Annotated in this window: 44 protein-coding genes (1 of these 44 running past the window's edge); 27 read left to right on the top strand and 17 right to left on the bottom strand. The window is 51.7% G+C overall.

The annotated features are described in order from the left end of the window. Positions 1-284: 284 nt before the first annotated feature. From recA to JNJ77_03550, 5 genes are all read right to left on the bottom strand, one after another. Entirely contained in the window at positions 285-1,391 is a 1,107-nt protein-coding gene (recA, locus tag JNJ77_03570; GenBank protein ID MBL8821642.1) for a recombinase RecA, read from the bottom strand. A gap of 256 nt (positions 1,392-1,647) precedes the next feature. Continuing rightward, entirely contained in the window at positions 1,648-2,799 is a 1,152-nt protein-coding gene (locus JNJ77_03565; protein MBL8821641.1) for an acyltransferase family protein, read from the bottom strand. Continuing rightward, positions 2,796-3,536, bottom strand: coding sequence for a sulfite exporter TauE/SafE family protein (locus JNJ77_03560; protein MBL8821640.1), 741 nt, complete (start codon positions 3,534-3,536; stop codon positions 2,796-2,798). Before JNJ77_03560 ends, JNJ77_03565 begins: the two co-directional genes overlap by 4 nt. A gap of 56 nt (positions 3,537-3,592) precedes the next feature. Continuing rightward, positions 3,593-4,036 (bottom strand): DUF4442 domain-containing protein, encoded by a 444-nt coding sequence (locus tag JNJ77_03555; GenBank protein MBL8821639.1) that lies wholly within the window; start codon positions 4,034-4,036, stop codon positions 3,593-3,595. A 76-nt stretch (positions 4,037-4,112) separates the two neighbouring features. Next, a complete protein-coding gene (locus tag JNJ77_03550) occupies positions 4,113-4,991 on the bottom strand; it encodes a hypothetical protein (protein MBL8821638.1) in 879 nt (292 codons plus the stop codon). A gap of 328 nt (positions 4,992-5,319) precedes the next feature. Here JNJ77_03550 and JNJ77_03545 point away from each other — a divergent pair, with 328 nt between their 5' ends. Continuing rightward, positions 5,320-5,568 carry a hypothetical protein gene (locus tag JNJ77_03545; GenBank protein MBL8821637.1) on the top strand — a complete coding sequence of 83 codons (249 nt, stop codon included), beginning with the start codon at positions 5,320-5,322 and terminating at the stop codon, positions 5,566-5,568. Positions 5,569-5,646: 78 nt separating this feature from the next. On the opposite strand, the gene JNJ77_03540 is transcribed toward JNJ77_03545, so the two are convergent. Beyond that, the gene (locus JNJ77_03540; protein MBL8821636.1) at positions 5,647-5,796 is read right to left on the bottom strand and encodes an addiction module protein; all 150 of its coding nucleotides are present in this window, start codon (positions 5,794-5,796) and stop codon (positions 5,647-5,649) included. 27 nt (positions 5,797-5,823) lie between these two features. Then, positions 5,824-7,662 (bottom strand): WD40 repeat domain-containing protein, encoded by a 1,839-nt coding sequence (locus JNJ77_03535; protein MBL8821635.1) that lies wholly within the window; start codon positions 7,660-7,662, stop codon positions 5,824-5,826. A 116-nt stretch (positions 7,663-7,778) separates the two neighbouring features. Between JNJ77_03535 and ybeY the strand changes: the two genes are divergently transcribed. Continuing rightward, the gene (ybeY, locus tag JNJ77_03530) at positions 7,779-8,204 is read left to right on the top strand and encodes an rRNA maturation RNase YbeY (protein MBL8821634.1); all 426 of its coding nucleotides are present in this window, start codon (positions 7,779-7,781) and stop codon (positions 8,202-8,204) included. A 198-nt stretch (positions 8,205-8,402) separates the two neighbouring features. Here ybeY and JNJ77_03525 read toward each other — a convergent pair whose 3' ends face one another. After that, on the bottom strand, positions 8,403-9,902 hold the full coding sequence (locus tag JNJ77_03525) for a Gfo/Idh/MocA family oxidoreductase (GenBank protein MBL8821633.1): 1,500 nt from the start codon (positions 9,900-9,902) through the stop codon (positions 8,403-8,405). Between the two features lie 131 nt (positions 9,903-10,033). Between JNJ77_03525 and JNJ77_03520 the strand changes: the two genes are divergently transcribed. The 9 genes from JNJ77_03520 (at position 10,034) to JNJ77_03480 (ending at position 19,302) form a co-directional block, all read left to right on the top strand. Continuing rightward, positions 10,034-10,399, top strand: coding sequence for a DUF971 domain-containing protein (locus JNJ77_03520; protein ID MBL8821632.1), 366 nt, complete (start codon positions 10,034-10,036; stop codon positions 10,397-10,399). A 119-nt stretch (positions 10,400-10,518) separates the two neighbouring features. Continuing rightward, positions 10,519-11,316, top strand: coding sequence for an Mrp/NBP35 family ATP-binding protein (locus JNJ77_03515; protein MBL8821631.1), 798 nt, complete (start codon positions 10,519-10,521; stop codon positions 11,314-11,316). A gap of 642 nt (positions 11,317-11,958) precedes the next feature. Next, positions 11,959-12,945 carry a carbohydrate porin gene (locus JNJ77_03510; GenBank protein MBL8821630.1) on the top strand — a complete coding sequence of 329 codons (987 nt, stop codon included), beginning with the start codon at positions 11,959-11,961 and terminating at the stop codon, positions 12,943-12,945. A gap of 153 nt (positions 12,946-13,098) precedes the next feature. After that, positions 13,099-13,827, top strand: a complete 729-nt coding sequence (locus tag JNJ77_03505) for a sigma-70 family RNA polymerase sigma factor (protein MBL8821629.1) — start codon at positions 13,099-13,101, stop codon at positions 13,825-13,827. 66 nt (positions 13,828-13,893) lie between these two features. Further along, positions 13,894-16,131 carry a serine/threonine protein kinase gene (locus tag JNJ77_03500; protein MBL8821628.1) on the top strand — a complete coding sequence of 746 codons (2,238 nt, stop codon included), beginning with the start codon at positions 13,894-13,896 and terminating at the stop codon, positions 16,129-16,131. A 15-nt stretch (positions 16,132-16,146) separates the two neighbouring features. Further along, the gene (locus JNJ77_03495; protein MBL8821627.1) at positions 16,147-16,626 is read left to right on the top strand and encodes an acetyltransferase; all 480 of its coding nucleotides are present in this window, start codon (positions 16,147-16,149) and stop codon (positions 16,624-16,626) included. A gap of 14 nt (positions 16,627-16,640) precedes the next feature. Then, complete coding sequence (locus JNJ77_03490; protein MBL8821626.1) at positions 16,641-17,477, top strand: triphosphoribosyl-dephospho-CoA synthase; 837 nt, start codon at positions 16,641-16,643, stop codon at positions 17,475-17,477. A gap of 35 nt (positions 17,478-17,512) precedes the next feature. Continuing rightward, a complete protein-coding gene (locus tag JNJ77_03485) occupies positions 17,513-17,998 on the top strand; it encodes a 6-carboxytetrahydropterin synthase (GenBank protein ID MBL8821625.1) in 486 nt (161 codons plus the stop codon). A 14-nt stretch (positions 17,999-18,012) separates the two neighbouring features. Continuing rightward, entirely contained in the window at positions 18,013-19,302 is a 1,290-nt protein-coding gene (locus JNJ77_03480) for a cation:proton antiporter (protein MBL8821624.1), read from the top strand. Positions 19,303-19,317: 15 nt separating this feature from the next. Here the strand turns inward: JNJ77_03480 and JNJ77_03475 are convergent, their stop codons facing one another. Then, entirely contained in the window at positions 19,318-20,610 is a 1,293-nt protein-coding gene (locus JNJ77_03475; GenBank protein MBL8821623.1) for an AI-2E family transporter, read from the bottom strand. 155 nt (positions 20,611-20,765) lie between these two features. Here JNJ77_03475 and JNJ77_03470 point away from each other — a divergent pair, with 155 nt between their 5' ends. The 12 genes from JNJ77_03470 (at position 20,766) to glnE (ending at position 34,205) form a co-directional block, all read left to right on the top strand. After that, complete coding sequence (locus tag JNJ77_03470) at positions 20,766-22,160, top strand: 1-acyl-sn-glycerol-3-phosphate acyltransferase (GenBank protein ID MBL8821622.1); 1,395 nt, start codon at positions 20,766-20,768, stop codon at positions 22,158-22,160. A 23-nt stretch (positions 22,161-22,183) separates the two neighbouring features. Continuing rightward, on the top strand, positions 22,184-22,594 hold the full coding sequence (locus JNJ77_03465; protein ID MBL8821621.1) for a MotA/TolQ/ExbB proton channel family protein: 411 nt from the start codon (positions 22,184-22,186) through the stop codon (positions 22,592-22,594). Continuing rightward, positions 22,591-23,067 carry a hypothetical protein gene (locus JNJ77_03460; GenBank protein ID MBL8821620.1) on the top strand — a complete coding sequence of 159 codons (477 nt, stop codon included), beginning with the start codon at positions 22,591-22,593 and terminating at the stop codon, positions 23,065-23,067. Before JNJ77_03465 ends, JNJ77_03460 begins: the two co-directional genes overlap by 4 nt. Further along, on the top strand, positions 23,064-23,735 hold the full coding sequence (locus tag JNJ77_03455) for a hypothetical protein (protein MBL8821619.1): 672 nt from the start codon (positions 23,064-23,066) through the stop codon (positions 23,733-23,735). Before JNJ77_03460 ends, JNJ77_03455 begins: the two co-directional genes overlap by 4 nt. 95 nt (positions 23,736-23,830) lie before the next feature. Next, positions 23,831-24,430: a hypothetical protein gene (locus JNJ77_03450; protein ID MBL8821618.1), complete on the top strand. Its 600-nt coding sequence runs from the start codon at positions 23,831-23,833 to the stop codon at positions 24,428-24,430. Continuing rightward, positions 24,427-25,722 carry a hypothetical protein gene (locus JNJ77_03445; protein MBL8821617.1) on the top strand — a complete coding sequence of 432 codons (1,296 nt, stop codon included), beginning with the start codon at positions 24,427-24,429 and terminating at the stop codon, positions 25,720-25,722. Before JNJ77_03450 ends, JNJ77_03445 begins: the two co-directional genes overlap by 4 nt. Positions 25,723-25,783: 61 nt before the next feature. Next, positions 25,784-26,281, top strand: coding sequence for a DinB family protein (locus JNJ77_03440; GenBank protein ID MBL8821616.1), 498 nt, complete (start codon positions 25,784-25,786; stop codon positions 26,279-26,281). Positions 26,282-26,298: 17 nt separating this feature from the next. Next, positions 26,299-27,006 (top strand): nucleotidyltransferase family protein, encoded by a 708-nt coding sequence (locus JNJ77_03435; protein MBL8821615.1) that lies wholly within the window; start codon positions 26,299-26,301, stop codon positions 27,004-27,006. 450 nt (positions 27,007-27,456) lie between these two features. Next, on the top strand, positions 27,457-28,992 hold the full coding sequence (locus tag JNJ77_03430) for a hypothetical protein (GenBank protein ID MBL8821614.1): 1,536 nt from the start codon (positions 27,457-27,459) through the stop codon (positions 28,990-28,992). A gap of 97 nt (positions 28,993-29,089) precedes the next feature. After that, the gene (locus JNJ77_03425) at positions 29,090-30,313 is read left to right on the top strand and encodes a response regulator (GenBank protein MBL8821613.1); all 1,224 of its coding nucleotides are present in this window, start codon (positions 29,090-29,092) and stop codon (positions 30,311-30,313) included. A gap of 8 nt (positions 30,314-30,321) precedes the next feature. Continuing rightward, a complete protein-coding gene (locus JNJ77_03420; GenBank protein ID MBL8821612.1) occupies positions 30,322-31,086 on the top strand; it encodes a S8 family serine peptidase in 765 nt (254 codons plus the stop codon). Next, positions 31,083-34,205, top strand: a complete 3,123-nt coding sequence (gene glnE / locus JNJ77_03415) for a bifunctional [glutamate--ammonia ligase]-adenylyl-L-tyrosine phosphorylase/[glutamate--ammonia-ligase] adenylyltransferase (protein MBL8821611.1) — start codon at positions 31,083-31,085, stop codon at positions 34,203-34,205. Before JNJ77_03420 ends, glnE begins: the two co-directional genes overlap by 4 nt. Here the strand turns inward: glnE and mtnA are convergent. Further along, entirely contained in the window at positions 34,171-35,205 is a 1,035-nt protein-coding gene (mtnA, locus tag JNJ77_03410) for an S-methyl-5-thioribose-1-phosphate isomerase (GenBank protein ID MBL8821610.1), read from the bottom strand. The two genes, glnE and mtnA, sit on opposite strands and share 35 nt — an antisense overlap. 10 nt (positions 35,206-35,215) lie before the next feature. Then, positions 35,216-36,667, bottom strand: coding sequence for a signal recognition particle protein (gene ffh, locus JNJ77_03405; protein ID MBL8821609.1), 1,452 nt, complete (start codon positions 36,665-36,667; stop codon positions 35,216-35,218). Between the two features lie 359 nt (positions 36,668-37,026). Between ffh and JNJ77_03400 the strand changes: the two genes are divergently transcribed. Continuing rightward, the gene (locus JNJ77_03400) at positions 37,027-38,586 is read left to right on the top strand and encodes a hypothetical protein (protein ID MBL8821608.1); all 1,560 of its coding nucleotides are present in this window, start codon (positions 37,027-37,029) and stop codon (positions 38,584-38,586) included. Here the strand turns inward: JNJ77_03400 and JNJ77_03395 are convergent. Beyond that, the gene (locus tag JNJ77_03395; GenBank protein ID MBL8821607.1) at positions 38,560-39,723 is read right to left on the bottom strand and encodes an ATP-grasp domain-containing protein; all 1,164 of its coding nucleotides are present in this window, start codon (positions 39,721-39,723) and stop codon (positions 38,560-38,562) included. The genes JNJ77_03400 and JNJ77_03395 overlap by 27 nt on opposite strands. 93 nt (positions 39,724-39,816) lie before the next feature. On the opposite strand from JNJ77_03395, the gene JNJ77_03390 reads away from it, so the two are divergent. Continuing rightward, positions 39,817-40,977 (top strand): cystathionine gamma-synthase, encoded by a 1,161-nt coding sequence (locus JNJ77_03390; GenBank protein MBL8821606.1) that lies wholly within the window; start codon positions 39,817-39,819, stop codon positions 40,975-40,977. 18 nt (positions 40,978-40,995) lie between these two features. On the opposite strand, the gene JNJ77_03385 is transcribed toward JNJ77_03390, so the two are convergent. Then, a complete protein-coding gene (locus JNJ77_03385) occupies positions 40,996-43,173 on the bottom strand; it encodes a threonine--tRNA ligase (GenBank protein ID MBL8821605.1) in 2,178 nt (725 codons plus the stop codon). Positions 43,174-43,305: 132 nt separating this feature from the next. Next, on the bottom strand, positions 43,306-44,430 hold the full coding sequence (gene carA / locus JNJ77_03380; GenBank protein ID MBL8821604.1) for a glutamine-hydrolyzing carbamoyl-phosphate synthase small subunit: 1,125 nt from the start codon (positions 44,428-44,430) through the stop codon (positions 43,306-43,308). A gap of 143 nt (positions 44,431-44,573) precedes the next feature. Between carA and plsY the strand changes: the two genes are divergently transcribed. Further along, positions 44,574-45,224 (top strand): glycerol-3-phosphate 1-O-acyltransferase PlsY, encoded by a 651-nt coding sequence (plsY, locus tag JNJ77_03375; GenBank protein ID MBL8821603.1) that lies wholly within the window; start codon positions 44,574-44,576, stop codon positions 45,222-45,224. A 178-nt stretch (positions 45,225-45,402) separates the two neighbouring features. Further along, positions 45,403-45,945, top strand: coding sequence for a translation initiation factor IF-3 (locus JNJ77_03370; protein MBL8821602.1), 543 nt, complete (start codon positions 45,403-45,405; stop codon positions 45,943-45,945). A 74-nt stretch (positions 45,946-46,019) separates the two neighbouring features. Here the strand turns inward: JNJ77_03370 and JNJ77_03365 are convergent, their stop codons facing one another. From JNJ77_03365 to rffA, 3 genes are all read right to left on the bottom strand, one after another. After that, on the bottom strand, positions 46,020-47,738 hold the full coding sequence (locus tag JNJ77_03365; GenBank protein MBL8821601.1) for an HlyD family efflux transporter periplasmic adaptor subunit: 1,719 nt from the start codon (positions 47,736-47,738) through the stop codon (positions 46,020-46,022). Then, entirely contained in the window at positions 47,698-49,923 is a 2,226-nt protein-coding gene (locus tag JNJ77_03360; protein MBL8821600.1) for a TolC family protein, read from the bottom strand. Before JNJ77_03360 ends, JNJ77_03365 begins: the two co-directional genes overlap by 41 nt. A gap of 158 nt (positions 49,924-50,081) precedes the next feature. Next, positions 50,082-51,144, bottom strand: partial view of a dTDP-4-amino-4,6-dideoxygalactose transaminase gene (gene rffA / locus JNJ77_03355; protein ID MBL8821599.1) — the 3' portion only. It continues 77 nt past the right edge of the window; the window shows 1,063 of its 1,140 coding nt (coding positions 78-1,140); its start codon lies beyond the right edge, outside the window — the gene reads right to left on this strand; its stop codon occupies positions 50,082-50,084.

The following is a 51,144-nucleotide window of genomic DNA, read 5'->3' as shown; positions in this document are numbered from 1 at the left end:
CTGGGCAACAACCAAACACAACTACTCGCTGCCATCGCCAACTATCAACTTCTGCTGCGACATAACCACCGCTGCGGAAACAACAACGGGCAAATACAATGGATCCTCGATGCACTCTGAATTACCGGACGGCCTCTGCGTATACTCACGCTAACCGTGCCAATGCACCGCATAGGTACTTTTGCAGTAATTTGTATTTTACCGCATCGTTTATCTGCACTCAAGTGCACATCAAGCCTTCGCACGCACCCACCCCCGGCTTGAAGAACCGTGGGCTAAATATTTCAGTCGGCGGCTTTAACTTTTTTCCCAGCCGGGGCTTCTGGCTTGCCGTTCTTCTCGGCTTTCTCTTCAGGTGCTGTAGCAGTGACTGCTCGCATATCGGGGATTCGTTTTTCCAGCACCTTCTTCGTGATTTCATCCAGTATCTTCGGATGCTCGTTCAAATAGCTCTTGGCATTTTCCCGGCCATTGCCCAGGCGGGTTTCGCCATAATTCAACCAGGCCCCGCTCTTTTCCAGCAATCCTTCTTCCAAAGCCAGGTCGATCAGATCGCCTGCCCGGCTGATGCCCTGATCATACATCAGATCAAACTCGGCACTGCGGAAGGGCGGAGCAATCTTGTTCTTGACCACCTTGGCTTTGATCCTGCTGCCTACCGTATCTTCGCCTTCCTTGACAGTGCTGATCTTGCGGACATCGAGACGCACCGAAGCATAAAACTTCAGTGCCAACCCGCCTGCGGTGGTTTCAGGCGAGCCGAACATCACGCCAATCTTCTGGCGAATCTGATTGATGAAGATGATGCAGGTCTTGGTCTTGGAAATGATCGGGTTCAGAATGCGGAGAGCCTGGCTCATCAAGCGGGCCTGCAAGCCCACATGCGAATCGCCAATTTCTCCTTCCACTTCATTCTTGGGCACCAAAGCCGCTACCGAATCGATGACGATGATATCTACCGCATTGCTCTTCACGAGCATTTCAGCAATCTTCAGCGCTTCTTCGCCGTTGCTGGGTTGGCTGACCAGCAATGCTTCCAGATCAACTCCAAGCCGCTTGGCCCACGATGGATCGAGTGCATGTTCGGCATCAATGAATGCAGCAACGCCACCCTGCTTCTGGGCTGAAGCTACCGCATGCAGAGCGATGGTCGTTTTACCACTCGATTCCGGCCCATAGATTTCAATGATTCTGCCACGCGGGAATCCTTTGCCACCAAGTGCCAGATCCAGCGACAAAGCACCGGTAGAAATGCCCGGCACATCGGTGACCGAGTTCTCCCCCAGTTGCATGATCGCGCCTTTGCCGAAGGTCTTCTCGATCTGCCCCAGGGTGTTCATCAGCTCTTTATCGTCGGCCAATGATTTGTGACTGGTAGGTGCTGGAGGCATGGCTGGTTCCTTGTCTGAATGGGTTAGAAATAGTGTACAAATGCAACTTATCCCGACACTACGAGTCGGCAAGTGAACAAGGGGAAAAGTAGTGGATAGGTAGGGTGGGTCGAGCGATAAGTACTCGGCGATAAGACGTATACGAAACCAAGCTCGCCCCACCAACTGTTGCAATCGCATGGTGGGGCGAGCTTGAATCAGCGAGACCACCAGTGCTTTGGGGTTCTAATCGCTCGACCCACCCTACTCCTACCCCCTACACCTTCACATACCACCCCTTCTTCTCCAGCGAGCGGCAGACCAGCCACGTGATGCCCATGACGATGGCTAACCCCAGCAGCACCACCCAGAGTGGACCATCTCGGGGGATCAGTTTCACAACCGCATCAATAGCCATCCCATGCACGATGTAGGCAATCAGTGCATTGCTGCCCAGCGTACGGAACAAACCGATTTCCCAGTTCTGGAATATCAGCCAGCATAATGCCAACACCAACAGCGAAACGCCAGTGCCAAATACCAGGTAGGAAACCGCTCCCGTCTGCTGGCTCATCGTCCAGAGTTTCACCGTCTGCTTGCGATCCAGATTATGTCTTTGCTCATACGTGGCATCGGGATTGTTCTTATCCCAGGGCGGCAGGAAGGGCGGTGCCTTCCAGGAAAAGTAAGGCTCGTCTTGGGGCAATGCCGAAGGATCACGAAGACACGATAAGCCATACCCCAAGGCCATCACTACCAGCGAAGCAGCCAGCAGTTTGCCAAATACACCCTGCACGCCAGGCCGTGTAAGAAAATCTGATGCAAAGGTTCCAGCCAGCACCGGTATGGTCCAGGTGAGAAAGCCGAGCGGACCGCCATCAATCACCGGTCGGGTCAATGCATACTGCAGATAAAACTCCTGCGACAACACCACATGCAGCCAGGCTGATGCCACCAGCCAGAGTAATCGCACCAGCCAGCTTTGACTGATGACCGGGATCACCCACAATGTGGTCACAGCAATATGGGTCAATGTCTGAAAGAAGTTTCTCGAACAGGTGTTTTCGAGCCAGACGAAAAAGCCCTTTTCCTGGAGCGCTGCCCAATTCAGGTTGGCATTGTCGAACCCATGCACCAGAGCTGCGATGAGTAGCAGCCCGAATACTCGTTTGATCAGTCTGCCATGGGCAGGCCACCAGCCCTCGGTCTGCAGCCGCTTCACCATGGTAAACCGCAGTGCAAACCCCACCGCAAAGAAGAACTGCGGCATGATGGTATCGGCATAGCTGCAATAGGTATTGTGATGATGAAAGATCGGATGAATCTGTTTGTTAAACAGACCCAGATAATTCACGACGATCATGCCGAAAACGGTGTAGCCTCGAAACTGGTCGAGGTATCGCAGCCGTTGAGGAGGGTTTGTGCTCATGTAGCAAACCAGGTCTTGTAAGCGGTGGAAGCGGCTCCCACCAGGCCAATGAGGATGACTATCCAGCGCACCACGCCGATGGGCAGTTTCTTCGCCAGCCCTGTGCAGCCATACCCGCCAATGCAGGCGCCAATCAGCATGGCAACCGCTACCGGCCAGTGAATCTGAACCCTGCTTTCATCCAGCAGGCTGTAGCTCACGAAGATGATGATGGTAACACCATTAATCACCGTTGCGGCAATGTTCTTGATGCCGTTCATGCGATGGATATTCGTCATGCCCAGGAAAGCCAGGATGGCCAGCATCAGAATACCCATGCCTGCACCGAAATAGCCACCATAAATTCCTACCAGGAACTGAATACCTGCGACAAGTGGCCAGCGGTTCGGATGAAAATGCGTCTCCCCCTTTTTGCCGATCAGGTTTTTCAGAACCGATTGCGATGCGAACATCAGCGTAGCAATCAGAATCAGCCAGGGTACAAAATCGTTGAAGGTGCTTCGATCCGTGTAAAGAAACAGCAAGCTGCCAACAACGCCACCCAGCAGGCTGGAGAGAAAGAAAGGCCAGAACAACGCACTCTGGTGCATCACTTCCTGGCGATAGCCCCACGCACCGCCGAGCGAACCAGCCCACAGTCCGATGGTGCTGGTAGCATTGGCCATTTTGCCATCGAGCCCCAGCCAAATCAGAAGTGGAAATGTTAAAAGCGTGCCACCACCAGCGATCGAGTTCATCGCCCCTGCTGCAACCGCAGTGACAAACACCAGCACGAGAGAAGTGAAATCAGTGGTCATCTGGAAGGAGTATTGGCTTGGCGTTGAATGAACCAGTCGAAGCTGGCACTGAGCAGCAGAGTTGATTTTGTATCAACCACCTGCATGGGCACCACCACCTTGGCCCGGTTTCGCGATTTCAACTCTTCCAGCACATCGCGCAGAGCATCAGGTTCCATTGCGCATCGACAGTAAATTAACCCCTGACCAGCCTGATGAAACTTGGCATCGATCCGACGGATGATCGGTAATATTATGCCTCCCAATCGAGCAACGTCTTCCTGCAGATGCTGTTGCAGAAATAATCCGCTGCCTGCCTCGGCGACAGCAATCATCACCGAGGCATGAATAGTGCCCAGATGATTCTGATGTACATCACGAGGCGACAACTGCAGCAGGTGAGGCGGTGAGGCCAGCTCAAGGGCGAGATGTGCATGAAAAGGAATGGCGGTGACATCCATGATTAGGTGATCCAGCCTTTCACCAGCAACCGGTGTGCATCATCATCAGCATGCCTGCCCTGCAGTGATGGGTTTATCAAAATCCGTTTGGTCTGTTCATCGGTGGCCCGCCACACAGGTAACCCGTGTTACCCGAAGTTGTGTCGTAGTACAACTCACCTTCACGGGTTTTCTTGAAAACGATTTCTCTGGTTTGTGATTTATGAACGCCTTCATCATTCCCGGCAGACTCAACATAATTCATCGTCAGCTTGACTTCGGACCCCGAATTCGATTCGGACAATACTTCATTCAGAACAGCGATGTGCATCGACCGTACTTTCTTATGCTCACTGCTCTGCTTGCCTTTGTAATAGACCAGTGCATCCCCAATCCTGATGGTGGAGAGATCCTTCCTGCGGTTTTTGTCGAAATCCTTGTGATCGATGTTCTCTGTTTTGCTCAATCCCCAGTAGTTGCTGACGAAACCGGTGCAATCGAGGCCTAAAAATTTATCGCAATATCCCTCGGTCGAAATAATCCGATATCGAGAAGCCAGGCGAAGTGCCATGGCAACATCGACTGGTGAGCCCTTGCCCATGTAGGCCAGATGAACTTGTCTTCTGTTGTATTTCCTTCCACCAAAATAAAAATCCAAAGGTACTTGATTAGCAGTGATTTTCTTGGCGTTGCCGCCCGGCGAATCCCGAAAGGGGTCGGTTGCCACCTGGCTTAGGATCAACCAGTATTCCTTGTTGGCTGCAGTGGCACGCTCTTCCAGGATGCCCTCAGGTTTTCTGGGAGGAGGCGTTTTCTTGGTGACGGGATCGGGAGTAGGCAGAGGAACCACTTTGCCGTGGTTCAAATATTTGCGAATATCCACATGGACATCTGATCCTTCTGCAACGGTAATATACATCGAACGGTAGAAACCCATGTACATTTCTGGAGTCATATATTCAGCGGGCAGAGCCATGATGAGAACTCCCAATGCAAGGTGATGGCAACAACGTGTCGTCTCATTCTAAATCAAAGCCAATGACGCCGATAGTGGCTAACTGCGGAATGTTGTTGAAACAGTCCAGAACCGGTGACACACTCCGCCGAGGTGTGCTTACGTTACCTCGCAACTACATCCCGACGCGAGTAGCCAACGGAATGTGGCAAAATGCTGAACTTTTCTGCAGCAAGTTCCAAAAATGCATAAACTGTGACGTATTTCACCTCAAACTGTCGCATGATGTAGTATCAAGGCTTATCGTGGCAATACAGAGCGAAATTACCACATATTCGAGGAGGTATTTATGTCCATTACTTTCGAACGCTCGGAATCATACGAAACCTATAGCACCAAGGCGCCCGTGCCTGTGGGCGGGCCGAAAGCTTTTGAACGTCTGATAACGGCGAAGACCATCAAGCAAATAACATGGAATGCGGACAATAATCTCAGTTGGGTAAATCTGGTGTTCACAGACCTGTCTACGCTCACTATTACGAATTCCCTTTCGGGAGCTTTGCTGAGATTCGTGCCAGGACCTGTCAAGAAAAACTAGGAAATAATGGTTGGTGCAAATGGGTTTATCGATTCATGACTTCGCAGGCAACTTCTTCAACGCCGAGCGGGGCAGGGGTTAAACCATTCTACTGGCAACTTCTTTCCAGCGTCTATCCAGTTCCGCTTCCAGGGCATCATCCTGGTCTTCTTCCGACAAGCTAGAATAGAGTCTGTCAGCCAGGCGAAAACGTTCCACCGCAGGCAGATTCAAAAGTTCACGCAACACACTGCGGTTTGCTTTTCGGCCAATGCATTACTCCCGTTTCAAATCTATCACAAACGCTGTCGCATTGGCGTTCGCGGTGTAGACATAGCGGCCATCGGCAGAGATCGACAGATCGCGGATGACGACATCTGTTTCGCACATCTGCACTTCTTCACCGGTCTTCATGTCCCAGACGCGGACAGTGCCATCTTCTCCGGAAGAGAGCAGCCGCTGGCCGTCGGCAGTGAAGGCCAGGCCCGTCACCATCCCTGCATGGCCGATCAGTTCCCGCTCCAGTTTCAAATCAGGCAGTGAATAGAGGCAGATCGATTCATTCAGCGTAGCGACGGCTAACTGTTTGCCATTCGGATGAGCTGCCAATGCGGTTCCACCTACAGGTATCGACAGCACCTTCGCGGGCTTTTCCAGATCCCACAGGCACAGACATCCTTCCTGGCCGGAACTCTTCCAATCGATCCCAGCCACCGCCAGCAGAGGAGTGCCGGGCACAAAGGCCAGCGTTTCTACGGTGCAGCCTTCGGTAGCACCGGGAATCAGCAACAGGATATCGTTCGTCGCAATATCAAGAATGAAAACGTAGCCATCGGTGCTACCGCCGGTAGCCAGTCGCTTACCATTCGCATCGGTTGCCATTGTGGTGATGCGGGTATTATGATCGTGCGTCTGCCCGGCTTGTTTGCCGGTTCCAGTATCCCAGAAAAAGACTTTGCCATCGTCGTGACCGCTGGCCAGCAAGGCTTCCCCTGATTGATAGGTCAGAGCAGTAGCCAGGCTAGGCATCGATTCAATGGTCTTGACCGGTTTGCCTTGCTGTGCATCCCATATGTGAATGCTTTCTCCGCCAAGGATGGCTGCAACCTGATCCTGCCGAGGAGAAAGCCTGATGCGGGAAGTATGCGTGCTGTCAGCACGAGTTCGCAAAACGTTTTCCCCCGTGGCAACATCCCAGAGAATGAGCCTGCCATCGGAACCGCCTGAAACTAGGTAATCGCCTTGAGGCGTGAAAGCCAACTGCGTGACTTCACCCAGGTGGCCTTTCATCTTGCGATGCACTTTGCCCTGGAAGGGGTCCCACAGCCAGATGGTTGCTTCGCTGTCGGAACTGGCGAGCATGGACCCATCAGGAGAAAAGGCAGCGGTATGCACCTGGTCCGCCTGCCCGTTGAGAATGTAGATCTGTTCCCCCTGCTGCACATTCCAAACCCGGCAAGTAGTGTCCCAACTGGAGGTGGCAAAAAAACGTGTGCTCGGATGCCAGGTGATGGCGGAGATTCTATCCGTGTGGCCTTTCAGTTTGCCAATCACGACGCCATGCACCACATCAAGCAGGCAGAGCGTGCGGTCTTCGCGGCCTGCAGCGAGTTTTTGCCCATCGGACGAAAACGCCAGCGTGCTGATGCCTGTGTCTTCCATCTGCCATTCGCGAGTCATGGTGGCGCTGGCGACATCCCACAGCCGAACTCGTCCATCATCATGGCCTGTTGCTAGAACATCGCCATCAGGACGAAATGCCAGCGCAGTTACCCAGGAAGGCTGTTTGACTGATTTGATTGCAGTGCCAGTTGCAGTATTCCAGAAAGTGACATCGTCAGCAGCGGAGGCCAGTGCGGGCTGTTTGCCTCCGAGTGCCCAAAGCATTTCCAGATCGCTCAGCGACTGGTGTTGCAGTTCGCGCCCTTCGCGCGTGTTCCATTGCCTCAGGATGCCTGGCTCTTCCAGAGTCCAAGTCGTGCCATCCCACGTGGGCAGCATCGCCAGGATGGAGCCTTCCACACGAAACCGCGGATCGCCAAGAACGTGGACGACCCGGGCCGGCAGTTTCCAGCCTTTCATAGCCTGCAATTCTCTGGTCGTACCTGCACTCATGGCAAATCCTTCGGTTCTTCCATTTTGTTTTCTATTCTCTCATCATAAACTTTACCTGAAAGTATCAGTCAGGGCATCTACAATTCCAGGAATCTTTTCAGCAAGGCAGGCCGTTCATGCTGAGTGTATCAGTTGCCAACCAGCAGGAAGTGCTGGAACTGGATTATGCCCGTATCAAAGAAACGGCTCGTGCCGTGCTGCAGGGTGAGGGCCATAAGCAGGCTAAAGTCACGTTTGCCCTGATGACCGATGCCGCCATCCACAAGCTGAACAAGCAATTCCTGGAGCATGATGAACCTACTGATGTCATCACTTTTCCCTATTCGGAAAAGCCGTTGCATGGCGACATCGCCATCAGCACGGAAACAGCCATTGCCGCTGCCAAAGATAGAGGCCACGCCCCGGTCGATGAGTTACTGCTCTACGTCATCCACGGCATACTGCACCTGTGTGGTTACGACGATCTGAATGAAAAAGACTGCGAAGTTATGCGAAAACGGGAACAGCATTATCTCAAGCAACTGAAGATTGCAGTGGAATAGCGGTGGGACACGTTTTCAACGTGTCATCGGTGAAGTGCGTTAGGATATCGCTCGACGCTGTCACGATACAATCGTGACCCACGGCAGAGTGGGACACGATTGTATCGTGTCATAGATTTCGGAATACATCTGAGTCATTCATGGAGAGGTGCGTCCAGCAACTACACCTCCCATCACGATGAAATCGTGACCCACAGATTATTTGCGGAAGATGCGACGCAGGAAACCTCGTCGGCGGGGTTCTACGTACCATTCCACATTCTGTGCACGGTGGTGGCCGATGGTGTCGTACATCGGGTCGATCTGCCAGGGGGCACGCATCTGGCGGGATACATGCTGGTTGGCATCGGATTCCTGGAACTGTTCGTGGTAAGGATCCCAGTGCAGGGTCTTGCCCATGCCATAACGAAGAGCGATATTCCCCAAGTGACAAACCGTGGCGGAGCGATGGCCGATTTCCACATCTGCACAGCAACGGCCTCGGCTCTTGATGTTGTCGAGGAAGTTGCGCATGTGGTTGGGCGAGGCGAGCAGTCGCTTGGCATCAGAGCCCAGCGGCTCACTGATGATCTTCGGATCACTGGCCTTTAGATCACCGCGGCTGACAAAAATCCAGCCATTTTCCCCTTCGAAACGAACGCCATTTTCGCCTGCAGCCATGCAATGCACAGGTACGCCGTTGGCATATTCGAAAATGACTTCGAAGTTCATGTGACAATCGTAGCCATTCTCGATGCCGGGCTGTTCGCCTTTGACCGCAGTGACTTTCACTGGGCCAGAGTTATCCATGCCAAGTGCCCACTGGGCCACATCGTTATGGTGAGCACCCCAGTCAGTCATCTTGCCGCCTGAGTAGGCATACCACCAGCGGAACTGGTAATGGCAGCGTTCCTTGCAGAAGGGAACTTCCGGTGTCTGGCCGAGCCAGAGATTCCAGTCGAGCCCTTCGGGTGGTGCCTGATTCTTAAATGGGCCACCTTTATCGGGGTTGCCGATGCGGGTATCAATCTTCTTGATTTTGCCTATGCGGCCATTCTGCACCAGTTCGCAAGCCAGGCGGAACTTGCCCAGTTCGGAACGCTGCTGGCTGCCTGTCTGAAACACCCGGCCGTGCATGCGGGCGGCATTGGCCATCGCCCGTCCTTCAGCAATGGTCAATGACAGTGGCTTTTCACAGTAGACATCTTTGCCAGCCCGACAAGCAGCGATGGCGGGAAGTGCATGCCAATGATCTGGGGTGGTAACCAGCACGGCATCAAGTTCCGGCATCGTTACCAAGTCGCGATAATCCTTGAAACGCTTGACCTTCACATTGGTCTTACGATTTGGATCGGGTTCGCCCGACGGAATGGGTTGGCGAAACTCGTTAAGATTTTTGCCTCGGGTATTATTGGGCTTTTCGCCTTCCACAATGCGGGCCGTGTATTCAAGTTGCTTGGCGTCAGCATCGCAGCAGGCAATCACTTCGACATTGGGATTCCGCAGCAAAGCATAAAGCAGATCGCCGGAGCGAACGCGGTCGCCACAACCAACTACACCCACCTGCAGCTTGTCGTTCACCGATTTGACAGCGCGAATGGCATGTTCCTGTTCGAGAGCTACTACTTCACGGGCATACCACATGGGCAAACCGGTGGCAGCCAGTGCCGTGGCCGAGCCAGCCAGAAAGCCTCGGCGGGAGAGGTTATTCGGTCGCATTGCGTAGATCTCCATTCAAATCAGGTGGGAATCAAACCGGTGGGATGGTGTGATTGTAAAAAAACTGACGCACAAGGGAAATGGAAAAGTAGAAGTCTTTCAGCGAGACTACTTTGACATAAACTGTCAGCATGAGTTCTTTCCCCCGCCCCACCGCACTGGCTAAATCTGGCGACGACCGCTTGCAGATCACCTGGAGTGATGGTCGCGTAGGCACCATCTTGTGGGTAAAGCTGCGTGAAGTCTGTCCTTGTGCCCTGTGCAACGAAGATCGCCAAAAGATCATGGAGCCAGTTGCCAGGCCGACGGATGGCGGCCTTTCGCTTCGGGTGCTGCAGGAAAAGGAAATTCCCCGCAATGAACCAGTGAAGCCCACTGCCATGAATCCGGTAGGCAACTATGCCTATAAAATCATCTGGAGCGATGGCCACGATCTGGGCATCTTCACTTTTGAGTTCCTCTATTCGCTCTGCAAGTGGGAGACACACACCCGCTGACAGCTAAGATAAGGAGTCTTGCGGGTCGGGTGTCACAATGATCAGGGTGCCACGGTTTGCGTGTACGCACGCTAACCGTGCCAATTCACCGCATCGTTACGAGTGCAGGTTTACTTGGTTTGGAGAATACCTTGAATTCAACAGTTCAATACACCATCGCGGTCGCCAGCGGCAAGGGAGGCGTGGGTAAATCGACTGTTGCAGTAAACCTGGCAGTTGCATTGGCCAAACAGGGGCACCGCGTCGGCCTGGCTGATGGCGATATCCTCGGCCCCTCCGTCGGTAAAATGGTTGGCGTCAAGCAGGTCGATCAACGAACGCAAGGACTCCCGGTAGAGAAGTACGGCATCAAGATCATGTCGTCGGCTTTCATCTCGGCTCCAGGCCAGGCAAACATTCTGCGTGGTCCGATGGTAGGCAAATACGTCGTCGCTTACGTTACACAAATTCCATGGGGTGAACTCGATTTCCTCGTGATTGATTTGCCTCCAGGTACTGGCGATGCACAGTTATCGCTCTGTCAGGAAGTGCCTCCAACCGGAGCGCTGCTGGTAACGATGCCTCAGGATGTCAGTCTGGAAGTGGTTCGCCGTGGTGCCCAGATGTTTGAAGCATTGAAGGTGCCACTGCTCGGTGTTGTTGAAAACATGAGTTACTTCCGGGGAGACGATGGCAAGGAATACGCCATCTTCGGCAGCGGAGGCGGGGACAAGTGTGCTGCAGAATATAATGTGCCGCTACTCGCTAAGCTTGCCATCGTGCCACAAGTTGCCAGCCAGGGCGATGCCGGCGACCCGATCGTGCATAGCCATCCTGATTCCGAAGTTGCAAAGCAATATCTGGAACTGGCCAGTAGAGTCTCACAAAGATGTGCTGAGGTCAAACAGCAGGCTGAACTGCCTGAGTTGAAGTTGTAACTCAAAACTTTAATTAAAAACTCTCCTATCAGCATTTCTCATCAGCACCGCATGCACATTCAGCAGAAACCGCATACGGCTTACAAGAGTTACTCAGCCTTCGTTTTCGGGTACCATTCTGTGAGCGCTGGCGATTCCAGCATGCAACCGTTCGACGATATGACCCCTACTGGCTGAAATCAGGACGATGAACGCCAGGCCACTCACATCGGAGAAACAGGGATGTTTGCCAAACGCCTGGCTGCGTTGGGTTGTAGCGCAGCTTTACTTTCCATCGTACCATCAGCAATTCAGGCCCAGGAACCGGTTCCTACGGTTACCATTCATTGGAATGGTGATGATAAGGCAGCTGCCTCCAGCACCGCACCCGCTGCTGCTCCTGCTGAGTCAAACCCTTGCAATGTCTGCAATCCCGCTGCAGCAGCCATGCTCGATTTCGGAGGATGCTGGCAGACCAGGCTGAAAATGACTGGCGATTGGGGTGGCTTCCGCAATGATCTTGCCAATTGCCGAGGCATCACATTTGACACCAGTTGGACCCAGTTCTACCAGGGTGTTGACAGTGGCGGACGCGATCAGAATTACTTCTACGGCGGCAGGTTGGATTACTTCCTGAACGTGGATGGTGAAAAAGCAGGCTTGATGAAAGGCTCGTTCCTCACCCTGCATGGTGAAACCATCTACGGCCTGTCAGCCAACCTGGCCGCGGGTACGGTATTCCCCGTGAGCCTGGGGCAGATTTTCCCTGCTGTTAATGAAACCGAAACCGCCCTGACCGGAATCAAGTACACACAATTCCTGTCTCAGAACTTTGCTGTCTTTGGTGGTAAGATCAACACCCTCGACGAGTTCAAGCAGCCTTATGCTGGTGGCCGTGGTGTTGATGCCTTCATGAATATTTCCTTCGGCTTGCCCATGGTTCTTGCTCGAACAGTCCCCTATTCGAGTTGGGGTGGTGGAGTTGCTGTGCTGGATAACAACCAGGAAGCACTGTTCAGTTTCATGGCTTTGGATACCAACAGCACGCCTACCAATACCGGGTTTGATACCTTCTTCAACAACGGCGTTACCATGATTGCCATGGCATCACTGCCTGTCAATTTCAACGGCCTGGCTGGTCATCAAACTATTGGTGGTTCATTCAGCACCGGATCTTACCGCACCCTGGATCGTACAGCCTACTTTGATCCTGAAGAAGGTGTATTCATTCCGAATCCCCAGGTGCAGAATTCCTGGTCGATCTTCTACATGTTCGATCAGGCACTCATGGCAGACTCTTGCAACCCCAAGCGAACCTGGGGCATCTTTGGCACCATTGGCATCGCTGACGAAGACCCCAGCCCGATTCGCTGGGCAGGCAGCATCGGCTTCGGTGGCGCCAGTCTGGCTAGCAGCAGGCAGAACGATACCTGGGGTGTAGGCTATTTCTATAACGGCCTGACTGATAATCTGAAGAACTTCGCTCCCAATCTGTTCCCACTGAAGGATGAGCAGGGTGTTGAAGTCTTTTATAATGTTGGCGTTACCCCCTGGTGGCACATTACCCCTGACTTCCAGGTCATTCTGCCAGGCCGCGAACGTATTGATACCGCTTTGCTGTTTGGTCTGCGTATGAAACTTGATTTCTAATCTGAGCACTCACCACTCCTTTCCAGCACCTGGTGTCTCTTTTGACACCAGGTTTTTTCATGATTGCATTCAAACCGAGACATTCTATGCTGATAGTACTTTTCAAGGTGCTTCAAGCAATACTGATCAGGACTATCCTGCATGGAATGACCCTTGGCAAATTCCTCATCACGTCCGGTTCGCTTTGCCACCACGCGCTGGAGCCTGGTAGCTGCTGCAGGTAAGTCTGATCAATCCAAAAAGCAGGATGCTCTCTCGGAACTCTGTGCACGCTATTGGCCTCCACTCTATGCATACCTCAGACAAGACGGTTACGATCGACACGATGCCCGTGACATGACACAGGCCTTCATTCTCGATCTGCTGCATCGCAATCCCTGGGCGGTTGCTGATCCGCAGCGAGGCCGCTTTCGTACGTTCCTGCTCAGCTGCATGAAGAACTTTCTCTCACATGAGCGAGAGAAGAAGCAGGCTCACAAACGCGGTGGCTCCAAACTGACTTTCAGCATGTACCAGGTAGAAGGTGAGCAGGCTTATCAGGCAGTCGCCCGTGAAGCATCCCCCGAAGTGCTTTTCGAAAAAGTCTGGCTGAACATCATCCTCAAACGGGTCATGAAACGGTTTCTTGAACCTGACCAGAAGACGGAAGATAGCAAGCTCATTGAGCAACTACTTCCCAGCATCCTGGGCACCAAGCCCGACTACGATGCCTTGGCTACTCAGCATCAGAAAACACCCGCAGCCCTCAGGCAGATGGTTTCCAAGCTTCGCAAGAAATACCAGCAGCTTTTGCTCGAAGAAATTGGGGATACCGTTACTGAACCAGTCCAGATTGAAGAAGAAATACAATACCTGTTTAACCTGGCGTCGAGAAAATCGTAAAAATCGTGTCACAAACGGGGTAATCTCCGTTAAGTAAGAGTAAGAAATGGATGGGCATGGTGCATTATGTCAACCAGAATGTGTTCCCAGTGTGGTAATGAAGTGGCAGCAGATGCCCCTGGTGGCTTATGTGCTGCCTGCCTGCTCAAACCGGGCCTGCATCCATCGCAGGCCAGCCGGAGTGCTCAGACCACGCCCTATGATCGTACTTTCACTGCGCCAGCCATTGCAGAGTTGGTGCCCCACTTTCCTGAACTGGAAATCATCAAACTGCTGGGGCAGGGGGGCATGGGTGCTGTCTACCAAGCCAGGCAGACCCGCCTTGATCGTCTGGTCGCATTAAAAATCCTCCCCAAGCTCTCAGGCCAGGAAGCGGAGTTTGCCAATCGCTTCGCCCGCGAAGCCCGTGCCATGGCCAGGCTGAACCATCCAAACATCGTCAACATCCATGATCACGGTGACAAGGCTGGCTGGTGCTTCTTCATCATGGAGTATGTCGATGGTGTCAACCTTCGAGAGGCTATCCAAACCAAAAGCGTTGAGCCAAAAGAAGCTCTTACTATTGTTGGTCAGATTTGTGATGCCTTGCAGTATGCTCATCAGGAAGGTGTGGTGCATCGCGACATCAAGCCGGAGAATATCCTGCTTGATAAGCGCGGCCGGGTGAAGATCGCAGACTTCGGCCTGGCCAAGTTGCTGGGCCAGAGCACGCTCTCCCGACATCTCACTGCCACCAACCAGGTTATGGGCACGGTAGGCTACATGGCTCCTGAGCAGATGGAAGGAGCCAGGCAAGTTGATCACCGCGCTGATCTATACGCTGTCGGCGTGGTCTTCTATGAACTGCTGACAGGTGAATTACCTCTGGGGCGTTTTGCACCACCATCCAAAAAAGTGCAGATCGATGTTCGCATCGACGAAGTCGTTTTGAAGACACTGGAGAAAGAACCGGAACTGCGTTACCAGCATGCCAGCCAGATCAAGCAGGATGTGGAACAGATCAGCCGGGGCGTTGTTCCCATGCCTGCCTCATCGCTGGGTGCTTCATTAACGCAACACTTGCCCTGGCTGAAAAACGTCAAGCTGGCAGGTATTGCCTTGCTCGTGCTGGGGCTTTTCGAATTTGCCATCTGGGCTATCGGCATAATCCAGGTCGAAGAAGCTCGGCTGAGTTATCAGTCTACCAATAAATCGTGGATGATCTTAACCATGGCTGATCTTTTCCTTGGTTCCGCTGTTGCGGTAACAGGCTTGCTGATCATCTGGAAAAAGTTTCGTCTCCTGGCCATGCTCGGCTGTCTGGTCGCGATGGCACCCATGGCCCAGATGGCCTACTTCCTCCGGCCAATCGACCATGAAACTAATCTGGAACAGTTGATTGACATGGCTGAAAGGCAGGGAATCAGTTTCAATCCGGATCGCAACGATACTCGGGCTTTCACTTTCGAAGCGCGCAGTCTGCGCGACAAGATACTTAATCTGAGCAACCAGGCCCCCAACAAAATGAACCATCTCATTTTCACACGCTGGCCTGCCATCTGGGTAACCTGGCTCAGCATCCCAGCCGGGCTGTGGGCCTTTCTGTTGCTGCTCAAGCCTGAGGTAAAAAGTCAGTTCGGCTGGAGAAAGTCAACAATCTCCCCACCAAATCCATCGCAGCAGATGAAGACAGAAATCCGCTCAACGGTTCATGTACCAACGGATCATAATTTCATTGGCTTGAATGGATTATTGACTATCGTCTCGCTGGGTCTGGGAACTGCTTTCACCATTTGGATAAGCTCAGCCTTCCTCGCAGGGCATGAAATACGCATGCCCTTTGGTGGTCAAGCCGCTGGGGAAGCAACTGCGATCTTCGCGATACTGGGAGTTGGTCTGGTTTGGGTAGGGCTGTTGTTTTTCAATCACACCATGCAGGCAATTAGGACATTAGGCGTAAGCCATGTCCAGAAGGCTCAGTTCATCTTTCTGATGGTGCTGTTCGGGATTGCAGGTCTCAGCGTGCTGTTGATCACTCTGAAATCACTCAATGCCGGGGAATCGCTGGGCAGAGCCTTCTCTCATGTAATTATCAATGGCAGCGAAGCAGCCGGGTGGATTTCAGGCCTCCTCGTCGGCAGCATCCTGGCAATGACCCTGACCTTTGCACCTTGGAACAGTGTGAAAGTTAAACGCCTGCTGAATGTCTGCATCGTACTGATCATTCTCATCGCAGCTGTTCTGCTCTTCCTGATGCCAACCACGGTATACTACAGTCCACGTGAGCCTGAACAGCCGCCAGTCAGTGTGCCACCTTACAATTGACGGGTACTACACAACATGCAGATACGACAAGCTACTCCACATGACCATCCAGCGTTGCTAGAACTCTGGCTTCGTTCCGTGCAGGCTACCCATACGTTTCTGACGAATAAGGATATTGAGCGGCTCTATCCGCTGGTTCGCGATCATGCCTTGCCTGCACTGGAACTCTGGGTACTCACTGCTGACTCTGGTGAATTCATGGGCTTCATGGGGCTGGATGGCAACAAGCTCGAAGCCATCTTTCTCGATCCGCCTTTTTTCCGCCTGGGTGCAGGCAAGCATCTTCTCAAGCATGCTGAGCAACTGAAAGGCTACCTCACCGTCGATGTTAATGAACAGAACCCTGAAGCGATCCAGTTTTATTTGGCCAACGGGTTCCGCATCACGGGCCGGTCGCCTCTCGATGGTCAAGGCAACCCCTTTCCACTCATTCACCTTTCGCAGCATCCCGATGATGGCCAGGAGGATGACATAGCCCGGAAGTTCATCTGGTGACAACTCAGGATGCCATGAACGCTGAAGCAGATATTAACCTGGTTGAACTGGCCTGCCTGTGGGAAGCCACGGTGCCCAAACCGGGTAACGTACATCCAGGCGCTGCATTCAGTGACACCAGCTACGATGACTTTGTGCAGAGCGCCAAGGCCATTGCTCCTGTGCTGGCCCATGCCGAACATCACACTGTCGGCGAAATTGTTTTAGACGCGGTGAGAGCCACACGGCAAACGGTGGGCAAAAATACCAACCTTGGCATCATTCTCGTGCTCGCGCCACTGGCCAAAAGTGCTAATCAGATCGAGCTTGCATCCATACTCCATGCACTTACCGTGCACGATACAGAACTGGTCTATGAAGCGATTCGTCTTGCGCAGCCCGGCGGCCTGGGAAAGGCAGACAGTCAGGATGTTCACCAGAAACCCACGGCAACACTTCTCGAAGCCATGCAACTGGCCGCAGATCGTGATTGGATTGCCCGGCAATATGTACGTTGCTTTGCTGATGTCTTTGGCTTGCTGTTGCCTGAACTGGAAATGACATATCAGCAGACCGCTGACCTCACACTCTCCATTCAACGTGCGTTTCTGGTGGGGCTGGCAACGTTAGGCGATACCCTCATCGCCCGCAAGTGTGGCGAAGGTGTGATGAAGGATGCACAACTGAAGGCACAAGCTGTACTCGATGCGGGCTGGCCAGATACCCACGCAGGCCAACAGGCATTTGACGATCTCGACCACTGGCTGCGCGCCGATGGACACCGTCGCAACCCCGGCACCATGGCTGACCTGATGGCTGGGGCCATCTATCTGGCCTTGCGAAAAGGTAGCATACCGATTCGCTTCCCCTAGAATAATCGACTGCTTATGCACCATGAGATTGCTTCATGCCTGCTACCTATACGGTTCGAGTTACCAAGGATCATTTGACCTTCTGCTCAGGCCACTTCATCACCTATGAAGGCGCCTGCTGCGAAAGGCTGCATGGCCACAACTACAAAGTTGCTGTGGAAGTCTCCGGCCCGCTCGATGACAACCATTATGTATTCGATTTCATCGCTCTCAAAAAGTTCACTATGCAGATCAGCGATGAACTCGACCACCGCATGATGCTGCCCACGCAAAGCAGGTTCATCAAAGTCCAGGTAGATGGCGAACAGGTCAACGTCAGCTTTGAAAAGAAGCGATGGAGCTTTCCGCTTGATGACTGCATTTTGCTCCCAATCGAAAACACCACGGCAGAACTACTGGCAAAATATATTGCTGGTCGGTTGCGCATCAGCTTGAAGAAGGAATGCAACTTCACTCCATCCACGTTAACTGTTGAAGTGGAAGAGAGCCACGGGCAGTCTGCCATTTATTGTGAAACCTAGGCCAGCCTCCCGATATGTTTGCAGTCGTTCTCATTCAACTCGTTGTCATTATCGCTGTTGCCCGGCTGACAGGCTGGATATTCCGGCAGTTTCATCAGCCCATGGTCGTGGGTGAAATTGTTGGGGGCATCCTGCTGGGGCCTTCGCTGTTTCAGCCCTTAGCTCCAGAACTATGGGCCACCATCTTTCGACCGGAAGTGCAGCCCGCCTTTCAAATTATCAAGGAACTGGGCCTGGTGCTGCTCCTGTTTATCGTCGGCATGGAATTTGACTTCAGCCACCTGCGACATCTGGGCCGGGCTGCGGTGATGATCTCCATCGTTGGCATTGCGCTCCCGTTTATCTTTGGGCTAGGGCTGGCTCCGTTACTGCACAGTCAGATGGAAATGCAAAGGCCGCTATGGGGGCTGTGCCTGTTCATGGGCACTGCCTTATCCATTACTGCGCTTCCAGTGCTGGGCAGAATGATGATGGAACTGGGTATTACGAAAACAAAGTTGGGTACGGTGACCATCACTGCAGCAGCAGTCGATGATGCTGCAGCCTGGATTCTCCTCGCCAGCATTGTTGCTGCGGTGCGCTCGCAGTTTGATCCTGCCCAGACCCTGCTGATGATCCTGCAGACAATGGGATTCGTAGCCATCATGTTGCTGGTGATCAGGCCTCTCATGCGAAAACTGCTCGATTTTTACTTTGCCCGCACAGAAAATCGGCTGGAACTTCTGGGCCTGTCGGCCCTCCTGATACTACTGATGCTCTGTGGATGGATCACGTTGAAAATCGGTGTCTTTGCCGAGTTTGGCGCCTTCATGTTCGGGGCGAGCCTGTCGGGGAACGAAAAGCTGCATCATGCCCTGGGAGATTCGTTCCGTAATTTTGTTTCCGCCTTCTTCCTGCCTGTCTTTTTCACCTACACCGGCTTGAACACTGCCATTGGCAGTTTGCAGAGTGTCAATCACTGGCTGCTCGCGATCCTGATCATGGTTGCTGCCGTGGTTGGCAAGTTCGTTGGCTGCACCGTAGTGGCACACTGGAATGGCTATAACTGGAAAGAAGCATCGCTGATCGGAGCCATGATGAACACTCGCGCCCTCATGGCATTGATCGTCCTCAATGTTGGTCTCGAACAGGGCATCTTGAACAAAACCATTTTCACCATGCTGGTGCTGATGGCGATCGTAACCACACTGATGACGACACCATTACTGAAATACCTGTACCGTGGCACTGAGCTGGAAGAACCGATTAATCAATCGGGGTTATTTCGGTCTGCATGGCGAAAAACCATGCAGCGTCGTCGATAACCCTTCAAGTTAGTTTCAATCATGAATCAACGGTGATTGCCCGGCAGGGTGAGGTTCCGGCCAGACATCTCCGCCGGGTTCCTCTTCCAAAGGCATGATCTCATGTTGCCCCATCAGGTTGGCCCACGGCCGGAGCATCGTGACATTGGCACAGATCGCCTTGATGCCTGCAGTCAGTGGCATCGCCAGGAATAAACCAATGTTGCCCCACACCAGTTGCCAGAACAGACATGCCAGGATCACCGTGGTGGCATTCATTTCCATGTGTCGGCCTACCACCAGCGGGAAGATGACATAGCCCTCGATCAAGAGCAGAACACCGTAGACAATGAGTATCCACAGAACGACAATCAGGTTGGCATTGACGAAACCATCGAAGATCGCAGGTATGCAGCCAGCTACGTGGCCGATGTAGGGAATGTATCCCATCACCCCTGCAAAGATGGCACAGGTCCAGGGCTGCTTGAGTCCCATCACGCTATACACCACCCCGAGAATAAGGGTGATAGCCAGGTTGATGGCAGTTCGCCAGACGATATAGGAACGCACCTGCTTGGCCATTTCTTCCAGTGCCCGATAGGTGGCGGAAAAATAAGGCCCCGTGCGTGGCCCGAACACTTCCGCCAGCCGCCCGGCCAGCATTTCACCATCCATCCAGAGAAATAGCATCAGGAAAAGCACGATCAGCGTGATCATCGAGACTTCAAACGTCGAAAAGATAAGAGTCGGCAACATGCTTCCTTCCATGCTGAACTGTTTGTTCAGCCAGCCGAAGATCAGCGACTGATTGGGATCGGGCACATGGGGTTTATCCGAAGTTTGCTCAGCCGACGGTATCGGCGGTCCCATGATTTCCTTATTGTCTGCATCCCTTAACTCGATGGTCTTCTCCGGTTCACTTCGTGGTGGCTGTAATGGGAAAAGTTGTTCCGCAATTTTGTCCGACAAATCTTCCGATACGCGGTTATGCAGTTTCTTGTAATAGACCAGCCTGCCATCAGGTGTACTCAGTTCCTGAAAACCATTTTGAATGGAAACCACAATCCAGATGATGCCCAACGTCATGGCCAGAATCAGTCCGATCATCACCACGATGGCTGCAACGCCGCGAGGCAGCCACCAGCGTATACGCAGAATTTCTACCACGGGATAAAACACTGCAGCCAGCATCAGGGCCACAATGAGTGGCATGATCAGCGGCTTACCCATGGCGAGGGCGATGATCACCCCGAACAGTGCCAGGAAATTCAGCCCCCAGCGTGTTTCGGGGTAAGAATGCAGGAAACTGGTGGGCGGATTGTTTTGCATGTCTATTGAAATCTCCATTGACTGCAGGGGGTCAATGTAGTTGTTCGTGTTCATCATAGGAAGGAATCAGACATTCCTGCTGACAGCTTCCCGTAGAGACTGTACCATAGGTCAGGAGATAAGAACAAGCATGGTCCTGGTAATTTGAGGGTGGCATGTCGACCGGCAACCTGCGTCCCTGGCAAGATAATCGTACGGTCAGTCCGCTGCCCTTTTTCGTTGGCATCATTGCCCTGTTGCTGTTTACCTGGCTCTGGATCGACATCAATTACGTCTGGCATTTTCTGGTTCCAGGCATGCCATCCTACAAAGACCTGTCGAGCACCAAGCCAACAACCGCAGTGGTCCTGGGTTACATGTTTATTGGTGCCACCGCAGCCTTTCTGGTGCAGCCTCACCCCTGGCGCAGCCTGGGTCTGTTGCCGTGGGCGGGCCTCTTTCTCTGGATACAGATGATTGTGGGGCTGATTGTCGATTATTCACCGAGCTTTGGGCGTCCGCTGTTTGCTATCACTGCCGGCGTCATCTGGTACGTTCCCATTGCCACTGCACTCAGGCGGTTGCCTTACGTCTCCATCATGGATGGCATGAAGAAACCGCTCGACTGGGCTGCCGCTGCCTTTATGGGTGGCTTGAGTCTGCTGCTTTATGCCTGGTCTGATTACAATTTCAAAATCAACGACCTGGTTCGCCGATCTGATCGCTTTGCCAACACAGATAATCCATTAGCCATTATGCCACAGGCAGCCTACCAGGCTTTATGGGATGGCGTACAGACACGAGCCTGGGTGCTGTTCCTTATCGCTACCGTTGTCCTGTTGCTTTGGCTCTATCTTTATCGACGTGAGATGTTCGAATCATTCTTCGAACTCTTCTTCCTGCCCTGGTATCGTTTCAAACTGGTGGGGCCGGGCATCGGGCAGTTCCCTGCTTATGGTCCGGTGCTGGTTGTCGCCAACCATGCCTCCTGGTTCGATCCAGTCTGGGTCGGAAAGGTGATACCCAGGCAAATCACGCCGATGATGACCAGCGTGTTCTTCGATAAGCCCGGCTTGAAGTTTCTCGTCAAGGAAATCTTCGGCAGCATTCGCGTGGCTGACATTCCTCGTCGTAGGGAAACTCCCCCAGAACTCGGTGAAGCAGTGGAACGGCTCGATCATGGCGAATGCGTGCTGCTCTTCCCCGAAGGCCGCATGCGTCGCGAGGAAGATGAGCTTCTGAAACACTTCGGCCAGGGTGTCTGGCACATACTCAAAGACAGGCCCAACATTCCGATAGTGCCCATCTGGATTGAAGGGGGCTGGGGCAGCTTCGCTTCTTACTACGGCGGAACACCACCTACGGTCAATAAAGGCAAAATGATCGACTGGAACAGGCGTATCACTCTCGTACTTGGCGAACCCTTCAAGATTGATCCGCCTTTGCTGGCAGAGCATCAAACTACAAGAAAATACCTGATGAATTGTGTATTATCACTGAGGAAATTCCTGCCCAAGCCCAATAACAACAGGTTGCTGCCGGGAGCAACAACTCCCAGCCTGCCTGCCTGAACAATGCTTTACCAAGGTGCACCATGTGGGAGGTCTATTGGAATACTGTTCGCACCAGCGGCATCGACTGGTTTATCCTGATCTGGGGAAGTGTTCTTATCCTCGCCCATCTCTTTGGCTTATTTGCTCGTTGGCGTGGCACCAGCATGGCCTTCATGCAGGGTCTGGAACGCTATCGTACCGTCCTGCTATCCATGACCGAACTGTTGCCCATTCTCGGCTTGCTCGGTACCGTGCTCAGCCTGATGGCAACCTTCCAGAGTTTCCAGACCACCGCTGATGAAACACCCAATCTCGCAGAAACGCTCCGCACCTTTGCCCCGGCACTCAGCGCCACCTGTTCCGGCTTGCTCATGATCGGCCCCAATTTGGTACTGAATGCCTTGCTCTGGCTGGCTACCCCCAAACCTCTCTCCACCGAGGAGGTTGCATGAATCTGCGGGCCACCGGCGTTATCGTTCGCTTCATACCGCTGCTCGATGTTGCGTTCATCATGCTCGGCATCATGATCGTGCTGATGGCCCAGGCCCAGGTGCGCCGTACGGAAAAATCTCAACAGCCCACCGCACCCACTCCCGCACTGGCAGACCAGGCCGGCTTGGATATGGTCTATCTCTATGCAGGTACCGCAGGCAGCGAAATGGGCCGCTGTTATGAACTGGGGCCTCAGCAGGAACTGCTTCGTGAAGTTCGCACGGATGTACCCGACGATATGAACCGCCTGCTCGCACTGCGAGGCAAAAAAGGCACGCCGCTGGTCATACTGCTCATCAGCGATCAGGGGTTCGATGCAGTCTGGAGCGAAAAGAAACTGGCGAGCATGAAGAAAAACTGGAACCTCGAAATCGCCCGCATCTATCCGTTTCGTCGTCAGCCTGGCATCAGCCGCCCAGGGAGCTCATCATGATGGACTGGGGAATGGCATTATCCGTCGGTCTGGGTGTTGCATTCATTTCAGAAGTGACCATTCTGGGAGCCATCATGACTCCCAAAGTTCCCCTTCGCCGGGGTCGCACCTGGCGAGGGACCGTCACCGTAGTCAGCATGATCTCAATCGTCATTGGTGCAGTGGGTGGCTATCTGGCAGGGCAGTTCGGCGGGCGAGGTGGTGGCGGCGCTGCAACACCAGGCAACACCCCGGTTACTTCCGCAGTAGCTCCTTCCATTCCCATCGCCACCCAGACAGTGTTGCCCCAGACCACCAAGGCCGTTCCCGTCGAATCATCCTTCGCCAACATCGTTGACGTTTATTTCCTTCGCGACAAAAACACCAGGCAACTCATACACTTTACCTGCGAAATCGTTACTTACCAGAGGCAGGCCGATGCATGGAGGCCCATCATCGCATCTGTCAAAGGAAATGATCTCGCAGACTTTCTCAAACAGACAATCAGTAAGTTGAACGAACTCCAAACCAAAATGTCAGATGCCGACAAGCCAAACAAACGTCTCAGAATGTACCTCGAACCACATCCTGGCGAAGGGGTGTATGATCAACTCCGACAACAGACTCAAAATGCAGGCTGGAAAGTCGAACGCAAAGACATCACCTGGCAACCCGACCCACCCGAATGATGGTAGTCCTCTCTCTCCGAGAGAGGACCGGATGTGCAGAATCATAGTGTGTTTCACCATCGAGAGAGATATGCAGGGGTGAGAGGCAAACCCACATGATGGAATTCTTCGATACCCTCCTGAGCGTCATGTACTGGTTCGCTAGACCCAGCATTGCCGCCTGGGCTGGTGCCGTCGCTACCGTCGTTGCAGTCTTCTTCGCTGAAATCCGCCGCAACGTCAGGCTGCCTTGCCGGTTTCTTCGCCGCATGCCTCGTATCCTCCTCATCTGGTTAATCGTTGCCTGGTGCCTGTCGCAACTGGCGGGTCGCGGGCTGGGTGGCGCTGGTACAGGCGGAGGCAAGGGTGATGCCATCGGCCCCTGGCTCCATTCACACACGGCTCCCGGTGGCGATGCACTGACCGTTCGGCTACGGTTCATTCCGCAGAAAGATCATCCCGACCTCGCCAGCGATTTCGTCTGCATGGTGCGGCTGGAAACCGAAAGCGATGCCCAGGAAAGGAAAGTCGTAGGCGATACCCTTGCCGAGTTTGAACAGCAACTCGAACGTACACTGAAAAGCATCTCAGAACCGCCCGGTCGGGTGGTCGTGGAAAAACAGCCTTCGCCGGGCGAGGGCACGTTGCGTCGTATCCGCATCATCGTGCAGAAACGCTGGCCTGATGTTCCCTATGCGGAGGTTGCCTCGCCATGAGAACTCTCCGCATCGGGCTGTTTGCAGGTCATGGTGTTGATGGCCATTCCTGGATGGCGCAGCAAGCTTTGCCTGAATCGTTCCAGTGGCAGTACATTCAAGCTGCGAGCGCGGTCAGCTTGATTGATCTCGATGCCTTGGTCTGGCTCTGGGATCCCACCCAGCCCGACGATGCACTGACTGCAGATGCCAAGGTGTTCCGACAATGGTCCTCAGCAACTCTGCGAGCCAGGCAGAATCGGCTCATTCCCATTCTGCTGGTTTCCAATCGCAACTTCGAACAACTCGATCACGATGCTGAACAGCGGGCCTGGCAATGGCAGCAAACCATGCTCGGCAGGCTGAAACGTGCCTGTGAACACGAACTGAAAAGCTGGATTCCATCAACACTGGTCGATCCCAGCCGGGTTGCCTTGCAGCTGGCTGAACCAAACGAGGGTGCTCGGCTTACTGACTACATCACCCGCTTGCGAACCACCATTACGCTTTGGCAGCAGCGCATCCATCGACAGGCGGAACGGTGCCTGGTGGCGGGGCTTCTACTGGTCAGCAGCTATGTCATCCTGATGTTGTGCACGGTTCCCTGGTTGCCCGGCAAGCAACAACCACAACAGCCCACGGCTAACCCACTCGTCTGGTCACAACAAGATTGGAAATGGCATCTGACTGATTGTGAAAAGCTGATTGCAACACTGCAACAGCGTTCTTTCGATCAGCTCACTGCATCGGAACAGGAACGGTTCCTCGAACATCTGCGTTGGCTACCGGTCAGCCATGATCTCCTTTCCCAGCGACGGCCTACCCGTGAAGTGGTACGTCTACGAAAGCAGGTTCAAGAACTGCTGCAACAAATGGAAGGCCGGGTGCAAACCTGGGCGGATCAGCCTGCTGTCTCGCTGATGGAACAGACCGCCAGACAGAACCTGCTCCATCAACTCCTCGATCAGGTCTTTGAACCACGCAAGCCTCCCACCGTCATTCACCAGGCTGCACAGAAATACTGGAAAGGGGAAAGGCAACTGACGCTGGTGATGCTCAGGGAAATGGCTTCCAAAGATCAGAAACTGGAACAAACCCTGGGCCTGTGGCTTGCCTGGCTCAAAGAGAAAGTACCACAAGTCGAACAATGCCGCGTGCATGCCCCCGAACTGAAAACGGCCTGGCTCGTTGAACTTGAATCAACTGTCAACTGGCTCGAGAAAACCCTGGCAATGAAAGAACTCGTGAGCAAGGAACAGATGCAACTGGACAGCACGCCTGCACTGTTGCGGGAAGCATGGACACGAAATTGAAACAAAATAAAAACTTGGCCGAGTCATATAATGCTGATATTCACCCTACAGGCAGGCATCTATGTTCAACACCCCGCAGGAAGCGATTGCCTACAGTTTGCGTTCATCGAAGTTGATGTTTCACCGCTATGTGGATGATCTGAAATCGGAAGAATATCAGCATCGGCCTTGCCTAGGTGCCAACAACGCTGCATGGATCATAGGCCACCTGACCTGCGTTGATCGAGCACAGCTCAGAAAGCTGGGCGTTCCCAAACTGCCTGAACTGCCTGATGGTTTTGTTGAGCGTTTTGCAACCACGCGTGCTGCTGCCACGGGAACCTCGGCAGATTTTGGCGATCCTCACGAACTGGTCAGGCACTTTGATAACCATCGCGATCTGCTCGTGCAGACGGTGGAGAAACTGCCTGCAACGACGTTGAAAGATTCGCCACCCATGGAATCGCCCCTCTTCAGCGATCAGGGTGAATCACTGTTATTCCTGGGTGCCCACACTGCCATGCACCTGGGCCAATTATCCATCATTCGAAGAAGCCTGGGGCGCCCACCGCTGGCTTGATCCATTTGGGAGTTTTCATGGAAGCTGTCATCCTCGCTGCAGGACTGGGCACCCGTCTCCGCCCGCATACTGAAACGACCCCCAAGCCGCTCTTGCCGGTGCAGGGCAGGCCCATTCTTGACTGGATACTTGCCGCCTTGCCTGATTCGGTCGAACGCATTGTCGTGGTCGTCAATCACCTGGCGGAACAGATTGAAGAATATCTGAAACAGCAACGACACTTTTCCCACTGGTCCACCGTTCGCCAGGAAGTGCCACGAGGCACCGGCGATGCTTTTCGTTCTTGCTTCCCCAAGCTCACCGGCAATAAGTATCTTGTCATGAATGCCGACGACCTCTTTGCCGCTGCTGACTTGAAACTTCTCTGTGAGAAGGAAGCTGGGTTGCTGGTGCATCCCGTTGATACTCCTCGACAGTTCGGTATCGCCTTCCCCAAGCCCGATGGCACGCTCGATAAGCTGGTCGAGAAACCTGAACTGGACGGCACCCGCATGGCCAACGTGGGTGTCTACCTGTTTCCTGAAAAAGTGAAACAACTGGAACTCAAACTCTCGCCCCGAGGCGAATACGAGATTACCGATTACGTCACCCAGTTGGCTGAGAGAGGAACGGTCCACCTGGTTCCCGCCCGGTTCTGGCTGCCCATTGGCACCGTAGCCGCCTGGGAACATGCCCAGACTCAGGATTTGTCTCCGTGCAAACGTGGGTCAGGATTCCAATCCTGACAGCGTCGAGCTGCAACGGCGTATTGTCGCCGCGAACAGGATTGGAATCCTGTTCCACACATAAACCCCATGAAAACAGGCGCGCGCACGAGGCGCTGCAGGTGGTCGATTGCAACGGTGGGTCAGGATTCCAATCCTGACAGCGTCGAGCTGCAACGGCGTATTGTCACCGCGAACAGGATTGGAATCCTGTTCCACACAAAAACCCCATGAAAACAGACGCGCGCACGAGGCGCTGCAGGTGGCCGATTACAACCGTGGGTCACGATTATATCGTGACAGCGTAAACGACACAGTAAATCATGACACGATACAATCGTGTCCCACATTTCCACTATCCCATGAAATGAACAAACTCTTAACACTGGCTGATCATTACTGGTATTTACCCAGCCTGGGTGGTACCTTGTAGTAGTGAAATCCCACCTCCTCCCTCCTAGAGGGTCAGTCATGTCGAACACTCGTCGCCGTTTTCTTGCTGATGTTGGTCGTGGCATGCTGGTTGCCAGCGTTGGTTCAGCACTTGCAACCGATCTCGGTTTTTCCCAAGCCTGGGGTGATGATTCTGCACCTCGTCTGAAATTTGGCAAACTGGAACCGCTCGTTACGTTGATGCAGGAAAGCACTGCAGAGCAGATGTTGCCTCGCATTGTGAACATGCTCAAGACGGGTGTTGATCTGAAAGAAGTGGTATCCGCAGCGGCATTGGCTAATGTCCGCACCTTTGGTGGCGAAGATTACGTTGGCTTCCACACCATGATGGCATTGTACCCGGCATACCAGATGGCTCGCGAACTGCCTACGGAACGACAGGCCTTGCCGGTACTGAAAGTGTTGTATCGCAACTGTCAGCGAATGCAGGAACGAGGCGTCAACCCTGAAGTGTTGCACGAAGTCCCTGCGACGACCGGTACTTCCACCAGCCAGGCGTTACGTGATGCCTGTCACAAGAAAGACGTCAAGCAGGCAGAGATTATCTTCAAACAACTGGCTACTTCGCCAGAAGATGCCCTCAATGCATTGTTGCCCGAAGTGCATGAATCGACCGAAGTCCATCGCATTGTCATGGTCTCCCGTTCCTGGGACATGCTCGAACTGGTAGGGCGGGAACATGCACATACGCTGCTCAGGCAATCGGTGCATTACTGCATCAAGAGTGAGAATGACAATCAGAAAAGTTACTTTGCCGAGGTGAGGGCGCTGCTTCCCAAGTTGATGGAAAAGTATCAGTTCGATCACAAGTCATTGGGTAAGAAGCCCGCTGATGATGCCTGGGTTGATCATCTGGCTAAGACCATTTTCAGTGCCAATGCCTCCCAGGCTGCGGAAGCTGCTGCGATGGCATTATCCGAAGGCTATCTACCTGATGCAGTGGGTGAAGCCATCACTCTTGCAGCGAACCAACTCGTACTGCGGGATAAAGGCCGCTACGGCGGCATGGTTCAGCCCAACAAGCCGCAAGGCAGTGTGCATGGCGATTCCATTGGTGTGCATGCCAGCGATTCGGCCAACGCCTGGCGAAACCTGGCCCGGCATTCCAAACATACTGCTGCTTGTCTCATCCTCGGCGCTTACCAAGTGGCTTTAGACCGAACCAACCGTGGCGGCGATTTCCTGAAATGGGAACCCTATCCCCATTCCGAACACAGCAATTCCATCAGCAAAGTCACTCCGGAGAATCTGAACAAGGAACTGGAAGACGCTATCCGGGCGAAAGAACAGGCAAGAGCTTGTGCGCTCGTAAACCGTATCCACGAACTCAAGCAAGATGCATCACCCGTCTTTGCGACATTGCTGAAATATGCCATCAGCGAAGATGGCGCCTTGCATGCCGAGAAGTATTACCGGACGGTCGTAGAAGAATTCAATTCCACACGAGAAGCATACCGCTGGCGGCAACTGCTGGCACTGGCACGGGTGACTGCCAGCGAGTGTGGCCATCCGGCACCAGGGTATGAACAGGCCTGCAAGCTGTTGAAAGTGTAACAGGGCAATGTTAATGGAACTCATGCCGAGTTCCATTAACATTCTGGTTACCATCTCTTTACAATGAACAGGAGCTTACACCCATTGCGAGGTGCATATGGAAACTGTTCTCATCGTTGATGATGAGTCGTCCGTTCGGACCACACTGACCGAATGGTTGCAAGGCAGCCAGTTGAACTTGAAAGTATTGGCAGCAAACGATGCAGCAGCAGCATTGCAACTGGCCAACCAGCATCAGATTGATCTGGCAATTCTCGATTGGAACCTCGGTGCTGGGCTGAACGGTCTACAACTGCTCGAAGACCTGCACGAGTTCCAAAGTGATCTGACTGCTATCCTGATCACCGGTTATGCAAGCCAGGCGACGCCGCTGGATGCACTTCGGCTCGGAATACGGGATTATCTTGATAAAAGTCACGACCTGACGAAAGATTTCTTCCTTTCCGCAGTTCGCAGGCAACTGGAACACCTGCGGCCCCGCAAACGGGAACGGGAAATTCATCAGCAGTTGTCCCGTTTTCGGGCACTGGTGCAGGAAGCACTGCCCAGGCTGGAAACAGCCAGTGTATTGCATCAGGACGGTATACATCTGGATGAAGTCGCACGGGCAGTGATGATGTTGGCACAGCGACTTACGGATGCCAGTGCTGGGTTACTGATTGTCAGAGATACTGCCAGCCAGAACTTGGGGAAGGAGAATATCCAGGTTTTTGATATCCAAGGCAGCCGAGTGGAAGTCTGGCGTGGTTGGCGTTATGCACAGTCACTAGCAGCAGCAGTTTGCAGCATGTCGAATGAGGGGTTGCTCACCTCTCTTGCTTCCACAAGGCATCTCAGTGGCGTACAGCTATCGCCAACGGAATCAAAACATTCCCAGTTGCTCGGCCTGACAATGCATACGAGCCAGGCGTGTGTAGCCATCGTTGAATTGTTCGACAAAAAAGGTGATGTCAAAGCTTTTGATAGCGAAGACAAGGATCGGCTTCGAGCTTTGCAGCCCATGGCAGGATTACTGCTCAAACTGGTCCTGGGGGAACGTGAATCACAGCGGATGTTGTACAGCACCCTGCAAGCAGCTTTACAGGAGAGTAAACGTTTTACTGGAGAGTTGACGAAATCAGCCGGTGCACAGGGCAGTGATGTATTCAGATCGCAGGTTCAGAAGGCAGGTTCGGTCACCGGACAACAGGTGGAACACTGGGCTGATCTGCTTCAGCGATTGTCACAGAAGTATGGTGCAGATGCTGTCAATCGTATTGAGGCAATGCTGCATCAGGTGGAAAGCCTGCTCGATGATGTCACCCGTCTTCCTTCATCATGAGTCTGAAGTTGCAACCCCACTGGCCTGTCAGTTTGAATGAATTGATGCAGCATCCCCAGGCAACCGGGCAGGGGGTGCGGGTTGGTATCATTGATACGGGCATCGATCAGGCTACACTGCAACAGCAGGGTTATGCATCAGCTATTGAGGGCAGTATCTTCGAACCAGGCAAAACACTTCCATACGAGGGCTTGCAGAGCGCTCCGCATGGGACTGCGGTAGCCGGTCTCATACTGCTACATGCGCCACAAGCAACACTCATCTCAGCTGATGTATTCAGCTCGTCAGGTTATTGTGATGTCGAAACACTCATTCGAGCTATCGAATGGTGTGTTCACGAGGCGCGTTGCCATGTCTTGAATATCTCGCTGGGCATTACGGAAGACAGGCTGTTTCCCATCCAGAGGCGCTGGCAACTTCAGCGTATTATCGAAGAGTGTTACCACCGGGATGTGATATCGGTGGCTGCAGCACATAATGATCATCCCCATTCGCGCAGTTTTCCTGCCATCATGGGAGCTCCGCTGATAGGTGTCAGCCGTGGGAAATCGGATAAACATGCAGTGCAGTTATGTTATTCACCTAACGAACGGGTGGAATTTCAAGCCACTGCCAGCAGTAATCTGAATTTTCTGACACAGACTCCTGCTTCCAGTTGGGCAACAGCCCATGTCTCTGCTCTCATTGCCAAATTGCTGTCGCTAAAGCCTGGGTTGAAACCCTTTGAAGTGAAATCAGCTCTGTATCACATGGCCTCCGAGGTAACGACATGAATTCAGAATCAGCATCGGCTGAATGCGTGTCGTTTCTGCTTGCAGCAGGCATTCATGACATTAGCCGGGGTGAGCGGAATTATGCTTCACTGGAGAAGCTGTTGGGACAGGAACAACTGCAGCGCTGTCTGCCTTTGTGGCAAAGCCTGCTGGCTCGCAGTGCAGACCCCGATATGGCACTGAACAACCTGGAGCGGTTTCTTTCCACCGAGAATGCTGTGCCACTTCTCGAAGAAATTCTCTCACACCATCCCGATGCGATTGAAACCTTGATCAATCTGATGGGCACCAGCCAGTTTCTCAGCGATACGCTGATGACTCAGCCTGCAGCGATTGCCATGCTGGGTTTTCCACTCAGTCGCACGCCAACCAAAGAGGAATTGATTACAGAATTGCAGGCCGAGGTCAGCTCCAGTTACGAAGATTCCACGGTGTTGCGGGTAATTCGCAATTATCGAGCCAGGCAATTGCTGCGTATTGGCATCAACGACATCATGCGGGATAGGCCTCTGGAGGAAGTAACTGCAGATATTGCTTATGTTGCAGAAGCTGCAGTGAATGTTGCCTTGACTCAAGCCGAGCGAACCGTTCGAAAAAGGTTTGGCAATCCGGTCTCGGTGCATGGACAGTTTGGCAAAATGATTGTGTTGGCATTTGGGAAGCTCGGTGGAGGAGAACTGAATTACTCCAGCGATATCGACCTGATGATTGTATACGACGAAGATGGCCAGACGGATGGAAAATTGCAGGTTACCCTAGAAGAGTATTACAGCAGGGTGACTACCGAGATGTTGCGATTGCTGACCGCAGCGCCTGCGGCATACCGAGTCGATTTTCGACTTCGGCCTGAAGGGCAACGTGGTCCACTGGTTCGCAGCCTGAGCAGTACGCTCAGTTATTACGATACGCTGGGCCGCACCTGGGAACGCCAGGCTTTAATCAAGGTCAGACCTATCGCGGGTGATTCAGAGCTGGGGACTCGATTCCTGCAAGCCATCGAACCTTTCATTTATCGCAAGTACCTGGCTTTCGCTGAAATCAGTGAAGTGAAGGCCATCAAACGGAAAATCGAACAGCGTGCACTAAGGCAAGGCGATGATACACGCGATGTAAAGACAGGCTACGGTGGCATACGTGATATCGAATTCGTCATTCAGTTTCTGCAGTTGCTTAATGGTGGTGAATTGCCTGCAGTGCGTAACAACAACACGCTGCACGCCATCACTGCATTGCTCCGAGCAGACTGCCTGACCCCCACCGAAGGGGAAATTCTGGAAAAGGGCTACCGTTTCTTGCGTAGGACAGAACATCGACTGCAATTACTGAGCGACTTGCAGACGCATCATTTGCCCGACCGCCCGGAGGAACTGCGCCGGCTTGCTATCCGATTGGGATATTACGACCAGGCAGAAACCGCGCAATCGCAGTTCTTGAGCGATTTCCGACAGGTCACCACGCTGAACCGGAAAGTGCTGAACCATCTCCTGCATGATGCATTTGCAGATGCTGCACAGATCGATTCTCCGGAAACAGATCTGATACTGTTGCCTGAAGATCAAAACGACCGTGCAGCAACTACGCTTAAGCGGTTCGGATTTCGAGACTCAGCCACTGCATTACGAAATATTCAATTGCTTGCCGAGGAACCTGTACCGTTTCTGCCAACCCGCCGCTGTCGTCATTTTCTGGCCAGCATTATCCGCAAGCTGCTTCTGGCTTTATCAGAAACGCCTGATCCTGATATGGCATTAACCAATCTGGAAAAAGTGACTGCATCGCTGGGGGCCAAGGGGGTGCTTTGGGAACTGTTCAGTTTCAATGAACCGAGTCTGAAGCTGTATGTCGAGTTGTGTGCGTCCAGTCAGTATCTGTCGCAGATTCTGATGAGTCATCCGGGTATGATTGATGAGCTATTGGATTCGCTGGTGCTGAATCAACCCAGGACCAGGGATGATCTGCAGCGGGAACTTCAGGAACTCTGCCAGGGTGCCGATCCGGAATTGATCAATCGCATTCTGCACAGTTTTCAGAACAAGGAACTGCTTCGCATCGGCGTGCAGGACATCCTGAGCAAACGGCCTTTACGAGATACCCTGGCATCTCTTTCCGATCTGGCCCAGACACTGTTGCATCAGATCGTCCATCGGGAATACCAGTTGTTGTGTAGGCGATGGGGAGTACCTCGGATGCCCGATTCCGACAGGGCGTGCAGGTTTGCCATCGTGGGGCTGGGAAAGCTTGGCGGCAGGGAGATGAGTTATCAAAGCGATCTCGACCTGATCCTGATTTATGAAGCAGATGGTAAGACCGATTCGAGTAATGGACAATCGACCGACAATATTCACTTTTTCAGCGAGCTGGCTCAACGGATGATCAAGTCTTTGGGACATCACGGGCCGCTGGGCAGGTTGTATCAGGTAGATATGCGGCTTCGGCCAACGGGAAAGTCGGGAAGTCTGGTGGTGCCACTGGAAGGTTTCCGAAAGTATTATGCTGAAGGCGAGGCACAGCTTTGGGAAAGACAGGCGTTAACCCGCGCCAGAATAGTGGAAGGGGAACCAGTATTTTCTGATATCGTGCTGCAAGTGATTCATGAAGCGACTTATCTTTCAGAATGGTCACCAGCAGTAATTGATGAAATTCTGTCGATGCGAATAAGAATGGAAGCCAGTCGATCAGAAACAGACCTCAAGCGTGGAAAGGGTGGCATTGTCGATGTCGAATTCCTGGTTCAATCCTTTCTGCTGAAATATGGATGCCAATATTCATCTATTCGGCAGCCCAATATCTGGGAAGCTCTTACTGCGCTGATGCAGGTGAAATTAATCGATCAGGAAACATATAGACTGGTTCATGATCATTACACTTTTCTCAGAACGATTGAAAGCCGACTGCGGATGCTGCATCATCAATCTTTGGAAAGTCTGCCGGCTTCATCGGTAGATATGCTGACGTTGGTCAGGCGGATGGGGTATCTGGAAACAGATGCTGATCGGGCTATTCAGAGTTTCAAGTCTACTTTAACCATGCAGACAGAGCAGATGCGAAAAGTATTTCTGGAAATGATGGCACAAGAGCGGAATATCAGCGCAGCCGACGGGCAATCTCTTCAGCATTAACGGGCTGAATGATGCCATGTTCGGTGACGATGCCCGAAATTAATGATGCGGGGGTGACATCGAACGCTGGATTGTAGATTGCTACATCAACCGGTGCAGTGCGTTTGCCAAAAGCCTGGGTGATCTCATCGGCATGACGCTGTTCAATGGGAATACCTGTACCATCTGCCAGATTCAGATCGAAAGTGCTTTGTGGGGCTGCAACAAAAAACGGCAGCTTGTGATAGTTGCAGAGAATAGCAACGCCATAGGTACCAATCTTGTTGGCAGTATCACCATTAGCTGCGATACGGTCCGCTCCCACGATGGCCAGTTGCACTTTCCCTTCCCGCATGACCTGAGCAGCCATGTTATCGCAAATGAGGGTGCAGGGGATGCCATGCTGTTGCAATTCCCAGGCGGTCAATCTCGCACCTTGAAGCAATGGCCGAGTTTCATCTGCAAAGACGGTAAACCTTTTCCCCTGTTCCCAGGCCATGATGATGGCAGCTAACGCAGTGCCATACTCTGCGGTGGCCAGTGCGCCGGTGTTGCAATGAGTCAACACGCCGCCACCATCGGGAATGAGATGTGACCCAAATTCTCCAATGCTGCGAGAGGTTTCTACGTCTTCATCTTCAATATCTTGAGCCGTGGCCAGTAACAGTTCAATCAGCTGTCCTTCAGGCTTATGGAAGTATTTTTCCGCCGCGGCATCCATGCGATCAAGCGCCCAGAACAAATTGACGGCGGTAGGTCGGCTCGTACGCAGGTAATTGGTTGCCTGTTTTACAGTTTCCAGCGTGGGGTGTACGAAAGCACGCACGCCTAATACCACACCATACGCTGCCGAAACACCGATCGCTGGCGCTCCGCGTACGCACAATTCCCTGATGGCTTGCCAGACCTGTTCAATGGTCGTGCAATGGCGATAAATGGTTTCTCCAGGCAACCGAGTCTGATCGAGCAGGCGCAATTCACCCAGGGCATCGCCTTGCCACGCTAGTGAGCGGTACAACATGGGGTATTGCTCAGCGTTTCTTCTTCTTTTTTTTTCGCTCTTCCGCTCGTTCTTTGGCGGTTTTGCGATGACCAGTACCAATTTTCTGCTTCTGTGTCATTAAGCCGCCTGGATCGAACATGCCGGCCTTGCCCATACCCATCATCATCTTCATCTTCTGCATCAGGCTCATCGAGTTCATCTGACGAGCCACCGTACGTGCGACCTGGAATTGTTCCAGAAACTTCTTGATCTCATGTGCTTGAACGCCTGCACCGGTGGCAATACGGCGACGGCGACTGAGGTCGATAAGATCAGGGTTCTTCTTTTCCGCTGGCGTCATCGAATCAATCATGCCCTGAAAACGAGTCATCACCTTGTCTGGGTCTTCATCAACATCCTTCATCATTTCCGACATGCCAGGCAACATGCCCATCATGTTCTTCATGCCCAATTGATGAACCATGGCAAACTGCTTGCGGAAATCATCCAGCGTGAAATCGCCCTTGGCCAGCTTTTCCTGCTGTTTGATCCTCTCTTCTTCAGTAATGTGCTGTTGAGCCTGTACAACTTTCTCTACCAGGCTCATCATATCGCCTTGGCCGAGAATACGTTGTGCCATGCGATCTGGGTGGAATTCTTCCAGCTTGTCGAGCTTTTCACCAATACCCACAAATTTGATGGGTACACCGGTTACTTCTTTAATGGAGAGTGCCGCACCGCCTCGTGAGTCGCCATCCAGCTTGGTCAGGATGATGCCATTTAGTTCCAATGCCTCATTGAAGGCTTTCGCTGAATTGACAGCATCCTGACCTGTCATCGAATCGCAGACAAAGAATACTTCATCGGGCTTGGCCTGCTTGTCGATGGACTTCAGCTCATCCATCGGCATTTCCGCAACGTGCAGACGGCCAGCGGTATCGAGAATAACAGTATCGTAACCCTTCAGCCGGGCTTCCTTGATGCCATTGAGACAGACATCCAGAGGCTTTGCAGCACTACGGCTGTGCACAGGAATCTGCAGTTGTTCGCCAAGAACATGTAACTGGTCGATGGCAGCAGGTCGCTGCATGTCAGCAGCTACCATCAATGGCTTCTTGCCACGAGCCTGCAGCATCTTGGCCAGCTTGCCGCAGGTGGTGGTTTTACCGGAACCCTGCAAGCCACACAGCATAATGACCGATGGACGATCCTTGGCAAAATGGATCGTATGATCCACAGGCCCCATCAGCGCGCAGAGTTCATCATAAACGATCTTGATGATCTGTTCTTCTGGTCGGATGCTGTCAATCACATCCTGTCCGACAGCACGGGTACTGACCCGTTCGATGAAGGCATTGGTTACGTTGAAATTAACATCTGCATCAAGCAAGGCTTGTCTGACCGTCGCAAGACCTTCCTTGATATTGGCGGCACTCAATCTGCCACGGCCGGTAATAGCTTTGAAGGCATTCGAGAGACTTTTTTGCAAACCGTCGAACATGATGGCGTAACCAGAAACAGGATAAAGTTGGGTTCCCACATTATATGGGCAGCAATCGATTGAACACCATGTCGCCAGGATTGAATCTGTTCAAATAAGTATGAAATCCGCGAATTTTGCAGGCGAAACAGGGTTGATTTCTGTCAAGCCCAGTTCAACAGACTGCAGGAACTGGACTAGCAGGCTATTTCAGCAGTGTGTATAGTCCTCCCCGCCTTGGTGGGAGTGTGCCATGGATGGCGCACACCGGGCAGGGAAGCCCGGCTCCCCCCATGTGCATCACTGCAACAAACTACTTGAGCGTTATCACGGATGCTAACGCCAGGGTACTGAAAAATAGTTCGGCACGGAGGTTGGCCATGCGAAGTCTTTACTGGTTTACCGCAATGGTATTGGTTGCAGCTGCTGTCGTTACTGTGGCAATTGCTGAATATGGCCAGAAGAGGCCTGACAACTTGGCCTGGCTCATCAGTTCCAGCAAGGACAAACCGTCAACCAGCGTACCTGCTGTTACGCACGGTTCTTCGCCAGCCATTGCGTTTGATTTGCAGCCAGCTCTTCGGAATAACGATACTCCTCCTGTCACTAGTATCATGCAGCCACCGGTAAAACCAGTAGCCGTGGAAGATGTACCCGAACACCAGCAACTACGGGAAGAAGCACTGAAGAATCTGGCCAGCCTGCAACCTGAGCCACCAGCTTTGCCACCCAACGCGAACAAGTCTCCAGTAGTGGATGAATTTACTTTCACAGAAAAACCACTGGTGCCACTGTATGTGCCCATTCAACCAGATGCGAAAGTGGTCATGCCACCCGCCAAGGTGATGCAGGAAGTAGCCAAGCTGCCACCCATTCCAGGTGTCAGTTTGAATTCCAACCCAGTGAAGCAAGTTGATGCGAGTAACAACTTCGCCACGTTGCCCAGTTATTCATTAAATGAAGCCAAAGGCCCGGAAGTCATGCCAGGCCTTCATGCCGCCGTGCCTCCAGTTACGGAAGATGAGAATCCTGTCTACTTTACCATGCAGGCCCTGGGGGAACTCATATCGGCAATGAACCCCACAACTTATTTGTTGTCGCTTCCTGTTGATAAGAAGAGTGCAGCCACTCCTACCAGCTTTGCCTCGCCAGATAAGAAGTCTGCTACCTGTTCAACGGGTTCAACATGCAGTGATAAGAAGGTTTGCTATAATGAAACGCCATGCAATGCGAAAGCATCTGACTGCTGCAAAGTCGGCGATGAACAAAACGTTATCGTTCGGACGTACTCCATTGCTGAATTTAGCACCACGGCCTGCAGCAACCATGATGAACTGATCAGGCTCATTACCACGATGGTTTCGCCAGATGCCTGGAATACCAAAGATGCAACCATCGAGTACTTTGCCCAGGGGAAGTGCCTGGTGGTCCGTCAGAAACAATCCGTACAGGATCAAGTGGATGATTTATTGACACAACTGCGTGGCCAGGTTCTGAAGCAGAACAAGGTGGCTATGCCTCATCCTGTCATCAAACAGGAACTGACTTGTGAAGTACCTGTTGATCTGGAGCAGATCCCACTGTGCCCTGCTGAGGGTACCCCACGTCTGCCACGTGTAATTACGGATGAGCCAAATCGGTGCGTAGGCGACGATGATTTCTTCGGGATGATACCCATGACGCTGGATGGCAGGTTGATGCCTGTGCCCATGACCTTGCCTAAATTGGAATCCACATCATTGGTTCCTGCCCAGTTTACTCCCAAGTCGAATGAGGTTGAGTTGGTTGAGGAAGGTCCAGCCATGAATCGTCCTAAGCCCAAGGCACCTGAATTTTTCCCGTGGTTTTTGCCTTACGCCCCGTTGCCTAATGGCCCGGATTCGTACGAAGAACAGCAAGTGACAGGTACTTCCTTAAGTGGAAAACCGATGAAAAAGTAACTCATCTAATTCGATGGCTTTCTCTCGGAGTCGATGAACAATTTCAAGTTCGTCGGCTCCTTGTGCGTAGAGTGTGAGCACAGGCTGGCCTTTGGCAAACAGAATACCTGCTGTGGGGATATCTGCACATTGTGGAATTCGCCAGAGATCGTCGATTTGCTGGTTGAAGTAAGGTGCTTCGTGTGGAAAAACACAATCTGAAGGTGCGTAATAAACGGCTTTACCAATCAATTGAACAGATGTTGAAGATTGCTTCGAGCCGAATGACTCATGGTAAGTTTGAACATGTTTGGCAATATACGATTGACCGGATGCCAGCTCGAGTAATTCAACCGATGCCGTGTATCGAGGGTTCACTTCAATCAGATTGATCTGATTGTCATTCACGATAAAGTCGACGCCAAACAAACCTGCAAGAAATGGGTCATGTTTTGTAAGAATTGAGCCAAGATGCAATAAATAATCGTCGCTTGAGCTATCCAGTTGAATAGACCCGATATTGCCACAGTAGCTGAATAGTGATGGCGCATGCAGCCATGGGGTGCCGATCAGTTGTCTGGAACAGCCGAGGTATCTGGTTCCCTGCTTGTTGTGCAGGAAGATGGCAGAGAAGGGAACACCTTCCAAAAATTCTTCAAGATAATGAGAAGGAGAGACAGGTTCATTTTGCGACCAATATTGAATACCTCGACCACCAGCACTTGCCAAAGGCTTTTTGAGCCACACACCTTGGGTCGGTGGATTATTCCACATATGTTTGGGGCGATGTAACCTATGTTCTGCAGCAAGTACATCCAGATATTTCGGATTCCGAATCGAGTTGCCGTGCAGTGGATTTGGGTGAGTGTAACCCCAGACGGGTCGTTGTTGCTCAATCGCTCGGTAAACTTGCGGATGGTTTTCAATACCTCCCGTATAGATGACAGACCAATGAAGGGGAAATTGCTCCACTGCCTGCACCATCCCCATCGGATACTCAGCCAAGGAAATGTTCGAAACACTGGCAACGGCCATCAAATCCTTATCTGCAAAGAGATCAACGCAAAATGGCTGCAGACCAGCTCGCAGGCATGAATAAGCCATGGCTCGCGTGCTGGCGCCGATCAGGATAACAGGCATTTTCTCTTGTTGATCCATGGACTTGATGTTATGTCTCAACAGGCTTTCTGCATCGTGACCTGCATGGAATCCGATACAAAATCACTAACCAGTATTGCAAGGAAATGAATCATGGAACGGTTTGATCATCTTGGTTTTGCGACACGTGCCATTCATGCTGGGCAGGATGCAGACCCTGCAACAGGTGCCACCATAGTACCGATTTATGCTACCAGCACTTATACTCAAGCTGCTCCGGGTGATCATAAGGGGTACGAATACAGCCGAAGTGGCAATCCTACCAGAAAGGCACTCGAAACATGCCTGGCTGCACTGGAAGGTGGTGAAATGGGATTAGCTTTCGCCTCAGGGCTGGCAGCTACCAATGCAGTGCTGGCAGCGTTATTGAAACCAGGCGATGAGATATTGGCCAATGCAGATCTTTATGGCGGTACCTATCGCATTCTGGAAAAGGTCTATCGGCCCTGGGGGTTGCAACCAGTTTATACGGAAGACGCCTCGCCACAGGGGTTTGCTGAGAAGATCACTACCAAAACGAAGATGATCTGGGTCGAGACTCCAACCAATCCCCTGTTACAGATAATCGATATCGCTGCTATTGCAGAATTGTCAAAAAAGTCTGGCACGGTACTCGTAGTCGATAACACTTTTGCTTCGCCTTACCTGCAACAGCCATTGCATCTGGGTGCAGACATTGTGCTGCATAGCACCACCAAGTACCTGGGAGGCCATTCCGATGTGGTGGGTGGCTGTGTGATGGGGAAAAAAGATACTTTGACTCCTGTAAAGTTTCACCAGAATGCCTCAGGTGGCACGCCGGGGCCTTTCGATTGTTATCTCACCTTGCGTGGTGTAAAGACCTTAGCACTACGAATGGAGAAACATTGCCAGAATGCAAAACACCTGGCTGATTGGCTGGCGCATCATCCCAAAGTAGAAGAAGTCTATTTCCCCGGGTTGAAGTCGCATCCTGGCTATGCCGTCGCGAAAAAACAGATGCGCGACTCAGGTGGCATGGTCAGTCTGCGAGTAAAGGGTGGCAAGGCTGCGACCATGCAGTTCCTCACCCATACCAAACTCTTCAGTCTGGCCGAGAGCCTGGGCGGTGTCGAATCGCTGGTGAATCACCCGGCAACGATGACCCATGCCAGCATCCCCGCTGACATTCGACTCAAGCGGGGCGTGGATGATGGTCTGATTCGGTTAAGCGTCGGAATCGAAGATGTAGCTGATCTGCAGGCAGATTTAGAACAGGCATTATCCCACTGCTGAGATAATGCCTGATTTGTGTTACTCTGCAAACTTCACGCCTTTGTCAGTGAAGTCAACACTGGCGGAACTGGTGCTGCGGATACTCTTGCGACCAACTTCAGCTTCAAACAAAGCAAGCACTTCATCTACAGGTTTTGGCCCTAGTTCACCATCGACTCTGTCGCGCACCGCAATGGTTCCGCTGGCCACTTCCTTTTCACCAACGATCAGCATGTATGGAATCTTCTCCAATTGTGCTTCGCGAATCTTGTAGCCGATCTTTTCAGGTCGGAAATCGCCGGTGACACGATAACCTGCCTTCAGGAATCGGTTCATGATGTCGTGAGCGTATAAAGCCGATTTCTCACTGACAGGCAAAATGCGTGCTTGTTCAGGTGCCAGCCACAATGGGAAGGCTCCTGCAAAGTGCTCGATCAGTATGCCGATAAACCGCTCCATCGATCCCAATGGAGCGCGATGGATCATCACCGGGCGATGAGGCTGATTATCAGCACCTGTATAGACCAGATCAAACCGTTCTGGCGCGTTGTAATCGAGTTGAACAGTTCCCAGTTGCCATTCCCGGCCGATGCAGTCCTTGACAATGAAATCGACCTTGGGGCCATAAAACGCTGCTTCACCCAAAGCGATTTCGATATGAGGCAGGTCTTTAATTGATCGTGCAACATCTTCAATCGCCCGTTCGGCCTTGTTCCACGATTCCGGCTTGCCAATGTATTTCTCACTGCGTGGATCGCGGAAACTCAACCTGACTCGGTAGTCATTGAGACCCATGGTGCGAAGCATCATCTGGGTCATTTCAATGCAACCCTTGAACTCCTCTCCAACCTGATCTTCTGTACAGAATAAATGTGCATCGTCCTGAGTAAAGCCACGCACGCGAGTCAGCCCGGACAGTTCGCCTGTCTGTTCAAAACGATATACCGTGCCAAACTCCGCCAGGCGTACCGGTAAATCACGGTAACTGTGCGGAGTTGCCTGATAAATCTGAATGTGGTGCGGGCAATTCATAGGCTTCACGAGATAGCCTTCCTGGGATTCAATCCAGGCTTTCAGTGAAGCAATACGTTTTTCAGGAGAGGCCTCCGGATCATATTCCTTGAGTTCAACCTGCTGGCTTCGGGCGAGTTCGAGAAATGCCTCTTCCTGATCACGTCGCAGTTCATTGTTCTGCAACTGAGTCAGCCAGGTATCAATACAGGAACCCATCGGGTGCAGATACAGGGGTGGGTATTGTGCATCCCGATAATATGGAAAATGTCCGCTGGTGCGGTAGAGTTCCAATCGACCAATATTGGGGGTGTACACAGGTGAATATCCCCGTTTGATCAATTCATCCTTGATGAATGTTTCCAGAATACCTCGAACAGTGGCACCTTTAGGCATCCAGAGAATCAGACCTGAACCTACGGACTGACTGATAGTAAACAACTTGAGTTGCTTGCCTAGAACGCGATGGTCGCGTTTCTTGGCTTCTTCAACCTGAGTGAGGTAGGCATCGAGTTCCTTTTTGCTGAAGAAGGCGGTGCCATAAAGTCGCTGCAATTGTGCACGCGATGCATCATTTTTCCAGTATGCACCTGCGATGCTCAACAGCTTGAAAGCTGCTATTTTGCCAGCATGAGGGATGTGCGGCCCTCGACAGAGATCGATGAATTCACCCTGTCGGTAAAAGCTCAACCGATCGAAGCCTTTCAAGCCATCCTTGATGTGCTCGACTTTGTACTCTTGATCGAGGTGGTCCATCAACTCCTTGGATTCACCGATGCTTCGTTCAAATCGTTCAAAAGGCTCAGCTTCCTTGATCAGCCGTGCCATCTCTTCTTCGATCTTGGGGAAATCATCCTCTTTGAGTGGAGGATCGCAATCAATGTCGTAATAGAATCCATTTTCGGTGGTAGGGCCGAAAGCCAGTTTGACATGCGGGAATAATCGCATTACCGCGCGTGCCATCACGTGAGCGCAGGAATGGCGTAGCACATCAAGGGCCTCACGGTCTTTTTCAGTTAGTAACTGGAAATCAAGAGGAACCGCCTCCTCAGGCAATTCTCGATCTAGATCGACGATTGAACCATTGACTTTCGCAGCGATTGCTGCGTCAGCCAATCGTTTGCCAATCGAAAGTGCAATATCCTTGGGACGTGATTTGGAGGGGAATTCTTTGGTGTTGCCGTCAGGCAGGCGAATCATGACCATGTCTGGCTCCTTCACAGGGTGCCGCCTCTACAACAGGCGTCACAGTTTCCTATCCCTCCGGAACAAAGGGAGGGTCTCTGTGATGATAGATATGCTGTTGACAGGGTAAAGACCAACGTGGTTCGCACAAGGTTATCGCATGGTCTTTACGAATTCTTCAAAGAGATACATGCTGTCGTGTGGGCCGGCTGCGGCTTCAGGGTGATATTGCACACAGAAGATGGGCTTGGTTTTATGGCGAAGACCTTCGAGAGTGTTGTCATTCAGATTGATGTGGGTGGCTGCAACATCCGATGGTAGGGAATCAATATCCACTGCAAATCCATGATTCTGTGTAGTAATCTCCACTCGGTTTGTCTGTCGGTTGAGGACAGGCTGGTTGGCGCCGCGATGTCCAAACTTCAGCTTGAATGTCTTGCCGCCTAGTGCATGGCCCAGCAGTTGATGTCCCAGGCAAATGCCAAAGACTGGTTTTCCAGTCTGGCACAACTTATGGATGTTCTGGATGATGCCGCCCAGTGCTGCAGGGTCGCCCGGACCATTGCTGAGGAAAATGCCTTCAGGTTCATACTTCAACACTTCTTCAGCGGTAGCGGTACCTGGAACTACAGTTACCTCGCAGCCAACATGTGTCAGGCAACGAAGGATGTTCCACTTCATGCCAAAATCCATAGCCACAATTCGGTGTCTGGATTTGCCAGCAGGAATAATCTCCTTCGTGAGGAAATGATCAAGCCCCCCTTTTTTCCAGACGAATGCTTCCGCTGGTACAACTTCTTTGACAAGATCGCGTCCCAGCATGGGAGGGGTCGATTTGGCTTTTTTCAGAAGTTCTGCATCATCCAGGCATGTTGTGGAAAGTACGCCATTCATGGCTCCACGCACTCGCAGTCGCCTGACCAGCGAACGGGTATCGATTCCTTCGATGCCCAGGACTTTATTCTCTGCGAGATAATCCTGCAGGCTGGCTTCACTGCGAAAATTGCTGGGGCGGCGATCTGCTTCCCGTACGATGAATCCTTGAACCTGAGGCTTGGGGGATTCGCGATCTTCTTTATTAATTCCAGTGTTGCCGATGTGCGGATAGGTCATGGTGACGATCTGTCCGCGGTAGCTCGGATCGGTCAGCACTTCCTGGTAGCCAGAAAGACTGGTATTAAAAACAACCTCACCAGAGGTTTCACCTGTGGCGCCAAATCCGGTGCCGGTGTAAACTGATCCATCTTCGAGAGCGAGCTTAGCAACAGGGTAAGGCATGGAGGTTCCATTATCTGATATCAAAGTCTGATGTAGAGAATCCGAAGTTAATCGCCCAAGATTCTTTGTGCAGCCTAACCAGAATTGCTGTTGGAACTATGGAATTCAATCAGATAGGATGACGACCATACACCTGAGGGGAGATTGTGTTTGTTATTCTGGTAATTGTCATCTGTTATCTGATTGGAGCGATTCCTTTTGGTTATCTGGTAGCCAGATGGGTGAAGGGAATCGATATTCGTGAGCATGGCAGCAAGAATATTGGAGCTACCAATGTTGGACGAGTGCTGGGTCTGAAGTGGTTCTTCGTGGTCTTTTTGTTGGACTTCATTAAGGCAGGAGTGCCCGTCAGTATCCTCCTATGGGGATGGTTGCCCGATGTTACTCCAGAGACTTGGCCACATTCAGGTGTCGCTGCACTGGCAGGTCTTGCCATATTGATCGGAAATATGTTTCCTGTTTACCTGAATTTTCGTGGTGGCAAAGGGGCGGCAACAGGAACGGGTGTCATGCTGCCGATGGCGCCCTGGTCATTGCTAGCTGCGATTCTTACTTTTCTGGTGGTCTTCTTCACCACGCGATATGTTTCGCTGGGATCAATACTCGCAGCTTTGGTGTTATCCGTAACACAATTGGCAATACAGAGAAATAATGCCCTTTCGGGAGAGAATTTACCGGTTACTTTGCTCTGTTTGGCAGGAACTGTTCTGGTTATCTGGCGGCATCGCAGCAATCTCGTTCGATTATGGAATGGAACCGAAAATCGAATCACCAAAAATCCGAAGAAACTATAAGAAACCAACATAACGATCACAGGCTATGGTAAAAGACCTGCAGTTTTCATCATTCAGTTGACAGAATCTTGCTGCTACGGTAGTTTTTTACCATAGAATGACATGCCTTATGCTATGGAATACTGAACGTGTGTTATCGTTCAAGCAAGGCAGATGATCTCATTGAAAGGAGATACGGATTTTCCGCGAACCCCCTCGTGCTCCGGTCCAGGACCGTGGCCCACGCATCAACGAACAGATTCGACTGAGTCCGATTCGTGTAGTAGGCGCTGAAGGAGAACAACTTGGTATCCTTCCCACGATGCAAGCATTGGAAAAGGCCCGTGAACTTGGCCTCGACCTGGTAGAAGTTGCGCCGACCGAGCGACCACCAGTCTGCAGAATTATGGATTATGGAAAGTTCCGTTTTGAACAATCCAAGAAGGCAGCCAAGTCTGCCAAGTCACATCAGCAGAAACAGAAAGAAATTCGAGTCAGTCCAGTCACTGGACAGCACGACATAGATGTCAAGCTCAACCAGGCACACAAGTTCCTTCAACATCACGATAAGGTTCGCATCTGTGTCCGATTCCGCGGCAGACAGTTGCAACATATTGAAGAAGGAAAAAAAATACTCGAAAGTATGATCGAGAAGCTTTCAGACGTCGGCAAAGTGGAAAGTCCACCTCGAATGGAAGGCAAGCAGATGGCTGCCTTAGTTGCCCCCAAATCAGGGCATTAATGAATTTTGCAGTATGGAACAGCAACAAGGAGGCACAATGCCTCCTTGTTGAACTCAGGTTATTACTTTCACTTTCATGGTGTTGCCACGACCAGCTTGGCTGGTTGAATATCAACTGTTTCGTTCAGTTTCAGTTTAGATGAAACAACAACTTTCTCACCAGGCTCAAGTCCCTGACGGATTTCAACCTTTTTGCCATCCGTACAACCAGTGCGAAGTTCGCGTGGCATTAATCCATCCCTAGTCATGACCATCACGTAGGATCTGCCTTCCTTTTCAGTGATAGCAGAAGCTGGAACCTGTAACGCATCGGGCAACGTATCGAGTGTGAATTCGACTCGAGCTTTCTGACCGAGATATGTCCAATCCAGAGGCTCATTATTGGTGATGGAGACGAGAGCAACAAAATCCTTGGGTTGTCCATCAGGCCTGGTCCAAGTCGATTCTGCCTGAAAATCCACTTTCTCCAAAGTTCCCTGGTATTGAGCGCCAGACTCATCATCCAAGGTGATGCGAGCTTTCTGCCTAGTTTGCAGTTTGCGCATTTCTGACTCGCCCAACCTGACTTTGACACACACCTTGTCCAATTGAGGCATCGAAAATATCGCCTGACTTGGTTGGAGTGTTGAGCCTTGAGCAGGTCGGGTCTTTTGTGCTTCCGCTGGTGGAGCGGCGACGATACCATCACGCGGGGCTATTACCTCGACGTTAGCCAGTTGAGTTTGCAACAGGGTAAGCTTATTCTCTTCCGAAGTTAATCCAGCTTTACAAGTTGTGATATCATTCTGTGCTTTCAGCAGGGCTGCACTTTGTGTCTTTTTCAATTTGCTATATTCTCGTTTCAACTCATCCACTTTTGCCTGCAGGGTACGTTCCTGGCGCGGCACCATGTATCGTTCATAGATTTTGAGTCGAGACTGATTCTGTGCCAGGGCAAAACGAGAACGTTCCAGCTCTGCTTCCTTGGCTTTTAATTGCTCACTGCTGATGAAGCCTCGTTTGTGAAACGTTCTAAAGTAGGACATTTTTTCTTCAGCTTCACGCAGGTCGCGTTCAGCCATGGAAATCTGTCCTCGGCGATCATTCAGTTCCACCTGTTTCTCTTCATTCACGTACCGGTTCAGATCACTCTGGGCGAATTCCATTTGTAAATCCATGGATGCCAGCTCGCCCTCGTTTTTGGTCTTGAGGGCATCGAGGGCTTCCTGGGCTTCCTGCAGTTTCATTCTTGCCGCGAGAATCTTGCTTTGCTGATCTGCCATGGTGGAGTGCAGGCTGGAAAGATCGAGCTTGGCAATCACATCGCCCTTCTTGACCCGGGTACCATAAGGGACCATTGATGTAACGGTCACGGGTGCAGAAGTAATTGGGTTAGTGATCAGAACAGTCGAGTTTGACTCGATGACGCCTTGTTCAATCAGACAAACGTCCAGCGGAGCTTTTGTGGCACTGATCAGTGTGAGCGGTGGTTCAGTGATACTTACCACTCCAGGAGCGGGACGAAACCAGAGGTAGCCAGCACCGAGTGCAACCAGTGCAGTGAATGCATAAGGAATCCAGAGCCTTCTTGATGTAGTTTGTGCTTGTACATCGTAAGATGGCGAAGGGATGATTTCGTGACTGACATGCACAATATGTGTTGGAGCAACGGGGTAAGCCGTGCTCATAGCCAGTTCCGAAGTTACCGTAGTGGGAAGCAGATCCTTCTGCATCGTATCAGTCTCAAGAACACGGGACGGGTTAAAAGTCGTTTCAATCATGGTTGGGGACAATGGCGATAGTTTGGTCGTCATGGTAAATCCCCCTTTCGTCAAGTTGAAGTAATTCCATATCGAGCAAAAGCTGTAGCCTACCGGTTTCATAGTTAACCCAGTTGGCAATCAGCGTGTTTTTAGCAGCCAGCAGGGAGGAAAGAGCACTGAGGGTGTCAAGCGTGCCGGTTGCTGGGTTTAGATCGCCGCCAATCAAAAGCCGGATGCGGGTGGCTTCCAATTGTCTAGCAGCAGCGATCAGGCTTTGGCGGGCGATTTCAAAGTTCAGTCGGTCGGTTTGCAGTTGGCGCAAATTTCTTCGCAACGACTGAACCACCGAATCGCACCGATTGAGGTAGGCTCGTCGTACTCTATGATACTGTATAATACTGGTTCGGAAAGTATTTCTTTCGATCTGCCTGTTCAATGGGCCATCCAATTGAACGCCAATGCGATATGAACTGGCCTGTGCAGCAAAATCGTAAGGATGAGAATTAAGTGGAATATCGCCAATATTCATCCCAGAAACGATATTGAGGCCTGGAAGTAAGCCATTAGCTGAAATATTAAGACGTCGCCAGCTATCCACCACTCTGGCTTTCTCATTCATTAAATCCAATCTATTTTCCAGTGCGATGCGAATACATTCATCTTCAGTGAAGTTGAAGTGCTTTAACTGAACTGCGTATACACGAACTTGTGTTTGATAAACCAGCAAGTCGCCCTGAATTGCCAGCAACTCCCTTACTCGTCGTTTAAGGCGCTCAAAATCTCTGGCTCTTTCGTTTTCAGTTATCTCTTTGAGTAGTTGGTTCAGTCCTCCATGCAGCTTGCTTAATTCAGTGCTCAAATCTGTCATGCGTTCAGTCAGTTGAGTTAAATCCAGCCTGGCTTGTTGAGCATCTGGATCAGCAGTTTCTTTTGGCAGTGATTTCAATCGGGTATCCAGTTCTTTTACCACGCTTTGCGAAACGGTTTGTGTTCGCTCAATGATCTGACGACAGGTTTCAGTCATGCTCTTCAATTCACTCAATACCGGTGGCTGATCATTTTGCCTGATTTTGAGATCCAGGGCTGCCAGATCGTTTTGAATGGAATCCATCTCAGGTGTTGTCAGTGCAAACTGTTCAAGCAATGTATTCTCCAGTTTGACAGGCAACGCAGGTGGCAATCCAAGAGTGTACTTATAATTATCCAAAGCGTTTTCATAGAAAGTTCGGGTTTGAATCAGTGTGGCCTGTGCCTGCTTTAGTCCCAGGAAAATCTGGTCAAGCTGTACCTGGGAAATCGAACCACCCTTGGCAATCAGAAATTGATGCAGTTGATAAATCTGTTCCAGTCTTCGAACATTATCTTCCTGATTCCTGATGTTCTGCTCAGCCAGTTGTAATCCAAGGTATCCACCATCACGCATGGAGAGATTGAAATAATACTGTTTGCGAAATCGGGCGAAATCGCGGATGGCATACAGTACATTGCGTTCGCCCTGTGTTAGAGTTTCCATGCGAACGTACTTGCCACCATTTCGCAGCAGAGGCTGAAGGAATGTACCGCTGATAGAACTGTTTACCCGGTAGTGATTTGGCCCGGTGTATTCAAATACAAAACTGTTGGCGAAATCAATGAGAAGTTGGCCACCCGTCGAGAAAGCTTTGGTAAAGCCCAAATTGGTGTTGGTGGTCACTGTATTCGATTCAGTCGGGTAGCCATTGGTACCAAAGTGCTGGAAGAAGGTGCTGTTGGTCAGATACCATTGACAGGCGAATTCAAACCGGTTGAGTGTAAGTGCCAACGCAGTCAGGTAGAGGTTTTCAAGTTCAGTTCGAAAGAAAATGCTGTGGATCTGCCCCAGCAGAACTGCACGCTCCGCGTTCAAGGGGACAGCACCGTTCTTATCGAGTGGCAGATAGGCCATCCAATCGGGATTATCCCAGTTGTCCGTGTAACCATAGTTATCCCAGATGGTTGATCCACGAATACCGTTAGCGTAAAGCATGTATTCGTGAGCGTAGGAATCATCCAGCGGTTGAGGTGGCTTCACCATATTGCCGGGTACAAAAATCCGCGATTCCGGCGGCGGGATAATATCTAGGTCAGGAATGGTCCAGGAGTTGGTGTTCCGTTCCTCCAGCGCAGCATAGGTCTCCTTGTCTGCATCACGAACGTAGTATTCGCGAGAACAGCCAATACCAATCGCCAAAACTATGACGAAGCTCCAACGGAGCATGATGCATGTTGTTGCCTGTGCAGCAACAACTCCCCCTCAGGTAGCTAATCCCCCTAACACGAATGCAGATAACAAGATCGAGTGAAGGGGTCAAGAAGAGTAACTAGTTTGTGCTTTCCTAGATTACCTATCTTTTCTTGTTTAAACCAATTGAGTTGTTACTTCCATTGTTTTATTGCATTGATTACTCTGAACTGCTGATCAACCGACATGTCGTTGAAGAAAGGAAGTCTAAGCAGACAGTCGCTCATACGCTCAGTAACGGGACAGTCGCCCGGTTTGCCTCCATATTTTTTACCCATGTCGGAAAGATGAAGTGATTGATAATGAAATACGGAAATGATGTTGTGTGACCTGAGATATGCAATCAACGATTGCCTTTTCTCCAGTGATGGCATCACGAGATAATACATGTGGTAGGCTTGATCGCAATCTTCAGGCACATGGGGCAGTTGGACGTGATGCTTACTGGCCCAATCCTGCAGTTCGCTGTTGTAACGATTCCAGATCACCCGACGTTTAGACTGAATTTCTTCTGATCGCTCAAGTTGTGCAAAAAGGAACGCAGCCAGGACGTCGGAGATCAAATAACTGGAGCCGACGTCTACCCAGGTATACTTATCGACCTGCCCGCGAAAGAACCGACTTCGGTTGGTACCCTTTTCACGGATGATCTCAGCACGCTCGATGTATTGAGGATCGTTAATCAATAATGCTCCGCCTTCACCACAAGTAAAGTTCTTCGTCTCGTGAAAGCTGAGCGTTGACAGGCAGCCCAGCGTACCGAGTGGCTTGCCTTGGTAACGGCCAAACAATCCGTGGGCATTGTCTTCAACAACAGAGATACCATGCTTGCGACAAATAGCCAGGATTGGTTCCATAGCACAGGCAACACCGGCATAATGCACGACAACCAGTGCTTTGGTTCTGGGTGTAATCAATCGGGTAAGTTGCTGTTCGTCCAGATTGATGGTATCCGGTCTGATATCTGCAAAAACAATTCTAGCGCCACGTAATGCAAAGGCATTGGCTGTTGACACAAAGGTAAAAGCCGGAACGATCACTTCATCGCCTGGTTGAATATTCAGCAGCAGTGCTGACATTTCCAGTGCATGGGTGCAGGATGTGGTGAGCAATGCTTTGGCAACACCGAGTTTGGATTCGAACAGTTGATGACATTTTCTGGTGAAGGTCTGGTCGCCTGCAATCTGTCCTACCAGC

The organism is Planctomycetia bacterium, from assembly GCA_016795155.1.
In the GTDB taxonomy this organism is placed as follows: Bacteria; Planctomycetota; Planctomycetia; order Gemmatales; family HRBIN36; genus JAEUIE01.
The sequence above is the reverse complement of the archived record's forward strand: the minus strand, read 5'-3'. Positions and strand labels throughout refer to the sequence as shown.

What these genes read in the sequence shown, in the direction of transcription:
- JNJ77_03390 (MBL8821606.1), top strand. Translation starts at nt 39,817, where the DNA reads ATGGAACGGTTTGATCATCTTGGTTTTGCGACACGTGCCATTCATGCT.
- JNJ77_03395 (MBL8821607.1), bottom strand. Translation starts at nt 39,723, where the DNA reads ATGGATCAACAAGAGAAAATGCCTGTTATCCTGATCGGCGCCAGCACG.
- JNJ77_03550 (MBL8821638.1), bottom strand. Translation starts at nt 4,991, where the DNA reads ATGGCTCTGCCCGCTGAATATATGACTCCAGAAATGTACATGGGTTTC.
- JNJ77_03385 (MBL8821605.1), bottom strand. Translation starts at nt 43,173, where the DNA reads ATGGTCATGATTCGCCTGCCTGACGGCAACACCAAAGAATTCCCCTCC.
- JNJ77_03480 (MBL8821624.1), top strand. Translation starts at nt 18,013, where the DNA reads ATGTTTGCAGTCGTTCTCATTCAACTCGTTGTCATTATCGCTGTTGCC.
- JNJ77_03510 (MBL8821630.1), top strand. Translation starts at nt 11,959, where the DNA reads ATGAAAGGCTCGTTCCTCACCCTGCATGGTGAAACCATCTACGGCCTG.
- JNJ77_03475 (MBL8821623.1), bottom strand. Translation starts at nt 20,610, where the DNA reads ATGCAAAACAATCCGCCCACCAGTTTCCTGCATTCTTACCCCGAAACA.
- JNJ77_03525 (MBL8821633.1), bottom strand. Translation starts at nt 9,902, where the DNA reads ATGCGACCGAATAACCTCTCCCGCCGAGGCTTTCTGGCTGGCTCGGCC.
- JNJ77_03470 (MBL8821622.1), top strand. Translation starts at nt 20,766, where the DNA reads ATGTCGACCGGCAACCTGCGTCCCTGGCAAGATAATCGTACGGTCAGT.
- JNJ77_03490 (MBL8821626.1), top strand. Translation starts at nt 16,641, where the DNA reads ATGAACGCTGAAGCAGATATTAACCTGGTTGAACTGGCCTGCCTGTGG.
- JNJ77_03440 (MBL8821616.1), top strand. Translation starts at nt 25,784, where the DNA reads ATGTTCAACACCCCGCAGGAAGCGATTGCCTACAGTTTGCGTTCATCG.
- JNJ77_03425 (MBL8821613.1), top strand. Translation starts at nt 29,090, where the DNA reads ATGGAAACTGTTCTCATCGTTGATGATGAGTCGTCCGTTCGGACCACA.
- mtnA (MBL8821610.1), bottom strand. Translation starts at nt 35,205, where the DNA reads ATGTTGTACCGCTCACTAGCGTGGCAAGGCGATGCCCTGGGTGAATTG.
- JNJ77_03485 (MBL8821625.1), top strand. Translation starts at nt 17,513, where the DNA reads ATGCCTGCTACCTATACGGTTCGAGTTACCAAGGATCATTTGACCTTC.
- JNJ77_03500 (MBL8821628.1), top strand. Translation starts at nt 13,894, where the DNA reads ATGTCAACCAGAATGTGTTCCCAGTGTGGTAATGAAGTGGCAGCAGAT.
- JNJ77_03535 (MBL8821635.1), bottom strand. Translation starts at nt 7,662, where the DNA reads ATGAGTGCAGGTACGACCAGAGAATTGCAGGCTATGAAAGGCTGGAAA.
- JNJ77_03400 (MBL8821608.1), top strand. Translation starts at nt 37,027, where the DNA reads ATGCGAAGTCTTTACTGGTTTACCGCAATGGTATTGGTTGCAGCTGCT.
- JNJ77_03465 (MBL8821621.1), top strand. Translation starts at nt 22,184, where the DNA reads ATGTGGGAGGTCTATTGGAATACTGTTCGCACCAGCGGCATCGACTGG.
- JNJ77_03545 (MBL8821637.1), top strand. Translation starts at nt 5,320, where the DNA reads ATGTCCATTACTTTCGAACGCTCGGAATCATACGAAACCTATAGCACC.
- JNJ77_03430 (MBL8821614.1), top strand. Translation starts at nt 27,457, where the DNA reads ATGTCGAACACTCGTCGCCGTTTTCTTGCTGATGTTGGTCGTGGCATG.
- JNJ77_03555 (MBL8821639.1), bottom strand. Translation starts at nt 4,036, where the DNA reads ATGGATGTCACCGCCATTCCTTTTCATGCACATCTCGCCCTTGAGCTG.
- JNJ77_03460 (MBL8821620.1), top strand. Translation starts at nt 22,591, where the DNA reads ATGAATCTGCGGGCCACCGGCGTTATCGTTCGCTTCATACCGCTGCTC.
- recA (MBL8821642.1), bottom strand. Translation starts at nt 1,391, where the DNA reads ATGCCTCCAGCACCTACCAGTCACAAATCATTGGCCGACGATAAAGAG.
- JNJ77_03365 (MBL8821601.1), bottom strand. Translation starts at nt 47,738, where the DNA reads ATGACGACCAAACTATCGCCATTGTCCCCAACCATGATTGAAACGACT.
- JNJ77_03565 (MBL8821641.1), bottom strand. Translation starts at nt 2,799, where the DNA reads ATGAGCACAAACCCTCCTCAACGGCTGCGATACCTCGACCAGTTTCGA.
- JNJ77_03450 (MBL8821618.1), top strand. Translation starts at nt 23,831, where the DNA reads ATGATGGAATTCTTCGATACCCTCCTGAGCGTCATGTACTGGTTCGCT.
- glnE (MBL8821611.1), top strand. Translation starts at nt 31,083, where the DNA reads ATGAATTCAGAATCAGCATCGGCTGAATGCGTGTCGTTTCTGCTTGCA.
- JNJ77_03560 (MBL8821640.1), bottom strand. Translation starts at nt 3,536, where the DNA reads ATGAACTCGATCGCTGGTGGTGGCACGCTTTTAACATTTCCACTTCTG.
- ybeY (MBL8821634.1), top strand. Translation starts at nt 7,779, where the DNA reads ATGCTGAGTGTATCAGTTGCCAACCAGCAGGAAGTGCTGGAACTGGAT.
- JNJ77_03455 (MBL8821619.1), top strand. Translation starts at nt 23,064, where the DNA reads ATGATGGACTGGGGAATGGCATTATCCGTCGGTCTGGGTGTTGCATTC.
- JNJ77_03495 (MBL8821627.1), top strand. Translation starts at nt 16,147, where the DNA reads ATGCAGATACGACAAGCTACTCCACATGACCATCCAGCGTTGCTAGAA.
- JNJ77_03445 (MBL8821617.1), top strand. Translation starts at nt 24,427, where the DNA reads ATGAGAACTCTCCGCATCGGGCTGTTTGCAGGTCATGGTGTTGATGGC.
- JNJ77_03520 (MBL8821632.1), top strand. Translation starts at nt 10,034, where the DNA reads ATGAGTTCTTTCCCCCGCCCCACCGCACTGGCTAAATCTGGCGACGAC.
- ffh (MBL8821609.1), bottom strand. Translation starts at nt 36,667, where the DNA reads ATGTTCGACGGTTTGCAAAAAAGTCTCTCGAATGCCTTCAAAGCTATT.
- JNJ77_03360 (MBL8821600.1), bottom strand. Translation starts at nt 49,923, where the DNA reads ATGCTCCGTTGGAGCTTCGTCATAGTTTTGGCGATTGGTATTGGCTGT.
- JNJ77_03435 (MBL8821615.1), top strand. Translation starts at nt 26,299, where the DNA reads ATGGAAGCTGTCATCCTCGCTGCAGGACTGGGCACCCGTCTCCGCCCG.
- carA (MBL8821604.1), bottom strand. Translation starts at nt 44,430, where the DNA reads ATGCCTTACCCTGTTGCTAAGCTCGCTCTCGAAGATGGATCAGTTTAC.